Genomic DNA, 57,671 nt, shown 5'->3' with positions numbered 1-57,671 from the left:
GCTAGCAGGGATTTTCAATTGAGTAACCTGCCGAATTTATTACCCGGAAATGTATTGGAAATTTCTGCGGGATATCATAGTGAGGAAGCCTTGATTTTTAAGGGAATCATCGTCAAGCATCAAATTAAGATCAAGGGTGCTTCATCCATGCTGATTGTGGAATGTAAGGATGAGGCCGTCAAAATGACCGTAGGCAAAAAGACCCAAACCTTTCACGATGTAACAGATTCGGAAGCTATAGAAAACATCTTATCCAATTATACCTTAGATACTGAGTTGGAGGCTACCACTTATACCCACAAAAAATTGGTGCAGTACCAATCAACTGACTGGGATTTTATGGTTTCCCGCGCTCAGTCTTGTGGCTTACTTTGTTTTGTATCGGATGGTCAATTGAAGATGTCTAAGCCTGAACTTGAACAGGATTCAATTCAAAAGGTAACTTTTGGAGCGACCATCTTAGATTTTGATGCCCAGATGGATGCACGCAATCAATACCAAAAAATCACTGCCCAAACATGGGATGCTGAGCGTCAGGAAATCATCGAATGGGAAAAAAATCTCGAGAATACGGGTCTGCATGGCAATGTAAGCAACGAAGATCTGGCAAAAGTGATTGGTTTAAGTACCTATGAATTGAAGAATGGAGGGAATCTCTCCGATGAATTACTTCAAAGTTGGACAGAGGGTACCATGTTGTATCAATCCCTTTCCAAAATCCGTGGTCGGGTGAAGTTTCAGGGGATACCAACAGTGCTGCCGAATACCTGCATAGAGTTGGAGGGAGTAGGTGAACGGTTTTCTGGAAAAGCATGGGTATCAGGTGTATTTCATCAGATTTATGAGGGTAATTGGACAGTCGATGTGCAGTTTGGATTCAATCCAGAGTGGTTTTCCGAAACCTATCCAATTCATGCACCATCAGCCTCTGGACTACTTCCAGCCATTAAAGGCCTGCATATTGGCCTTGTTTCCCAATTGGAAGATGCTCAAGGCGAAGAAAAGATATTGGTGAAGATTCCTATCATTTCTACTGCCGACGAGGGTGTCTGGTGCAGGGTTGCTTCTCCTGATGCGGGAAATGAGCGAGGGGTATTCTTCAGACCGGAAATAGGTGATGAAGTAGTAGTAGGATTTCTAAATGAAGACCCCAATCAGCCTGTTGTTTTGGGAGGCTTGCACAGTGGAGCAAAACCAGCTCCCATTCAAGCAGAGGATCCTAACCCAATCAAGGGCATAGTCACACGAGAGCAATTGAAAATTACATTCAATGATGAGACCAAAACAATTTGCATTGAAACTCCAGCCGGAAAAAAGATTCAAATCAATGAAGAAAATGATGAATTGATACTTCAGGATGAACACGATAACCAAATGATTATGAACGGGGAAGGTATACAGATTTTAACTCAAAAAGATCTGAAAATCAAGGCTGCCAAGGATATCATTTTTGAGGGTATGAATATAGAGGCAGCCGCCAGTGCCGAGGCAAAATTGAGTGGTTCAGCAAGTGCTGAGATTAGTAGTGGGGGTAATACAATCGTGAAAGGAAGTATAGTACAAATCAATTAAACCATGGGACAACCTGCCGCTAGAATAACAGATATGCATAGTTGCCCAATGGTGACGGGGACTGTGCCGCATGTAGGAGGACCGATTCTTCCACCGGGTGAAGCGACGGTTTTGATCGGAGGGATGCCAGCAGCTCGAATAGGTGATATGGCTGTTTGCACAGGCCCACCGGATGCTATCATCGCAGGTTCATCCACTGTCTTTATTGGCGGCATGCCAGCAGCACGGATGGGAGATAGTACAGCCCATGGAGGGTTTATAACTGCAGGAGAATTTACAGTTTTAATAGGTTAGTTATGGAAAATAAAAAACCATTTTTAGGAAGTGGCTGGTCTTTTCCTCCCACTTTCTCCAAAGAGACAAGTGCCACACGCATGCTGGAGGGAGAACTGGATATAGAAAGTTCTCTGGAGATTTTGCTGACTACCAAACAGGGGGAGCGCATCATGCATCCCAAGTTTGGCTGTAATCTGGAAGAATTGCTTTTCAATCCCTTGGATAGGACTTTGATTACATACATTTCGGATTTGATCAAAACAGCCATTCTTTATTACGAACCGAGAATAGAGGTGTTGAAAATTCAACTATACGAAGACGATATCATCCAAGGCAGGGTCAATATAGACATCTCGTACTTGGTGAGGGCGACTAATTCAAGAAAAAACAAGGTGTTTCCATTCTATAAAAATGAGGGTATAGAAATCTAAGTATGGCTGCTATTACCAACGATCGCTTGAGTATTCACAACCGTAACGGTTCTACACAAGAAAGCCGTTACCGTAAGGATTTGGATCCTTCACAGCTTCAATTGATGGAGCTTGGGGTAGAGGATTGGGTGATTGTGGCCTGTAAGCTGGCAAAAGAGCTGAATTACTTTAACTCCTCCAATCAAGTGGATGGAGATTGGGTACAATTCTTTAAGCAAGTGATGGATACGCAAAAGGAACTTGGACAGGCAAGCGGTTTTGAACTTGATACGATCAAAAACCAAATTCAGAAATCCCTGGAATCCTACGAAAAGCAAGGAAATCTTACTCCTCATTTGACGCTATTTATATCCTTTCTCAAGTTGTTGGAAATCAGTCGCTCACAATTCAATGGCTTAACGAAAAGACATTTGGATTTCTACTATCAGGAAGTCTTGAAATTTGAGAAACAGGCACCTACTTCTGACTCTGTTTTTGTGGTGTTAGAGTTGGCTAAAGCAGCTAGTAACCATCGATTGGCTGCGGGGACTTCCTTTTTGGCCGGAAAAAACGAGGCTGGAGAAAATCTCTTGTACAAAAGTTCCTCCGAAACGGTTATCAATGCTATACAAGTGGCTGATATCCGTACTATTTTTCACCATCCACAAAACGGGACACTGGCACAAGCCATCATCAAGGACTGGGAAGCTGGAGATGGTGAGGCTATTCAAAAGCAGGAAAGTTGGCCAACTTTTGGTGAAAGCACTGGCTTTGAGGATTCCAATCAAACTCGTCCGAAGATAGGATTTGTCATTGCCTCCCCAACCCTTTGGATGCAAGAGGGGGAGCGATGGATAGTTTTGGAATTCGAGTTTGAAGCCCAGATTCCCTTTTCTTCGGTTGATTTGGTCAATGCCTTGCAATTGAGCATTTCTACCAAAAAAGAATGGGTTGGATTAGACTTACTGCCCTCAGATGTTGAAATAGCCAATCCCAAAAAACTGAAGCTGACGATCCACTTGGATAATGGCTTTCCTTCAGTAGTTCCTTTAGTGAGTAAAGACCCTGTTTGGAGTCAACTGAATTCTCTTGCAGCCTTGAAATTTGAATGGGAAGTAAAAGATGAAGATGCCTATGTGATTTCCCAATATTTTGCAAAAGTTGGATTTACAAGCATAGACTTGACGGTCGACGTCAGCGAGGTTCGCAACGTACCATTGGAAAATGATCAAACCTTACTGAATCCTACCAAGCCATTTTTTCCTTTTTCCACCAGACCCTTTGCAGGATCAAGTTTTAATTTTGGTTATGGAGAAGCGTTCAAGAAAAACTGCACAGAAGTAAATCTTTCCTTTGTTTGGAAAAATACACCAGCTGATTTCAGAGAGCATTACAGCGCATATGTGGAGCAGGCCAAAGAAAATGTTTCAACCGGCTTCTATGTGACGGCCCAGAATGCCATGGTTGCTCATCATCAGATGCTGACAAAAGCAGGTTCACTTATCACGAATTATCCTTCTATAAACTTTACTATACCCGTAAGAAAAATGGAAGGGAGAAGGGATGCTACAGCCGAACCTGTTTCTTCGAGAACTACTGCCAGTATGATTGTCAATTCCAATGAATTTTTTACGTACAGGTATCAAGTACTTCAAAATGGTCAGCTTTTAAGAAATAATTCGGACGCCCATTTACTCTTCAAAAAAATAGAGGGGAGTAATGATTTTCATTTTGACCTCCGTTTTACCCAAAGTATTTCACAAATGCCTCAGGCTAAAATCCGGGTAAATCTGCAACAATCATTTTTGCATGAACTGTATCCCAAAATTTTAGCAATGGTCCTAACTTCGGAAGAAAAGGATAAGATTTTACCCAATGAACCCTACACACCCTTAGCAGCGGATCTAAAGCTTTCTTACAAGGCTCATACGCAGATTACCCAAGAATATGGCAATGATAAACTGTTTTACATTCATCCTTTTGGTTTGGGAGAAAGAACAGGAAAAACTTTACTCAGTTCTTCCTATAAAAAAGGAGGGCATCTTTATCTTGGACTGTCTCATGCGCTAGCCAATGATACACTTTCCTTGCTTTTTCAACTCGAAGAGGGAACTGAAAACTCTTTAGAAGTAACTTCTGAAGCAGCGGAATGGTCTGTATTGGGTTCATCAGGTTGGCAAGTTTTATCCAAGGACGCTATTTTGCTCAATGAAACCAAGAATTTTCTATCCTCAGGAATCATTAGTATCCAATTACCTGCGACGATAACACATGATAATCCTGCTTTTCCATTGGGCTTGACTTGGTTGCGAATCAAGTTGAATGCCTCGAGTGATGCAGTTTGCCGATGTTATCATATTCATGCGCAAGCGGTCAGATTAGAAGCCATGAATCCTTGGAAGGCCACGCATTTGCCTAATCAGTTGCCTTCTAAAACTATTTCCAAACTGGAACAGCGAAGTGCTCCGATCAAAAGTATAGCGCAACCTTATGCAAGTGTAGGAGGAAAAGGGTTGGAATCGGATCTGAATTTTTACAGAAGGATTTCCGAACGGCTAAGGCACAAAAAACGGGCGGTGACTTTATGGGATTTTGAGCATTTGGTCTTGGAAGAGTATCCTGAAATTCTCTTGGCCAAATGCCTGAACCATACCAAGGGGACCTGCTATCATGCAGCTGGACATGTTACCGTGGTAGTCGTACCAAAACACCGGCCTTTGGATATGGCTGCTTTGAACTATCCGATGGTTTCTGAAGCTAAGCGATTGGAAATTCAGGAGTTTTTACAGCAATTTATCAGTCCAGCTATTTCGGTGCATGTAGTTAACCCAACCTATGCCCAAGTGGATATTCAGGTGCGGGCACAGTTTAGGGTGGGATTGGACCGTAATTTTTATGAGCAAGAACTCAAAAAAGCATTGACCAACTTCCTCTCCCCATGGGCTTTTGACCTGAGAAATTCCTTCAATTTCAATCGGGAGATTCATAGAAGTCAGGTGGTTTATTTTGTTGAAAATCTGGAATATGTAGATTTCATAGGTGGCTTATCATGGCGCATAGGCCTACAAGAGCAAGGAAAAAAAATCCATCCGGATACACCCGCAACGATCATTGTCAGTGGATCTACACATCAAGTCAATCCAGTTAATCATACATGTAGCAAGTAATAATCTATGGCGTCCTCCCAATCCAAGATATCGAAATCTACGCAAACCAAGAATGATCTTGATTTTGAATTCTTGCGCAAGCAAGGAATTGAATACATCGAATCTTTAGGGTCTGCACTATGGACGGATTTCAATACACATGATCCGGGAATTACCATCTTGGAGATCCTGTGTTATGCGATCACGGATTTGGGATTACGTCTACATATGCCGGTGCAGGACTTGTTGCATGATCCGGAGGGAAAAAGACAATTTTTTGAAGCTCATGAAATTTTGCCCAATCAAGCACTCACGGCACTTGATTACCGGAAGTTGCTCATCGATGTGGATCCCTTGCGAATTCATAATTGTTTTCTACGACCCTATCAACCTGTCTTGCATATCAATTGTCGAGAAGGAGCGGTTTCATTAGATCCGAAAAGTGTGGAAGCTATTCCTTCCTCTCTTGTGAAGCAAACAACTATCCAAGGACTGTACACCTTATGGTTGGATTTGGCGGATGGGATATCCAATACCAAACCCATTGAGGAAGCAGTACTTCAACGCTATCATGCCAATAGAAACCTTTGTGAGGATATTGCTGAAGTGCAATTAGTGAAACCTGAAAAAATCCGTGTTTGCGCAGCCATAGAAATAGCCCCCCAAGCAGATGAGCATCAGATTTACGCACAGATCTTGGCTCTGATCGATGAATACTTTTCTCCGAAGGTGCAGTTTTATTCCCTGAAGGAGCTTTTAGATAGTGGCAAAAGGGCCGAAGATATTTTTGAAGGTCCGATTTTAACACATGGCTTTATCAAAGATGAGGAACTTCGTAAAAAGCAACTGCGCTCTGAGGTACGCTTGAGCGATCTCATGAATGTGATTCTATCCATAGATGGGGTGCTATTGATTGAAGACATGAGCATTTCCTATTGTCAAGGCAATCTGGTTGCTGATGATGAATGGAATCTATGCATCAAACCCAATCATAAACCATCTCTTTGCGAGGATAAAAGTGTCTTCTCTTTTACTAAGGAAGGTCTTTTTATTACAATCGATCCAGCAAAAGTTAAGGCACATCAAGAACGCTTAAGCTCCAAGCATCGCATAGATTTAGCTGCAAGCTCGGTAAACAAAACCCTTGAGTTTCCTGCAAGTACCAGTTTTCCCATTGAGCACTATCATAGCATTACTCATAATTTCCCTGAAAATTACGGTATTGGCCATATGGGCTTGTCTGACCAAGAAACTCCCATCCGGCTTGCTCAGGCCAAGCAGCTCAAGGCATATTTATTATTTTTTGATCAAATACTAGCAAGCTACTTCAAGCATCTTTCCCAGGTCAAAGAACAACTCTCTGTAGATGGAACCCTAGGAAAAAGCTATTTCTCTCAAGTAATCAGCGATTTGAAAGGAGTAGGAGAACTATTCAAAGACTTTGAACAATATTCAAATTATGATCTTTTTGGCAATTTGGATGATGCAGATAGAAGGGTTACCGACATCAAAAACCACTTGATTGGCCGGTTTGCAGAGAATTTCGGCAATTATGCATTCCTGATGAAGCGCGTCTACGGAGATGCTTCCGCAGGGATTGTTTCCAGAAACAAACATGCTTTTCTGAGGAATTACGATCGTATTAGTAGTAAGCGGGCTGCTGCCATGAACTATTACAAGCAAACCGAAGCCAATCTATGGAATACTACGAACATATCTGGCTTGGAAAACAGGATAGCCGCACTCTTAGGAATCAAACTTAGCGAGGATAAGGCATATCAACGAACCTCCATTACGGAGAAATTCGCCGAGGTTTACTATGCGAATGCTACCGAATTCCGATGGAGAATCCGGAATGCTGAGAATCAGATTGTCTTGACAGCCACTGAAAATTATGCCACGGTGGAAGCGGCTGAACAGGAAATGTACCAAAGTATCTTCAAGGCTATCAATACCAATCGTCAAGCCATCGAAAACATCCGAAACACCAATTTCAGACGAAGGAAGTCAGTCCATGTGATTGAGATTGTCAAATCTGAGAATGCTGAATTTTCATTTAATATCATCAATCCTGCTATCCGTTCCCTTCAAGATCCTAAGCGGATAATTGCTCGGCAATTCAGACTCTTTCAAACCATTGAGGAAGTGAAACAAGCTGTTTTTGAACTGATTGACTTTTTGATGAATCAATTTACAGATGAGGGAATCCATATCATTGAGCATATTTTGTTACTTCCAAATGAGGCTAATCAAAGCAATCCGGAGTATTACTTTCCTATTTGCAAAGAGGATTGTGCATCTCCTTGTGCTGCGGATCCATATTCCTTTCGCTTGAGCGTTGTCCTGCCCGGCTACACCCAACGGTTTTCCGATCTGAATTTTCGGGCATTTGCCGAGGATGTGATTCGAAGGGAAATCCCTGCCCATATTTTAGCCAAAATTTGCTGGGTTGGCTTTAGAAAGAATGCAGTAGAGGACAGTAACAACGATTTGCTTCAATTCGAAGAAAATCTCAGGAAATTCCTGATTGACAAAGCAGCTGGAAGGCAGACATCTATTCCAGCATTTATCCAAGCTATCCAACAACTCAAGAATATCTATCCTTCCGGGCAATTGCATGATTGTGCAAATAGCAGTACCGAAGGAAAAATCATCCTTGGCAGAACAAATCTATGAAATTAAAACACTAAGGTTATGAAACTTCAAGACATTCCTACCGGATATAAATCCTTTGCAGATAATCAATTATTGACTGCTGCTCAGTTGAATCTCCTGATTCAGTACTTGGATACCCAGGATAGGATGTCCAGGTTATCCCTGACAGGAGCGGGTATAATTTGTGGTTTGGAGCCCAGCTTCAGAAATGGAGTGTTACGCATTCAGCAAGGCACAGCTTTGACCACTGATGGGGATTTACTTAAACTTCGTTCAAAATCTCCTTCACCTGAAAGATCACCCATAGCTGTATCTAATAAAGAGTTTACCGCTTACCTCCCTTTTACCAATCACCGGGTTCGATATAATCCATTTATGCGCAATCCAACAACAGAAATACCCATTTTAGAGTTGTTGACAGCGGAAGAAGCGAAGAATTTTTCAGAGGCTAGGCCTTTAAGCACCTTGTCCATCAATAATTTTGTCGTGGTGCTATATGTGGAAAATTTCACCAAACCCTATGATGTATGTAACGATACGGACTGCGATTCTCAAGGAATACCCGAAATATTTAACCTGCGCTATTTTCTTATTGATCGTGAGGATGTGCTGTCCACGGTGATAAGAGATGATCAACTTTTCCAAAGGTTCAGCATCCAACAGTCCAATCTAGAAAAAATTCAGGAAATCCATGTACCTCGGGTGACTGCTGCAAGTTTGCTCGGCCCTCAGAATAATTTTCGGTTGACGCCTTATCAGACAGTCATCAACAACACTGTCCCAACGCTTACCCAGTCTAGTTTGACACTCTTTGATTATCTGGTAAGTGCCTTGGGGTTGATTATTCCGGCCAATATGCGAAGGCTGAATTTTATTAGGATTACTCAAAGTGCAACCTCGCAATATGATTATGGTTTTTTACAGGATTTGGTAGCTACGTATAATGAATTGTTAAATTCAGCGCGTGCAGCAGATGCTGTTTGCAATTTGGACCCTACAGCATTTCCTAAACATATTCTATTGGGAGCTGTACAAGATACAAGTCTCCGGCATGGCTTTTACAAATCTCCTGCTTTGGCAACTGATCCTCAATTGAGAGAAAAAATCCAATCCTTGGTAGATCGCTATCAGGCTTTGCTCAATTCTTATCGCATAAATACTGCTCTTCCCGTAGAAATCAGACCTTCGAAAATATCAACAATACTTTCTGACAAAGCCATTCCACGATATTATGTCTCTAATCCGGTGCTTCGAACAAGTTGGAGTTTTGGACTGTCAGATACCAGGATTCAAATGGAAAATTCTGAGGATCGATTATTGGTTGATTTGACAGGAAAGGATTTTTTCAGAATTGAAGGAGCATTTCAAAAAAATTGGGCAACAGGTGCATTGCAGGTTCTTCAAGAAAAAAAGAGGCGCTACGGTTTGAATTTCGATGTGGTTTGTCTCAGCAGTGAGGGACTTCCAAGTACGTTTGATTATCAGGACTACCCAGTATTTTTCCAGGATTTACAGACCATGCTGATCACCTGGAGGGATCAACAATCCTGTTTGTTTAGCTTGGCCACCTCTTTCTTAACTGGATTTAGCAAAGAAGCCAATGGAGGGCATGGGAGATTCAAAGATTTATTGGACTTGCAGGATATCAACTTTGGGGTTGTAGAAACGGCTAAAATTGATCCTGATCGATTTAAGTTGTCCGACGAAACGTTGAGAATACTTGAATCCATGGTCAATCCCCAACCTAGTAAAGAACCTCCCAAAGAAATTGTTGGAAGTGCCTTACTGGGAGTTCCATTTACTAGCTTGATGGGTGCTGGTACAGTTATGGAGCCTACAAAAACTGTGTACCGCAAAAATGTCGCTACGGAGTCTTTGGTCTTTTCCAAAGGGACCAATGATATAGGGAATGCCTTTGAAGCCATCAATTTTGCAGGCAATCTTTCTGTGAATGATCTAGTTGCAAACTTTGATCGAGATATACGTGTGGCTATTCCGGATATCAACCAATGGAATACAACCGATAGACAATTGCGAGTAACTTTACCCACTCGCTTGCTTGCAGCCATAGCTGCTTTGCTCAATCAAGTACCCAATGAGTTGAATGAGATAACAGCTGCACGTTTGGTTGCCTACGAAAATGCGCTCAACGAGCTCTGTCAGGTGACTCAGTCAGCTTTCAACTATTTGAGTGGCTTGCTTACCAATCCTCAGCAATCCTATCAGCGCCAAGGTTTTGAAGATCAATACCTCTCTGTACTCAATCGCTTGAAAGAGAATTGCTGTGCTGGAGATTTCTTGAAAGCGCTGTTTTCTGAGGCATTGATTCGAAGGGCGCGTATTCTTCAAGAGTTGACTTTCCCGGCATTCGCAAGGAAGCATCCTGGTTTAGAGCATTTTGCTGGGGTACCCAATGGAGGTACTTTTGTGTTGGTATACGATCCAAAAACAAACCGTGTAATTGCTGATTTTTCCCTGCCATATCTTTGCTGCTCTAAAGGTGCCTCCATAGCCATGATCGTAACACCGCCTGTGGATGAGCAAAGCCCACTAGAGTTTTCCATTCAGGCCGAATTCTGTAAATCGGCATCTGCTACCGCTGTTGTGCCGTTTACCTTAAGCCCTGAGGGGACAGAAATTCAATTGGTAGACCGGGTAACAGGGGCTTCTATCCGAGATAATGAGTTGGTTTTGACCTCCTCATTCCGAGCTTTTAATACAGCTATTCAGTTTAATGTAGGAGGGGAGCTTTCCGATCAGAGTATTGTCATAAGGGAAATCCCAAGCATAGCTTTAAAACATGAGTTCGATGCAGCATCAGGTTTGCATGTGATTCATTCATCTGTCCAGGAAAATTCATTTGAGTGGACGCTCAATGGTAGAGCAGTTGGGTCTAATACCTCCGAAAAATTAGAATTGAAATCTGTGGCTGATGGGACTAATGTAGTCCGATTGACTGTCAGAACTCCTTGTGGAGAGGTTAGTCAATCGATCACTTTCACCCATGAAACTAGCCTAGATACAGGAGATTGCACCAAACTGGCATTGGGAAGAATTGATGAGTTAAAGGCAGAATTATCAAGAACGCTAAGCAGTAGGTTTACGCCAAGGGATGTGAGGGATGATTTAATTCCATTTTTGAATGCTGTTCAAGCTTATGAAAAAGATCCCGAAACTTTTGTCAACGGAAGGACGATTTTAGAATTGACACAAGCGGTACAGACCTTCGAAGTGTTGCGTAAGCGATTGAGTGGTAATACCAATGAAAATGAGGTGATTATTCTATCAGGAATCGTGGTCCTCTCTATGCAAATCATTTACACTATGCTTGGATGTGTGCCAGAGAAGGTGATGTTGGAATTTGAGAAAGATCTGTTGGCGATGCTAGAAATTTTAGAGGAGTTACTGAAAGAACCTGTGGTATTCCGTAATCTTCAACAAGTAGCCGCTCAATTGGAAGCCATAGCTGAATTTAGAATCAAGCAAGGATTCGATTCAAATGTGGATCCCTTGATTGTTCATTTATTGAGAGTTTTACGATTGCTGAGAGGACGTAGATGAAGGATAACACCGTAGTCATACAAAAACTGGAGTTTGAAATTCAGATGAAATCCTCCATGACTTCCAAGCAATTGATGAAGTATTCGGAGCAGTTTGTCCATCGCTATGTGCTTCCATTATTGGAAAAGCTCTTGAAATCCTATGCCATCGAAAATCATGTACAGTTAGCAACAGTCAATCTAGATTTAAAAATCCCTGAAAATCGATTTCTCTCAAGTAATCCTGCTAGCTTTTTGTTAGAATTGGAAAGTAATTTGAAACGGCAGTTGGAGTTGTTTTTGTCTAAACCAACCTTTCCTGAAAAGGAGCAACCACCAACAGTGCGGCTCTTGGAGGTATTTTCCCATTTTTTAAAGTATGGAAATTTACCTTGGTATGTACCCAAAAATTATGATTTACAAGATGAATTAAAAAATCTCCTGTTGACAGCTGAGAAAAATATGGAAGCCCGTTTTTTGGTCTCAGAACTTCAACCAATCTTACTAAAGGATAGTCGATCTTTTCAGCGGATGATTTTTCAATTGGATGATCAACTGTTGTTTCAGCTTTTGAACTTGGGTCAGCTTAAAAGTGTAATCCATCCTGCTATACTTCAAAGGCGGTTGAATAGAACTAATCGAAAATGGCTTTGGTCTGTGATTTTTTATGCCTCTTGGTACTATCCCAAGTCTAGTAAAACCATCCTGACTTGGCTAAAACCCACGTTGCAAGGAATATCCACCAGGCAACTGAAGGCTTTTGCTCCTCTGCTGGCAAGCATTTTTCAAAGGGATTTTTCCAATCATATCAACATGGCAGCTGATATGGGTGACATGGATGACCGAGGGATATTCGTGCAATTACTTCAAGGAAAAGCTATTGATTCAACATCAGTAGACATTAAAAAACCATCCCAAAAATTGAACAAAGAGTTGGATAGACCTGAAACAGAGTCTGCTATGCAAGAAGTGAGTGCTACGATTGATTTGTATGTGCCAAATGCAGGATTAGTCATTATCCATCCATTTATTCGGCAATATTTCAAGACCTTGGGCTACCTCGATGAGGCACTTCAAATGATAGAGTTTTCTAAGGACAAAGCCGTTCAAGCATTGCATTTTTTAGGTTCCGGTAAGTACGAGGTTATGGAGAATCAATTGATTTTGGAAAAATTGCTATGTGGGCTTCCAGCAAATTATCCGGTTGAACGCTTTGGGGAGTTGGATACGCAGGTCAAAGACGAGGCTGATTCATTGTTAAAGGCTATCATCCAACATTGGCAACGACTGAAATCAACCAGTCCTGATGGGTTGAGGGAAATGTTTATCCACCGAGATGGTAAACTTGAATTGGATAAGCCTCGCTTGATTGTAGAAAGAAAAGCTCAGGACCTTTTGATGGATTCCCTTCCTTGGGGAATTTCGGTCATCAAATTGCCTTGGATGCGGGATACTTTATTTGTTAATTGGTAATAAGCATGGGAGCTGTTGCCACACATATAGAAAAACCCAAGTCCAAGAGGAAAAACACCGCTAATCAGCAGCAACAATCCTTAATGAATACAAAAGATTCCTGGAGTGAAACCAAGGATTGGACGGCTCATACATTTGTGAATCAGCCAAGTGATTTTTTGCAGGAAAACAGCTTGTTTACGAACCCGGATTCCCCAAAAAAGGAAGGGATGATTGATCCATCCGTTTATCCTGCATCTCCTTCCAATGCATCCACGCCATCCAATAAAGTAGATTTGAGCGATGTCTTTGAGACATTGAATTTTGGAAATGAAAATCCATTGGGTGAAATCGTTGAGCCTGTTCCTTCTTCTGATCCAAAAGAACCATTCGACAAACCAGCCAATCCATTAAATGATTCAAACTTTGGTGCACTGGTTGACAACAGTAAGCAAGCCTCCAAACAAGCCACCGCTAAGAATGACCCTGGGGTAGAAGTTGCACGGGCACAGGGAGGTGCTCCTTTGGCAGCGAATGAACGTTTGGGGGCTGCTCAAGCCAATCAGGTCGAAGCTATGGCAGGGCAGGAGCCAAATGCATTTGATGCAGCAAGGTTCAAGGCAGCCTTGATGGCACAAATTGCACAAATGCAGTTGCCCCGAAATCCAGATGAAGCCACCCGATTTGAGAGTCATAATAATTTGACTGAAATTCAACAGCAGGCTACCTCTCAAGTCAATCAGGAACAAGAACAGGCGGCTGGTCCCATAGCAGCTAGTAGTCAGGCTGATCCTGATGTGGGAGCTGTGGTGGAACGAAAGGTAGAGGCGATTCCAGATCCAATTTTACTTCCTTTGCCTGGAGAACTTGGAGCTGGACAGGCCATGCCTCCATCCAAATCAGATGCAGAGGTGCATACCCCTCTTCAAGACAATCTCATGGAAGTTCAACAACTCATGGAATCCAATCAGGTCACTGAAGAGCAACTCTCAAAAGCAAATGAACCATCTTTTTCTGCGGCTTTGGACTCCTTGCAAGAGGCGAAAGCACATAATGAAACGGCTCCAGGTGAATTTAGGGAACAGGAAAGTTCAGTCTTGAATCAAGCCAAACAAACAGCCGAATCAGAAAGTAAAAACCATTTGGCTGCGTTCGATGGAGATCGATTGTCTTCTGCTCAAGCATTGACACAAAAGCAAGAACAAACTGCAAGTAATGATTCTGCGGAGCGGGCGAAGATAGCAACTGAAATAGAAGCTATCTATGAGCAAACCAAAACGAAGGTGGAAGATATTCTCAATGCCTTGGAAGAAAAAGTCACCCAGATGTTTGCAACAGCTGCTTCAACTGGAAAACAACTATTTGAGGCACATGTGGCACGAAGAATGCGAGCTTATAAGGCAGAGCGTTATGCAGGAGTGGATGGTGCTGCCCGTTGGGTGTATGATAAGTTTGCCGGTATTCCTGACGAGGTCAACCGATTCTTTACAGAAGGCAGAAAAGTCTACATTGATTACATTGATCAGGCACTGGATCCAATTGCGAGCACTGTGGCGGCTGAATTGACCAAAGCCAAAAGTACCATTCAAGAGGGCCGTGCAGAAGTAGCTAACTACGTAGCTTCCTTGCCTGCCAATCTTCAAGCATTGGGTGCAGAAGCAGCTTTGGAAATCCAAGGACAATTTGATGAGCTTGACAGTAGTGTGGAATCCAAAGAACAAGCACTTATTGACAGTTTGGCCAATCAATACATAGAAAGTCTGCAAGCGGTAGATGCACGGATTGAGCAGATGAAACTTGAAAATAAGGGACTTTTCAGTAAGGCCATGGACGCAATGAGTGAAGTAGTGGAGGTCATCCGTGCACTCAAAGAGATGTTCCTGAATCTACTTAGTGCTGTGGCAGACGTGGTAGATACTATCATCAAAGATCCTATTAGTTTCCTGAATAATCTGGTCAGCGGAGTTCGTACGGGACTTGAAAACTTTGGAAGAAATTTCTTATCACATCTACAAGCAGGATTGATAGGCTGGTTGACAGGAACCTTGGGAGGAGCGGGTATTACCATGCCAGAGGATATTTTCTCACTCAAAGGAATCTTCTCATTAGTGAGCCAAGTACTTGGTTTTACATGGGACCGCGTCCGGGCCATTGGGGTCAAGATCATTGGTGAACCTATTATGCAAGCTTTTGAAACGGGTTTTGAAATCTTGATGATTTTGAAAAATGAGGGATTGACGGGATTATGGGAATACATCAAAGGGCAGTTTAATGACTTGAAAGAAACCGTTATTGAAGGCATCAAAACGATGGTCCGAGATACCATCATCAGTGCTGGATTACGTTGGTTGATGGGGGTACTTTCTCCCGCAAGTGCTTTTATCAAGGCTGCTATGACCATTATTGATGTGGTCACCTTCTTTGTGCAAAAGGCATCCCAAATCATGACCTTGGTGGGAGCTTTTATTCAGAGTGTTCGGGCTGTAGCCAGTGGAAGTATTTCTGCGGTGGCCAATGCTATTGAAAATGCCTTGGCTAATGCTGTACCAGTAGTTATTGGTTTCATGGCTAATTTGTTGGGGATCGGAAGTTTGGCTTCCAAGGTCATTGGGATCATTACTCAGATTCAGGCAAGAGTAGCTCAGGGAATTACATTCTTGTGGGTCAAAATAAAAGAGCTTGGTAAGAGCTTCTTGAAAAAGATTGGACTAGGCAGTGAAAACGAATCAAAAAATGAGCCTGAAAAACAGAAAAAAATAGATGCAGGTATTAGTTACATGAAGGAGGAGGAACGAAGGCAAGACCAAGATGGCAACGGCAAACTTACCTCCGATCAAGCCAATGAAGTAGCGCGTAAGACCAAACAGAATCATCCAGTCTTTAAGTCGATTACTCCAAGGCAAGATGGGGGAGTTTGGAAGTATGACTGGAAAGGTTCGGGAGGTTCTGCGAATGGTGCTCCTGTAGACGGTGAGCCAAGCACTAATCCTAATGGACTACCTTTGCTGACAAATTATTTGAATAAATCCGTATTGACCCAACATGGGGATATCACTCCTTTTCTCCAAGCGGTGAGTGCTCCGGAAAATATGCACGACGGTAAGCCCGTCTACAATGTAGCCAAATCTACTAGGGATGAAAATGGAGTTAAGTTGGATGTATATACCATTCGAAGGTCACCCGGCATGAAGGAAGCGAATTTTGAAAAATTAGCAATTGTCAATGGGAAATTAGTTGTGGCGGATGAATCAGGTTATGTGCACAAGAATTATGTGCCTGATGAAGTCAATATGAAAGCTGTCAAAGGTGGCTATGAGTCTTCCTATAAAACCAAAACCTTTGATGGGCAAGCTGGGCCAAGTTTTACAGTAGGAATAAGCTTTAGTAAGTTGAGCCAAGAGCTTCCTTATCAGGAGCAAGAACGAAAAGTTGAAGGAAGAGACTTGGTATTCAAACCAGAAGGGAATCCAAGGGGACAAACAGACGCAGCCAAAAATGGTTTTCATAATGCACATTTGATTGGGGATCGATTTGGTGGTTCGGGAAGAAATAGCGCTCTGAACATTTATCCATCATCACCTACGTACAATGTGGTAGATATGCTTCAGGTGGAAAATGAAATGGCAGGAATTTTTTCTAAGGTCCAAAAGTATAACCTAACTGTAAAGGCTACTATCCGGGAAGTAAAAGCGTCAAACTTGGAATTATTTTTAAGAAAAGAGTTTGAAAAAGAACCGGTAGCGAAAAATGATCCGGAAGCTAAAAAGACCTTAATGGAAAAAATGCAAACAGAGATCAACAAAGACATCAAAGATATTCCTGGTCAATTTAGACGTGTGGAATATACGTCTCCCTTGTTTGGGCTAAGTATTTTGGAGGACAAGAAATATCAGGAGGTATTGGATAAAATTGAAAAATAAAAAAGCCACAGGGTTTTCCCCTGTGGCTTACAAATAAACTTTGAAATCGTATCAATTATCCTTCGCCGGTCTGAAGTAGCGAATAGGTGCTTTTGGCTCTGGTTTTAATTCGACTCCCTGAGTTTCCATCAATTTCAGTGCCTCTTCAACCGCACGTTCTAATTGAGGATCGCGGCCGTTAATGACATCCAAAGGCGTTTGTTCCACTGGAATGTCAGGCTTTACCCCAACGGCCTCTACTGCCCATTCTCCATCTACATCAAAGAATCCTCCTCGAGGAGCGACCATTCTTCCTCCATCAATAAAGGAAGGGGTATCCCAAGTTCCGACCAATCCTCCCCAAGTTTGGGTACCGATTAATGGACCAATCTTCATTTTGCTAAACAAATAGGGGAGTAGGTCACCACCTGAACCCGCACGCTCATTGATCAACATGACTTTTGGTCCCCAAATGCCTGACATCGGTGTGGTGAATGGTCTTCTATCGTTCGCACGGCTATTAAAGTAGCCATGCAGTTCTCTTGCCATGATATCTACCATATAGTCCGCCGCCGAACCTCCGCCATTATTCCGTTCGTCGATAACGGCACCTTTTTTATCCTGCTGCGCAAAATAGTATCGGTTGAAATAAGTGTAACCACCCTGGCCAGTATTAGGAACATACACATAGGCCAATTGACCTTTGGAAAGCTCATCTACCTTTCTTCGGTTACCTTCCACCCAATCCATCATGCGAAGTTGGCTTTCATTGGCCACAGGCACTACCGTTACTGTACGAGGATTTGTTCCGCTAGCATTGGAAGCCAAGGTCAATTTCACTTGCTTTCCTGCGGTGTTTTCGAAGTAGCTGAAGAAGTTGACTGTTGGATCAAGCGTAACTCCATTGACGGCTAAAATAAAATCACCCTCCTTCACATCAATTCCAGGCACAGCCAAAGGAGCTTGGAGCGTTGGATTCCAATTTTCACCATTGTAGATTTTTTGGATTTGATACTTTCCATTGGAAATGCTTACATCAGCCCCCAGTAAACCTATATTCACAGATTTCACTTGCGGGAAATCACCGCCAGAGGTATAGCTATGTCCTACAGCCACTTCACCACCTAGGATATCGATTACATAATTCATATCCGAGCGGTGCTTGACATGGGCGACCCATGGTTTGTACCACTCATAAATCTCATCCCAAGGGGCTCCGTGAACATTGTCCACATACAAGAAGTCCCGCTGATAGCGCCATCCTTCCCGGTAGATTTGTTCCCATTCTTCCCGTGGGTTTACTTTGATTTTGAATCCATTTAATGCTTTTAAGCTTCCATCACCCGGTTTTTTACCACCGCCCGTGGTCTCTACAATTCCCCAATTCCCATTTGCTTGGTACAATAAGGATTTTCTGTCATGAGACACGGTAGCAGTGGAAACACCACTCATGTGTACGTCTGATTTCCGCTCTTTGAAGTTGTAGCGGTGCAAGGTTACACCGGATTGATTCGGGACGTTTTCCATGTAGAAGACATAGTTTTCAGGCCCTGCTACCAAGGCAGTGTAATCACGCGCAGGTATGTCTACTGCAATGATTCGTTGAAGCAAGCCTTCCTCATCAATACTGACTGCATTGGAAGACTCTTTCTTTTCTTCTTTTTTGCTTTCTTCTTCATTGCTTTCGGGTAAGAATGGAGATTTTCCATTTTTAGAAAGTACTGCTGCATACAAATTTCTTGTCACGGGTCTGTCATAACTCGACATATCCAACCAGCCAGTATTTAATCCGAAATTGGTAGAGGCCAAGAAATACAAGTATTGCCCATTGGCATCCCAGACGGGAGAAATGGCATCGGCCATGCTATCGGTAATCTGAATTTTTTTACCGCTGCTTACTTCATAGGCAAAAATGGCTTTGAATTGATTGTCCAACAAACGGGCATAAGCAATCCACTTACCATCAGGTGACCAAATTGGATTCATGCTTCGGTTAGGATGCGCAAAGCGATCGGTATCGGCTATTTTTGCCGTACCGGTTTCTATATTGACAATCCAAATATTGTAATCGGTATCCGTAAAAGCGATGTGTTTATTATCAGAAGACCAATCAGGTTTGAAAAAGAAAGTGCTTTTTGGGAGTTTGATGGTTTTTGTTTGAACGCCTTCTTGATTACTAATGATCAATTGATATTCTCCGCTGACATCTGAAAACCAGGCGATTTTTTGCCCATCCGGAGACCAAACAGGTGCCCTTTCCGCAGATTTGGAAGAATTGGTAAGGTTACGCGCATCTCCTTTCTCTTTGGGAACAGTAATGATTTCTCCTCTGTATTCAAAAACTGCCCGTTGTCCGGTAGGAGATAGGGAGGCATTCATCAAGCCTCTGCCTGTCACATCTGTCCATCGCTCTCTTGCCCAATGGAAATCTCCTTTGATGGTAATGTTCAACTGTCTTGTTGCTCCAGTGGAAGGGTTGAGTATATGTAGGTATCCTCCTTGCTCGTACACAATTTCCTCTCCATTGGAATCCAGATTTTTCACATCAAAATCCTTGTGGAAGGTTTCTTGTTTCAAAGTACCTGAACTTGGTTCAAAGGACCATATATTGTTAGCAAAGTCTCTTTCTGAAAGGAAAAACACTTTGTTTCCATGCCAGATAGGTTGTGTATGACGTTCATTATCTGTTTGGGGAGTCATTTGAAGCTCATAGCTTTCCATGTCCACGATCCAAATAGGTTTAGCTTGACCACCTCGGTAATTTCGCCATTCTGGGTCCCAGAAAGCAATTTGCTGATACGCGATGTGTTTGCCATCTGGAGAAATTCGACCATTTACCGCTCTTGGAATAATCAAGGATTCCTCCATGCCGCCATCCTTAGAGATTTTGAAGAATTTAGATTCTTTGGTTGGAACATTCTCCCTTGCCGATGTAAATAAAACATGTTGACCATCCGGAGTCCATCCCGTTGCATAATCAGGACCAGGATGCCAAGTGAGTCGCTTGGGTTCCCCACCTTCTACGGGAACCACATAGACATCCGTATTGCCATCGTATTGAGCAGTAAAAGCAATGTGTTTACCATCAGGGGAGAAATGGGGGAGATTTTCAGCCCCTTCATTGCTTGTGAGTCGGATGGCTTCTCCTCCATTTTTACTAACTCTCCATAGGTCATTGGCATGTACAAAAACGATGTAATCTTTGCTCATCGTTGGCTCTCGAAGCAACATGCTTCCCTGTGCCATGCTTTCCCAGGTGATGCAGAGGAGAAGCAGGGCACTTAGCACTAGTTTTTTCATACTGTTAAGTGGGTTTATACAAATTACAAGTTAATCTAAACTTATTGAATTGCTTGACCGCTGGTCAAATTCCTAGGATTCCTTTTTAAAATCCATGCTGACAGAATTGATACAATAACGAATGCCCCCTCGGTCTTTTGGTCCATCGGGGAAGCGATGACCCAAATGGCCACCACATTTCCCGCAAAGAATCTCTTCCCGAATCATAAAATGGGAATAGTCCATTTGTACATCGATCGCTTCAGGAGTAACAGGTTCGGTAAAGGAAGGCCAACCGCAACCGCTATCATATTTGGCACTGGAATGAAAAATTTCATTGCCACAGCCTTTGCATTCATAAATGCCTGTTTCCTTATTCAGGGTGTATGCTCCAGTGAAAGGACGCTCAGTTCCCTTTTCCCGAAGGATGTGATAACTGTGCGGATCGAGTATTTCCTGCCATTCTTCTTCAGATTTTTGGATTTCGTAGGTTTTGGGTGCTTTATTTTTCATGGTACAATTATTTATATCAAGACTGATAATTCACTCATTTTGTTGGTTGAATTTACGGCTTAATATCTTTTAACGCAGCATAATTTTAAAATTGAGGGATGCATCGTAATTTTCGTCCATGAAACGGTTGGTCTACATAGCAGTCTTTTTTTGCATACAACTGTTTGCTTTTCAGCTTGCTGCTCAAAGTATTACCGGTAACGTTATCGATGGAACAGACCGAGGGTTTTTAGAAAAAGTGTGGGTGATCAATTTGAGTAATCGGGATAGTAGTTTGACCAATGAGCGGGGTTACTTCAAAGTGAAGGGTTCTAAAGGGGATAGCCTCTTGTTTTTTAGGCAGCATTTTATACCCAAAAAATTACTGGTTGGCAATGATACCCATATTTTGACGGACATTTACTTGGATGCTCGTATGCTTCCTAGATTTGATGTATATGGGGAGGCTATTGTCATTCCTTTTCGGGCAGGCAATCAAAGTAGTATGCGTGGGTTAAGCGATAGACCTGCAGGACCGGGGAAAATTTACAGGGGAGTCTCGGGAAATGATGGTCTTTCACCCGGCTTTACCATTGATGGTCCCATATCTTATTTTATGAAGTCAGAACGCCAAAAGCGGGAATATGCCAGAAAGCTAGCCTTTATGGCAAGGCAGGAAGATTATTTGCGATTAATCCAATCCGATTCTGTCATGCAGGCTTTAAAAACGGAATTCAGGCTATCGGACAAGGATATGGATGATTTGATCATAGAATTCAATTTGGCCAATATCAGCCATCAGTTTTTGGATATGGATTACGATAGGGTGGAGCGGTTACTTTTAAATTTTTTGGAAAGCAGAACCCGTTATCGATTACAGCCTGGTACGGATAAAAAATAAAATCCGACCCAAAGAGTCGGATTTTACCTGTTTTGTTAGTCCCAAACAAATAGAATGTGGTGCCTGACTACCCAAAAATACCACCAACGAAGCTAAACCAATAATATTTCGAGGTAGTCAGGTCTTTTCCAGCATTAACCTATTGATGCTTACTGAGGATATTTACAGGTAATTGAAATCTAATGTTTCAAAACGATACATAAATTTATATTTAACTTTTCTATGAAATTCATTAGCTTTTTTTATGTTTTGTTTGTGCCTCCTACAGGGAAGGAGCAAAAATCACTAAATGAATTGGATTTATTCTTTTGAGCTCTTTGGGATTGATAAGCCTTCAGCCTTATTTTTAATATTGTTTAAGAGATTTTTGTCAGAATAAATAATAGCAATTGTATTAATAGTACCGAATAAGATTATATTTGGATTCTATTTTATTACTCAATTAGCACTATGAAAAAGATTATTTTAGCAATGTTGATTTTAGGCTTTGCCGCCTGTTCTCCTTCCACTAAGGTTACCAGATCGTGGACTAGTCCAGATAAAAATTATTCGGGTTATGATAACCTATTTATCGCTGTAGTTATCAGTGATATTACCAAGAGACAAATTTTGGAAGATGATATTCATGACAAATTGCTCAAGCTGGGTATAGAGTCCACACCGAGTAACCGGGTTATTCCGCCTAATTTTTGGAATAGTACGGATTTGACCAAAAATGAAATGATTCAAGCCATCAGAAAAGACAATAAAGATGCAGTGATGACTGTTTCGTTGGTTGATGTGCAAAATGAACAGCGTTATATTCCAGGTAATATGATGATGGGAGGCCCGATGATGATGGGTCCAGGAGCTTGGGGAATGGGAGCAAATTTTGGAGGTTTCTGGGGATGGAATCATCCGATGATGATGACTCCTGGGCATATTGTCAATGACAGAAAATACTTTATTGAAATCAATGTATACGACACCGCTTCTGAATTACTTATTTGGTCTGCACAGTCAAGAACATTGAATCCAAAATCTATGGAGAGGTTCTCTTCTGAGTTTTCAGAAATCGTATTGTTGAGAATGTTGGAAGAAGGGGTTTTGAAAACCTCTTAATGGATATGGTCGCTTGGAAATTCCTCGAAGGTTTGTGTTTTCCGGTTCCTCATAGCGTTTAAGTTAATGGATAACCAGAATACCGGTCCATGATTAATACGCACGGTCCCTGCATTGAGTGGAATATACCGTATGACATAGCCTAAAGAGTATGTGAAGTTTGCTTTAGTCAATTGACCTAACAGGTGGGTTCGATGTTCGTATCGAAATCCTCCTGTGCCAGGTCCACTTCGAAAAAGCGATTCATTCAAGAAAGCTGTTGCAAATCGTGTATTAGGGCTAATCAGTTCTCCAAAGTTATACCTGAGGGAATTGTTGAATCGCCAACGATGGTTAAAAGAGAATTCATCTGCCAAGGATTCTGTTCCCAAATCTTGAATAAATCGTGCATCGTATCGAAATCGAAAGCTAGTGCTCAATGCTCGTGTAGAGGGAACTCTGTACACGGTTTGCATCCAAGGCCTATGTTCAGACCTTCTCAATCGTCCTTCAGTAAAAGGGTCTCCCAATCGCAGATAGCCATAACCCACTGTGGTCACTAAGTTATCCGATAGATTATGAAATGTCAGACCTGTGCGATAGATAAAGAAAAGATCATTGACAAAATGCGCATCATTCCAGATAGCAAGTCTGTTAGAAATTTGAGTGGAGGTCATCACGCCCCACCATGTTTCATATGCAAAAGATACATCACGCTGTCCAAAACCTACTTTTTGGATACAAAGGAATATAAATACCAGAAATAGTCGAATTGTCTTCATTAATAAAGGCCCAACGATTAATTTTTTTAATAGTTGGGTCTTTTCTATAAAAATTATTTAAACACCAAATTAGGAGTTTTCTAAGTCTTCCTCTGATTCAATAGAGACCACTTCGTACATGTTTTTACCAGTACTAAAAGGATTTGAAATGCTTAACAGTAACTGTAGATTAAATTTTAAAAAAGTGTAATTGACTTGCTAATATTTTTAGAATTTGTGCAAGACATAAAATAAATTCCCATTATTTTGTGCAAATTTTAAAATCAGTATTATGAAGATTAACTTTTGGAGCCTAGCTGTTTTTGTCAGCTTGATTTCTGTTTCTTGCTTACCTAGCAACCGGCCAGATGATATTAGTGATCTCGCAGTAGTTTACACCAACTTCGATCCAGAGTTTCAATTCAATCAAGGCACAACATATGCGCTGCCTCCAAATATAATTATATTGAATTCAGAAGGGGTGACTCCAGGGGAACGGCCACCTACCATAGATTTTGTAGCCAATCAGCAACTGCTAAATGTGATACGAAACAATATGAATGCCAGGGGATTTACTCAAATTAATATCCAAAACCAGCCTGACTATATCCTTTTTCCTAGTGTCACAACTGAAGGAAGGGAAATTTTCTTTGATTATGACTCTCAATTTTGGACATGGTGGTTTCCCGAATTGGGGCCAGGTATCAGATTCCAGTATCCTAATTTTAACCCGCTGATTAATAATTCCTTTAATACAGGAACCTTATTGATGCAATTAGTAAACAATAGAAACCGTACCTCAAATGCGCCTCTTGCGGTTCATTGGGTTGGGGTTGTAAATATGGGATTAAGTCAATCCATTTCTGATAATACATCACGTGCGATTCAAGGTATCAATCAAGCATTTAATCAAACTCCAGCTATCTCCAGGTAATCATGAGAAATCTATTCATCATTTTCGTCTTTTTCATACTTATTGCTGGACCTTTTGGATTACAAGCGCAAAATGGATCCATCATTGCTATAAATTATGCTCCCGCTTTACCACTTGGCAACACTGCTAATTTCACATCCAATTTTACTGGCAGGGGAGTGAGTTTTGAAACTTATTTTATGAAAACCAAAAACTCTGGTTTTGGAATTGAACTTGTTACTAACGGGTTTGCGGATAAGCGGATGAATGAGAGCATCAATGCAGGTACAGTAACGGTGACTGGAAATCAATTCAGAGCTGTTTCGGCTACCTCCATCATGCCTTCCTACATATTTGTGATAGGCGACCACAGTACCTTTAAACCTTATCTTTCTTTGGGTACTGGCCTAAGTTTTTTGACTCATCAAAGCGATATGGGGATTTTCGTTCAGCGAGAAACAGCTACCCAGTTTGCATTAAGACCTGAGCTGGGTGCAATGTTTAAAATTAGTGATTATGTAGGAATCAAAGTTTCCTCAAAATATTATCAAACTTTTGGAAGCGAGGCTATGGATGCACAGTCATTTGTGGGCTTCAACCTTGGGTTTGTAATGCTCAACTTCTAATTCATAAAAGTTTTTTATTGGAGATAAGAAGGAGTAAGATTAGAGGAAAATAAAGTAGTTTACTGTTAATTTTTATGAAAATCTTTCAAATTGATGCATTTACTGATACCGTTTTCGGAGGTAATCCCGCTGCGGTAGTACCCCTACAAGTTTGGCCATCAGACGAGCTATTACAATCTATCGCTTTAGAAAATAACCTTTCAGAAACGGCATTCTATATTCCTCAAGGAGAAGGATTTGAGTTACGTTGGTTTACGCCAACTACTGAAGTAGCGCTTTGTGGTCATGCAACCTTGTCTGCTGCCCATGTGTTGTTTGAGGAACTAGGATATGGGAGGGACACCATTGAATTTTATTCAAGGTATTCGGGGACTTTGTTGGTTAAGCGTTCAGAACATGGAATGACTTTGGATTTTCCAGCTGATGAACTTGATGAAATCCCTGTGAATGAGGATTTATATAAACCTTTTTCAAAAATGCCAATCCAAGCTTTTAAAGGCAAGACAGATATTATTCTAGTATTTGATTCGGAAAAAACCATTCAAAACTTAGATGTCTCTATGGCTTTAATTAGTGCCATTGAGGCTAGGGGAGTGATTGTTACAGCCCCTGGAGAAACCGTAGATTTTGTTTCCCGTTTCTTTGGTCCACGGGTAGGCGTTCCCGAAGATCCAGTCACAGGTTCAGCCCATACAAGTTTGACAGTACTTTGGAATCAAAATACCCAAAAAACTAGTTTTAAAGCAAAGCAACTTTCCAAAAGGGGAGGGAAGCTTTCCTGTGAACTCCATAATGACCGCGTGTTGATTACAGGTATGGCAGTGACTTATATGAAAGGGGAATTGAATTTAGAATTAGGAATGAAGAATGAAGAATGATCAAAATGGATATTCAAACAAATCCAAGCCCCAAATCAAAGGAAGTATATATCTTGTAATCAGTGCGATAACCAATACGGAGAAGATATTTAACCAAAAACCTGCACGCATCATATCCTTGATTTCCAGGTAACCGGAACCGAAGACGACTGCATTGGGGGGGGTAGCAACAGGAAGCATAAAAGCACAACTGGCTGCCATAGTCGCACCAAACATTAATCCAAATGGATGCACACCCATGGATAAGGAAACAGCTGCCAAAATAGGTAATAACATGGAAGCAGTGGCAACATTGGAGGTTATCTCTGTAAGGAAGTTGACTGCCAGAACGATGATGAGTAAAAATAAGCCAAAGGCCATAAAGTCCAAGAATACAAACTGACTTCCAATCCATTCAGCAAGTCCGGTTACTTTAAAACCTTCTGCCAAGGATAAACCTCCGCCAAATAAGATCAAGATACCCCAAGGAATTTTCTCAGCTGTTTTCCAGTCTAACAATTTCTCTGCTGGTTTAGAACTTGGTAGAACAAATAATATCAACACCCCAACTAAAGCGATGACCGTATCATCCAACCCGGGCAATAAATCATTGACCTTTTCAAAACTACGAGAGATCCAGGCCAAACTCACCAATAAAAAGACTAAACCTACCCGTTTTTCTTCATAGGATAGTGGCCCAAGAAGTTGTAATTGCTTGGAAATCTCCATTTTTCCAGCACTTAAATCGGACATCCCAGATGCAGCAGGAAAAGCAAGGTTGGTCAAATACCACCAACAAATGATTAGCAAAAATAAAGCGACAGGAAATCCATAACTCATCCATTGCCCAAAGCTAATTTCGAATCCATACAACTCTTTGATAACGCTTGCCAAAATAATGTTGGTAGGTGTTCCAATGAGGGTTGCTATACCTCCAATAGACGCTGCATAAGCGATTCCCAACATCAATGATTTACCTAAACTGCTTCCTTTTCTAAATTTACCTTCATTTCCATCCAGTTGAATGATGACAGCAATACCGATAGGAAGCATCATCAGGGAAGTGGCTGTATTGGAGATCCACATGGATAAAAAAGCCGTTGCAACCATAAAACCCAAAACTATCTTCTTAGAATCCGTGCCAATCCAATGAATGATTGTAAGCGCTATGCGTTTGTGTAAATTCCATTTTTCTATGGTTACAGCAATCATAAATCCGCCCATATACAATAAAACCATTTTATTGGAATATGCTTTGGCGACATCAGCGATGGGCAAGGTTTCTAAAAGCGGTAAAAGTACCAAAGGCAATAAAGAAGTTGCCGGAATAGGGATTGCTTCTGTAATCCACCAAGTGGCAATCCAAGCCGTCACTGCTAGCATCACCTGAGCCTCGGTAGGCATGCCAAACAAATCAGGCCATAACAAAATGACGAGAAAGAGTAACGGGCCCATCAAAAGCCCAATAGAGAAAGAAGGAAGCTTCAAAGATTTCAATGTCTTGTAATAGGCTAATGGGCTATGGTTAATCTATGTTAGGGACTTCAATGTAACTCTATTTAACATAATGTAAATTATATAACATCTATATCGTACGAAGTACCATGTACCAAGTATTTTCAAACTCAATAACTGCTCACTGTTCACTACTCACTCCTCACTATCCACTGCTAACTCTTCCAACTGCATCTGATAATCGTATTGCAAATCCTCGTGTAGCTTACTGATTAAATTCTCCGCCTTACGAAGCTGTGTGTTATACAGATTATGGATAACCGGATGACGATAACCCAAATAACCATATTCTTTGGTTTGCTGACAGAAAAATAAAATTAACTCCAATTGAAACTCTTTCCGCTTCGTAAACTTCAATAGTTTATTCAAAGTACTCCGAAGCTTTTGAAGAGATTTCTTACTTGACCAAAAATTGGACATAGACGCTCTGCCAAATTCTCCTTCTAAGAATTCCTTACTTTCAACCAAAAAGAAATTCTCATCTTGCTGTTCATGCAGCTTAAAATATGCATAGCGTTTATTATCCGTCGTAAAACCTATGATATCAAGCAGTAAATTTCGTAAATCCTTTTCGTCTAAATAATTTAACGATTTCTTTATTTCTGCAATTTTTGGATTGATCATGTGATGAATCTTGGATTGTTGGCTTAAATCTACAGCAAAAAATGAATTTAACATTGAACTAAGTTTTAAATAGCGCTATTTTTGAATCAATGAAAGAATTGAAAGAAATCATCCGACAGTATCACCTGTATGAATCACGAAAGGAAGCCTGTGCTCTAGCAACCGTTGTAAAAGTAGAAGGTTCAGCCTACAGAAGACCTGGTGCACGCATGCTAGTGTCTGAAAATGGCCAACTAACAGGTGCTATTTCCGGAGGTTGTTTGGAAGGTGATGCGCTAAGGAAAGCCCAAGCGGTTATATTCAAACAGCGCTCCAGCATCGTAATGTATGATACTACCGATGAGGACGATCAAAAATTTGGTGTTGGATTGGGTTGTAATGGTATCATTCATGTACTGATAGAGCCAATCGATTTCAACGATGCCACCAATCCTATTAAATTGCTTGAAAAAGCAGTCTCCAAAAGAGAAACTGCCATAGTTTTAACGCTTTTTGACTTAGATCCAACATCACAAAATCAAGCAGGAACGATCGCCTGTTTGTCCAAAACAGAATCGCTCTTTCAATCTTCAAAAGAGCTTTTAAAGAGGTTCAATCAATTTTTAACTAATCATATTGAATACACTGATATTCAATCACCTACTATTATAAAAATAACTGATGAAGAGGAGCTTTTTTGCTTGATTGAACCCATTTCCCCTCCTGTTCATATTCTCTTGTTTGGTGCCGGCAATGATACGATCGCCATTACTCAGTTTGCTGCCATTTTAGGTTGGGAAGTGACAGTGACGGATGGGCGAAAAACCCACGCAACCGCCGAACGATTTCCTTTAGCGAAAGAAGTTCGGGTTCGGCCAGCCTCTGAGGCATTGCATGGAATTGAAGTGGATACACATACAGTGGCACTTTTAATGACACACAATTTTGAATATGAGGCTACTCTTCTGGAAAGCCTACTGCCCCTACCCTTACCTTACATTGGAATACTTGGTCCAAAAAAGAAATCATTAAAGCTTTTTGAGCGCTTGGAGAAGCAAGGTGTAAGCATCCCACATGAGCGAATTTACGGACCAATGGGACTACATATTGGTGCAGAGGGTTCGGAGGCTATAGCACTATCCGCACTAAGTGAAGTAATGGCAGTATTGCAAAGGAAACCAGCTGGATTTTTGAGAGCTTTGGATGGCCCTATTCATGCAGACCATGAGTAATTTCGCAGCCATCATTCTAGCTGCCGGTGCATCCTCACGTCTTGGACAACCTAAGCAATTGTTGGAGTACCGGGGTAAAATGCTTCTTCAACATGCCATTGAAGCTGTGAGACCATTGGTAGGTGAGCAGTTTTTGGTAGTATTGGGTGCTTATGCAGAAAATATCCTTGAGGCATTTCAGGATACACCCTTTCCTTATATGATCAATGAGGCTTGGTCAGAAGGCATGTCAACTTCCTTGCATTTGGGCTTATCCACTCTTCTAAAAGAATACAACATTGATGGGATTTTCTTGTTAGTTTCAGATCAACCTTTTGTTGATAAAGAGTTAATTAATAGCTTAATTAACAAACATTTATCAAGTAAAAAGAAAATGGTTGCTTCTGCCTATTCCGATACTTTGGGTGTGCCTGCTTTTATCCATCGGGATTACTTTGAAGAATTGCTTTCACAACAAAAGGATATGGGTGCCAAGAAACTTTTTTTTAGGTACCCTGAAGATGTAGCCACTATACCCTTTCCTAAAGGGGCATTTGATGTGGACACGGCTGAGGATGTTTTCCGATTAAGGAATTTAGATTCCTAGCTTAATCCAAGTTAGTTTTAAAAAGGATGGACGAATTTAACTTGTTCAATTTTCAAAGCATAGAAAAGTATGTTTGGTTAACATAGCCTATATTTGCGCTTTCAAAAATTTAGTACTCAACATGAACAATTTTATAGAAGAATTACGCTGGAGAGGGATGCTTCAGGACATGACACCTGAGATTGAGGAACATTTAGCTAAAGGTATGGCTTCTGCTTATCTTGGCTTTGATCCCACAGCAGATTCTTTACATATTGGGCATTTGGTTGGTGTGATGACCCTTCTGCATTTTCAACGTGCCGGTCATAAACCTTATGCTTTGGTTGGTGGAGCAACAGGGATGATTGGGGATCCAAGTTTCAAATCCGCTGAAAGAAATTTGTTGGATAAAGCAACACTTGACCATAATGTGGCTTGTTTGCAACAGCAATTAGGCAAATTTTTAAATTTCTCCGAAGGAGCTTCCAACAAAGCCGAACTAGTAAATAACTATGATTGGATGTCCCAATTTAGCTTTTTGGAATTTATCCGTGATGTAGGGAAATACATTACAGTTAATTACATGATGGCTAAGGATTCTGTCAAAAGAAGATTGGAAGATGGAAATGGGCTATCTTTTACCGAATTTTCCTACCAATTGATTCAGGGTTACGATTTCTATCATCTGTGGAAAAATTCCAATGTCAGCATCCAATTAGGTGGTTCGGATCAGTGGGGAAATATTGTGACAGGAACAGAGTTGATTCGAAAAATGGAAGGTGGTGCTGCCTATGCATTGACAGTCCCCTTGATTACCAAAGCAGATGGTACCAAATTTGGAAAAACCGAGTCAGGTTCTGTATGGTTGGACCCTGAAAAAACATCTCCTTATAAATTCTATCAATTTTGGTTGAATATTTCCGATGAAGATGCGGCCAAGTATATCCGTATTTTCACAGTACTGGATCAAGTTACCATTGAAAAGTTGGAAGAAGAACATCAGGCAGCTCCTCACCTTCGTGCTTTACAGCGTGAGATTGCCAAACAAGTGACTATTATGGTACATGGAGAAGCTGAATATGAAATGGCCTTAAAGGCATCTGAGATACTATTTGGAAAATCTTCTACGGAGGATTTGGCGACCTTAGATGAGCGTACCTTTTTACAGGTATTTGAAGGAGTTCCTCAAGCTGAAATCTCTAAAGATTCGTATGATGCTTGTAGTTCATTGGTGGATCTTTTGTCAGAACAAACAGACTTTATCATTTTTCCTTCCAAAGGTGAGGCAAGAAAAATGATTCAAGGTGGTGGTGTGGCTGTGAACAAGGAAAAAATTTCTGACCCACAGGCTAAACCATCCTTTAGCTTGCTGCAGAATAAGTATTTGTTGGTTCAAAAAGGCAAAAAGAACTATTATATTGTGCAGATTAAGTAAAAAATAGCCTAATCTCACAACAATCTTTCTTAATTTCAGTACATTAGATGTGTAAAACCAAAAGCTAATGAAAAGATTACTAGTTCAAATTGTCTGTTGCTTTGTTTTTGTAGGGGCCTTGACTTCTTGTAGGATAGGTTTTGATGATGATGATGATAGACCTAATGACCCTAGAGAGACCCTTATTGAGTCCCTTCATAATACGTTCTTCCAGTTTAATGTATTGGGAGGTACGGAAAGTGAGGATCTTAGAGTTGAAAATGATGGAATGCATGGGATTTATGGGTTATCTTCTACTGATATAGAGAGACTTTCAGGTAATCTGGGCATACTTAGATGTTTTCAGGCAACTAGCTTGACGATGCAGCAAATGGCTAGAGTTCGGTCTTCGACAATGGAATTTATGCAATGCAGGAATGGAAATAGCCGTGAATACCAAATGGCGGTGCGCAACGTATTGTCTCAATTGTCCCAACAGCGTGAACGATTGGTTGCAGCTTTTGAAAAAGGAGATTTAACTTCTGAAGAAGCAAGAGCTCGTTTTCAGACTTTAAGAGAAATCGCCCATCAACAAATTATGGATGAAAAGCTTAAGTTTTCTCAAGATTTGAGAGGATGTTTAGAAACATATATTGAGAATTTATCTGGGATTATGAGTGAAGATCAATGGAAAGTTTTCACCTCATGTATTTTGGATTAAAATTTCTGCTCTCATACTGAACGAATTACAACAGGCTGCCATAGCAGCCTGTTTTTTTTGAATGAAGTTTAATACTTTTGAACTTCATTCGAATACTATGGGAACCAAAGATCGCGAAAAGAAAGAGAAACTGATTTTAGATGGTGCAATCAAGCTTTTCAGCACCAAGGGATATACTGCCACCAAAATGGAAGACGTGGCCAATCAAGCAAAAATCAGCAAAGGTCTCACCTACTTTTATTTTAAAAATAAAGAAGATCTGTACATGGCAGTTACCAAAAAGGCTTTTGATGAACTGCGGGCTGTTTTCAGAGAAGTTTTCAAAGTCAAAGGTCGCACAGGTATGGAAATGATTACGGACCTGACGGATAAGTATTTGAATTTTGTGCTTGAAAACAGGATGTTGAATGAAGCTATCCTGAACTTTATGAATTTGGTTCAACTATATAATAAAGAGGAATCCAGAAGCGCTATCCATCCACTGATTTTGGAAAGTGAACATTTTCAAAAATTGCTGGAGATTCATCACGACTGCGGAAAATTAGGCGTTCAAATGGTATCCCAAGGAATCAAAGATGGTAGTATACGGCCGGAATTACAGGCTGAAATCACGTTTTATACAATTTGGAGTATGTTGATTGGATTTGAGCGTTTATCCGGTCCGGTGGACTTTGAAGGTAAAGACCTAAAAATCCATCTAGAAAACTGGAAACCAGGTTTTGTCAAACTCATGCAGGAAATGCTTCGAGGTACCATACAAGCTTCCAAACCAAAGGCTGTTCAAGCGTCGCTGTTTTAGTGAGCAGTGCATAGTGAACAGTGAGCAGTGTGTAGTGAAAAGTGAGCAGTGTTCAGTGTGTAGTGAACAGTGCCTGTGCTGAGCGCAGTCGAAGCAAACAGTGCATCGCGAGCAGTGTACTTGGTACTTGGTACATGGTACTTGGTACTTGGTACTCCGTACAAGGTAGACCTAGAAATACTTCGCTTTGTCTAATTGCTCCTGAATGTACTGCTTAAGTTCTTCTCCTTCTATGATCTTAATTTCTCCAGGTAAGCCTAGTATAAAGCGGGCTAAGCCCGGAAGTTGAGGGATTTTACTTTCAAAATAATACTGATTTCTGTTTTTAGTATAGGTAAAGGGTTTGGCATCAGGGAATTCTTCCATCATCAACTGATAGGCCTTTTTGCTCAATTTCAAGACCACTTCAAATTGATTTTTCCCAGTAAATCCAAACAAACCTTGCTCCAATCGCTCATGCAATTGCTGATACATAAAGGACTTGGAAGTAAGCTGTACCTCTCCTATTCGCTCAATCTTAAACTGCTTCATCTCTTTACTTTCAATTTCGAAGGCAAAAACGGAATCAAAATTTTTATTGAAAGCAACCGGTTCGACTAATCGATCAGAAACAGAGTCTGAGCTTAAGGAATAATAATCTGCCAAAATCACCTGATTTTCATGCTTGATAGCTGATGCCAATTGATCTACGAATACTCCCAAATTGGCATTGAAAAGCTGATTGACTGATTGATGAAAATCGGATCTTATGGTTATTTTTTGGAGGATAGCATCTTTCAACAAATGCTTTTTCCCATGTTTGGAAAATAGCTCTTGCATGAAATTTATTTCTTCATCATTGAAGGTGCCAAAGGCAAACTTGTCAGGTGCCTCTACTCTATCGATGATTTTAAACTTGCCAAATTTCTTTTCTATTTCGAACCCTAAAGCCTCTAGCAACCTAAAATATCGATAGACTGTTCGGGTATCTGTCTGTAAGAGCTCGGCAAGTTTATGCACGGTCTTACCGATATTTCCTCTCAATAAATTGATGAGTTTAAAAACACGCAAAATCTTTTGCTGCTCTACACTATTTGCCTTTGCCATAAATTAAAATTATGGCGAAAAGATATCCCTTTTCAGCGAAAAGAAATAATAATTGACAGCAAATGTCTTAAATATTGCAGGGTTTTACCAGGTAGCTTTACTTCTTTTGGTTGCGAAAACGCGATTAACATTGAATCCCAAGCGAAATTGTTCACCCGGGACACCATTACCACCGGCTAACAAATATTGCTCATTGAGCGCAGGAGATGTCACAAAATACATTTGGAACACATGTCCGCCAGCCTCTAAATCAATACCCAAACCTACATTGTTTCTTAAGTCGTTATTTAGATTAGGAATCCATTGTAAGGTAAGAGAAGCCTTGCTTGATACCTTATACTTGCCACTGAATCCAAGGGCCAAATAGAGATTCTGATCTCCTTCTAAAAAGAAAATGGGATTCATATCCACAAAATAAGCCATCATCGGTGATACCTGAAGGGAAATTTTATCTGAAAACCGTCTTGCTGCCATTAATTGAAAAGCATAGGAGGTTCTATTGGCCAAACTTGGGTCTCCTTCAATCAGAAAACTATAATCGGAAGTATTGACTCCCGCTCCGCCCATAGCAGAAAGGGAAAAAGGCACTTTATCATCATAGGTTTGCTTGAAAAAGTGGTAACGTCCATAGAGATTATAAATTTTATCTAATCCCTGACGGGCTGCACCTAGAGAAAATTTATCATTGAATCCATATTCAAAACTAAATTGAATGCTGGCGCCATTATCTATTCCAAACAAATTTCTAATCCCTCCATCCAAGGTGCCAAAGGTATGCATGATAGCAAAGTGCAAGGTACCTTTGTCAACAGGCTCTGTGGTTAATAGGTTAATATTTCGAGGTGCATGGAAAATAAGATCGACTTCCTGACTTTCCGTGGCCAATTTTCTCTCCAATTGAGCATAGGATTGAAAAGTTAACCCTAACAACAACCAAAGCAATGCTACCTTCTTCATAAACGCTTAATTTGTCTTTTTTAATTGAATGGAAATATTAACGATTTGTTCTTCGGCTAATTCGTAAAACATCACTTTGGGAATGGCTATATTATGGTCAGAAAGCAATACTTTAAAGCTAGCTTTCAGCAATAATTCATTCCCCTGCAATGTCAACTGCCCTGGAACTTCAATCTCCCGCTCCACTCCATGAATTTTAAATTTCCCAACAGCAACGACATTCTGTGATTTACCTGCCTCCAATTTTGGGACAGTTTTCATTTTACCAGTGAATTCTGCAAATGGAAATTTTTTGGTTTCCAAATAGTTCTCCCGCATGTGCCTATCCCTCAAACCTATCCCGGTTTTCAAGGTATTAAGGTCAATAAAGAAGTCTAATAAGTTTTTATCAAAATCAACCAGCCCATTGAGAGACTGAGATTTTCCCTCAAATTCACTTAAGGGTGCTTGGGAAATAAATACAATTTCACCCTTTTCTCCCTTAAATTCCTGAGCTACAACTGAGGAAATAATTAAAGAGAAAAGGATAAAAAATACTAAATACCTCATGATACTTGGATGGTTAAAATATTTCCATCTCTAGCTATAGGGAATGCTTGAAGGGGTCTATTAGCTAATCCGCTTATCACTGTTCCATCAGTATTAAATCTTGAATTGTGGCATGAACAAGTGAATACATTATTGGAAAACGACCAACTACGATCGCATCCTGCATGTGTACAAACAGATGTCAAAGCGGTAAACTGATTATTACCGGTATTTGCTACCAAAACACGAGCTTGAGTAATCAATGCCCAACCACCTGGACTAGCTAGTTGTGAAACTTGGGTAAGATCGATAGTGAGTACATTGTTGCTAAACTCCACACCTTGACCTGTAGGGGCAGGAGGAGCTCCGGGTTCGGTATCATCCGAACAACCTGTAAAAAATCCAACCCCAAACACCGACATCACTGCAAATGCCCCACTTTTTTTAAGGAATGCTCTTCTTGCTTCCGAAAGCGTTCCTGTCTGAATTTCCTGCGTTTTTTTCATAATCCGATATACGACAAAGGTCTTTTAATTGGATTATTAACAGCAGAAGTATTTAATGTGTTTGGTGAAATTTAAAACTTTCTCTTTAAAATCTCTGAAAGAACTACTGCATCTTTGACAGTTCGCGGGTTTTGAAGTAAGTCACTATATCGATGAACCTGTTTTTTCTTGGATTTAGATGCAGTAGCATTTGTTGGCTTAATTCCTTGAATAGAAGATGAAATCCGGACCTGTTCGTCCAAGGTCTTGTACTTAGGTTTGTAGTCTTCATCCAATGCTCCTTGAAAAGCCTGATAAGCTTTCGGTTGCCTTGTTTGCGGCATTGGCTGGAAAGCGGGTTCCGATCTTCTAGTTGGTTCTGGTCTTCGTTCTTCTAATACTTCTCCCTGACCCGTCTGTTCTAAATCCCGCTGAGCTTCTTGCTGTCCCCTTCTGATTTCCCGTAAAAGTTCCTCAAAAGAAGCTGGCTGCTGCCGTTCGCCATCTGATCTACTAGAATCTGTTTCCTCGGGCATTTCAGGCTTATTTTTTTTAAGCGCCGAGTATATAAAGTAAATGATAACAGCAAGTAGGTAGATTAAATTTCCAGCATCCATGTTTCAAAGATTTTTTACTAATATACAGAAATCTTGCACCCTAGGTTAGCTTTCTTTACAAAAATCTAAATTTCAGGTATTTGATTTTCTCCCCTTTTTCGGAAAAAATCTTTTCATACTTCGTCTGAATCCCATGATGTTCCTCTTTCCAGGGAGAGGTATTAAAATCATGTGTATGTAACAGAACTTCAATATCTTCTCTTGCTTGTACGAGTTCGAGCGTATAATCAAAAAGCCCTGTATTGTCTGTTTTAAAATGGACGATTCCATCCTTTTGCAGCATGGGTTTGTACATATCCAAAAACTTGGGAGAAGTCAGTCTTCTTTTTTCATCTCCATCTCTTGGAAAAGGATCAGGGAAGGTTATCCAAAGCTCGGAGATTTCTTCATGATCAAAAAATTTTTCCAATTGCTGAATCTGCGTCCGTAAGAATGAAACATTTTCCATTCCTTCTGCTAAAGCAATCGTACTACCCTTCCAAATTCGAGCACCTTTGATATCTACCCCGACAAAATTACGATTGGGATATTGCCTGGCTAACCCCACTGTAAACTCCCCTCTTCCACAGGCTAGTTCAACCGTCAATGGTTGCGCTTGCTTGAATTGAATAGTATTCCACTTTCCTTTAATCTCTTCAAAGATCTCTTTCCCCTCTTGGACTACATTCCAATTTTCCTCGTTTTCTTTGAAGCGTTGCAGCTTTTTTCTGCTCATGTTAGATATCGTTAATTTCAGCAACCACAAAGGTACTGCCTCCAATGAATATTAAATCCTCTAGAGCTGCCTTTTTCTTGGCAAATTCCATAGCCTCATTCACATTTGGAATTACTAGGCCCTGTAAACCTTGGGCGATAGCCAGATTTGCCAATTCTTTTGCAGGCATGGCGCGGGGTATGGAAGCTTGACAGAAAAGATAGTAGGCATCTTTGGGCAATAAGGATAGGATTTTGGATACATCTTTGTCATGGACCATTCCCAATATCATCCATAATTGGTGATACTTATATTGCTTCAATTGTTCCAAAATCATTCGAATACCATCTTCGTTATGTCCTGTATCACAAATGACAAGAGGTTGTTCTGTTAAAATCTGCCATCTCCCTTTGAGTCCAGTCAGATCTATGACATATTTGAGCCCTTCTTGGATGGCATCCAAGGGAATTGTCCATCCTTTCATTTGAAGCACATCTATGGCCTTGAACACTCCCGGTAAGTTTTTGGCTTGGTAATTCCCCAAAAGTTGGATATGCAGATCCAAACTAGCATCACCTTCCACCCTGTAGGATGCGAGACCTTGTATTTCGGGTAATCGCTCTACATGGTAACTTTCTTGGGCAAAATACAACATTGCATCTTTTGCCTGGGCTTGCTCACGAAAAACAGGCACAAGCTCTTCTTGGGTGTGGCTGATGATCACAGGAATATTTTTTTTGATTATACCTGCTTTTTCCACAGCTATCAGCGGAAGCGTATCTCCCAAAAACTGCATATGGTCAAAACCAATATTGGTAATGATGGAGACTTCAGGAACAATAACATTGGTACTGTCTAATCTTCCTCCCATACCAACTTCTATCACGGCAATTTCCACCTGTTCTTTGGCAAAATACCAAAAGGCCATCCCAACAGTCATTTCAAAAAAACTGGGCTTTAACTGATCTAAGTATTCCCGATTAGCTGCAATAAACTCAACTACTGCCTCCTCACTAATACAGAGGCCATCTATTTTGATGCGCTCAGTAAAAGATTTGAGATGTGGTGAGGTATAGAGGCCGACTTTATACCCCGCCTTCATCAAAACAGCCGACAACATATGGGAAGTACTTCCTTTCCCATTGGTGCCTGCTACATGAATGGTCTTAATTTTTTGTTCTGGATTACCAAGGTGATTGCACAGTGCTAGTGTATTACTCAAATCTTTTTTAAAAGCAGCTGCACCAATGCGTTGGAACATGGGTAAAGCATTGAACATGTAGTCCAACGTTTCAGCGTAGGTCATGATTAATCTACTTTGATGATAAAAGTAATTCTACCTTGGGAGAATGCGGCTGGAACTGTGCCTCCTTGCCTTTTGAAATTGATTTGATTAAGGACTGTTCGATAGTAGGCCAACACCTCATTGGAAACATTATATTCCCGGGGTACAGCCTGAACAATCTTTCCATTATCATCCACAGTGATTTGAAATTCGATTCTTCCACTTCTGGTAGATACATTATCCCGAATAGTCGGTTGCGAGGCAAATTCCCAACCCGCTAAATCCAAACCAATCCCTGAAGAAGGCCCTGGACTGCCCGAACCTGTACCTGATCCCATGATTGCCCTTCCATCTACTGTTCCTTGTGGTCGACCCTCATCTCCACGGGTGGTGGATGAACCTTGGGAAGAACCTGTAACTGCTTTATTGGAAGTGCCAGAGGAACCCCCTGCCCCCATCAGCGCTCGCTGATTGACTTGAGGGGTTTCCTCTGCTTTGGTAGTAGTTTGTTGTGCATCTGCATTGGCAGGTTTGCTAGCAGGAGTCGTCTCTCTTCTTACAGGAGTTGTCTCTTTGGTAGGAGTAGTACTGGGCTTATCACTTCCTTTTACGGTACTGGGGGTTTTGGATACTGCTTCGAATGTTTGCTGCGTTGGTTTAGCAGCAGGTTTGGCCACTTCAGTTTTAGGCTGGGTAACGGGAACAGCAGCTTCCGTAGGCCGTGGACTTTGTTGTCCAGGTGCTGGTGCCTCTGTATTGCTTGTTTGGATATCAGAAGGAGGTGCAGTAGTTTGGTTATTGCCAGAACCCAGATCTGAAAAACCTAAATTCAATTCCATCCCATACTTCTGCAAAGGAGGAATCTGCTCTTTCCAAACCACAATAAAATATATAGCCAGCAAGACCAACACATTGACGATGATGGTAATGATGAGTGCCTTTCGTTTATTTTCGGCTTCTTGGCTATCTGTTTCCCAAACCTGCATTTTCTTACTTATATGGTTTTGTAGCGATAGAGACGTTGGCTTCCAAACCAGCTGCAATACCACCAATCTCTACTAAATATTCAACGGGGACTTCCTTGTCAATATGCAAAACTACCTGACCTTTTTTTTCTGCTAACAAGGCAGTCAACTCAGCTTTGACATCTTCCCGATTAACAATACGGTCATTGACCGAAAATCTCAAATCTTTGGTCACCGTCACTGTCACCTCTTGCATCACAATATCAGATGCCTCACTGGATGGCAAATTGACCGGTAATCCAGAAGGGGTAATGAAAGACGACGTCAGCATGAAAAATATCAGTAACAAGAAAATGATATCTGTCATGGATGACATGCTAAAGGCAGCATCGACTTTATGTTTGGATTGTAGACCCATGTTATTTCTCCTGTAACATATCAATAAATTCCACAGAAGTGTATTCCATGCTGTGGACCAATTTAGAAACTTGGGAAACCAAGTAATTGTAACCTAAGTAAGCAACGATGCCAACCACCAATCCTGCAGCTGTGGTGATCATTGCTTCATAAATACCCGTAGAAAGCAGTTTCGGAGAAACCATTCCCTCTTCTTGTGCTACGCCGATGAATGCTCGAATCATCCCTGCTACCGTTCCCAAGAAACCAATCATTGGTGCAGCACCTGCAACGGTCGCTAAGACACCCAAATTTTTCTCTAACTTGTAGATTTCGATTTTCCCTACATTCTCAATAGATACTTCGATGTTTTTCAATGGGCTGCCAATTCTTTCCAATCCTTTGGATATCATATTGGCTACAGGTGTGTTTTCACCTGTACATAAAGCCTTGGCCTGAGCTACTTTACCAGACTGTACCAAAACCTTTACTTGATCCATTAAATGTTTTGGGGATTTTGCAGCTTTGCGCAGCGTAATCAACCGCTCCACAAAGATGAATATTGCCAAAACGAATAAAACGTACAGAGGAATCATCATATATCCCCCTTTTAAAATCAAATCCAATAAACCAATACTCGGTTTACCCGCTCCCATGGTAGAGAGACTGTCCAAGGCCATAGTGCCCTCTGTCATTGCTTGTGCTAGCATCATATTAATATTTCAAAATCCATACAGATTCACTGAATTGAGCTTTGGCCTGCTCTAAAGCATTGGATGCCTCTGTGAAGGAAGCGTATCTTCCTGCTGCCAATCGGTAATTTCTACTTTCTTCATTCGGAAGAATCATCCACAAATCAACGCCATTTGCCAGGTACTTTTCAGATTCTTCCTTGGCCAAGGATTCATTCGGTACTGAACCGACCACTATGTAATAGGTTGGCCTTGCACCTTTGCTCGCAACAGGTTCCAAATTTCCCCGTTGTCCAGTAGGACGAGTTGCGACGGGAGCAGGCTGAGATGAAGGCGCTGTTGGTGCAGGGGTTACTGCGACGGGAGCAGATGCTTCTATTTCAACAGGTTCTTCCTCAACAATTGTATCCTCAATAATTTCTTCCATGAGTTCCTCGTCCTCAAGGGCGATTTCTTCCATGATTTGATCCGTGGTAGCGACAGTTTTTTCTCCTGTAACCTGAGGTTCATAGTACAAGAAATATGCCATTACCGCTAAGATTAATAGCAACGAAGCAATTAAAAAAACGGTAATACCTTTAGATTTTTTAGAAGTAGTTTTAGCCTTATTTTCAGAAGGATAATCCGAATTCTTTTCAACTTGCGCAACCGGCTTATTTTCAGATTTTTTAGGTTGTTCTGCCACCTGAGCTGCTGCTGTAGCAATCCTGTTACTAGAAGTATTTTTCACATCTAATTTGACTGGCTCTACAAAGGGAAATCCGTAATCTTTATCGTTTAGGTCCATATCAGGGTGTCAAAAATTTTTGAATTTACGAAGCTAACATTATTCGGCTAAATGACAAATCTTCATGCGATGAGCTGTGCTAGAACTTGATGGTTGCACCCAAAACTCCTTGGATACCTCTTACCGGATAATTGATAAATCGCTGATTTCTTCGATTCAATAGATTATTCCCTACAGCAAATACAGAAACCCGATTATTGATTTTATAATCTGCTTTCAACTGCAAATCGAGCACTGTAGGAAGGGTTGTGATATTGTCAGTACCTACTTCAAAGACCTGAATTCCTCCCATCGCCATCACATTCATCTGAATCAACCAATCTTCCGTAGGACGGAAATTATTATTCCATTTGACTTCTACGCTGGGTCTGTGGAATGCCCCCTGGAGTTCGGAAGTGGTGTATTGATAATAATCCACACCAAAACTACCGAAGTACCAGTTTTCATACTTAAACCCTGCTCTGGCAAAGTAATTCAACACCTGAGTTTCTCCATCAAATAAAATTTCAAACCTCAAACTATCGGAGGAGGAAGGATTGAAGAAATGCATGTTTCTAAATCTTCCAAAGGAAAACCCTGCCTCATAGGTTAGGTTATCAAGCACAGTTCCTTTGGCTCCTGCTGACACTTTGTATCGTTGAATGGTATTTAATAAAGCGTTGGATGGTCCTAAAAATGGATTCTCATTTACAAAATCCAAATAGGTCTTTCTATGGACATCCCCTGCAAAACCCACAAAAGCACCGATTTCATCCTGAATCTGGTAAGCTGCAAATACATCCGGATATACATGGAAGTCTGAGCGCTTGTTTAAGGTGATGTCATTTTCTACAATGATATTGGCACCTACCTTAACCTCTAATTGGGAGTCTCTATATTCAAAGCTCGGACGAATTCCGAAATAATTTCGGTTGATATCCTGATAAAACTCATCTCTAGGGCTGGTCAAGCTTAGATCCAAATCAATGGATGAGAACATCTTTTCATTGAGCCAGTAATCTGTATGAATGGCCATGAGTATCTCATTTTCAGAGGCTTGAAACTGATCGTTGAAACCTCTAATTCCGATTCTGGCATCGTAATTCAAGCCTTCCAGTTTTTCCAAATCAGCAATTCCGGCATGTACTTGAAAAGTCTGAAGCGTATTTTGGTTCGGAATAAAGTCAGTCAATAATGGATTCTCTGGATCATATCCAAAGAAATTGAATTGATGACGGTCATACTTCAACCCGCCATAGAGCTGAAAGAAATCCTTGTAGAGGTTTCCATCTGCCTTAAAATTGGTAAAGTGTTCTGCGGAATTTCTTCCTGCCACAGGCCCTGTATAGAAACCCTCGTGTTTGAAATGTGCACCCGCATTGTAATCTCCATCCTCCCATAAATTGTAACGGCCTTCAAGGATTGGAGAACTATAATTACCAAAACCCACACGTGCGAAGCCTGGAAACAACTCCTCTCTTTTCTTTGGAAATTGCTTCTGCGCAGCCGAAGCTGTTATCTCCGATGCTTGTGTTTGGATGGCGTAGGATTTTGGTTCATAAGTAAAGTTATTGCTACTACTTGGAGTAGGCAAAGTTGGTAATTTTTCAAATCTCCGGCTTTTGGGAGGAAGTGTTAATACCCTGTCTTTACGGATGATAAACTCCTGATCTTTTACCTCCCCTGTTTGTTGGGCGAAGGTGTTATTGGAAAGCATCAAGCCTCCCAAGAAAGCAAATGCGGCTAAGCGTATATTGGTTGCGGTCTTCATGGGCTGATGCTTAATTAAGGCTGTTTAATCGTTCACGTGCCATTCGTTTGATTTCCTCATTTACTGAGTTTTCTACGACAGATTGTAAGGTGGCTTTTGCTTGGAAGTCTTCTCCTAGTTTCTGGTAATTTTCTGCAATGAGGATAAAGCATCTTCCAAACCAATAATCATATGATGAGAAGGCACTGGAATATTCGAAAATCAATTCATTGGAGGTGTCATGCTTGCCATCTTTGGCTTTTCCGTCTGCCCAAAGGAATAGGCCCTCTGCTCCATGAATGGTCTTGTATTCTTTCACCAAATCTTCTAGTACCGATTCCGCTGCCGATTTCTGATTGGTTTTGTTCAAAGCTTTAGCCTTCAACAATAAGGCATGAGGAATAGCATCCGTCACAACAGAGCCTAAGTTGACAATGCGGTCTGCCATTTCGATGGCAATATCCATGCGGTTGAGCTGATAATTAGCTTCCATCAATCCCTTGAGTGCTTCATATTCTTCCACTTGATTACGGGCATTGGAAAGAGATTCCCGGAAGAAAGGAAGGGCCTTTTCATAGTTGGCATTTTCCATTTCCAAACTAGCGATGCGTTGCACAGCACGGATTCTTTGAGAGGAAGCCTGTTCTTTTTCTAAGCGATAGAATGTTTCCAAAGCATCGTTTTTCCTACCCAATCGTATTTGTGCATCCCCTATAAAAAAGAGTGCTTCTGGCTTGTTGGAGGATTGTGGGTAATTTCTCAAATATGTATTGAAAGCAGTGATTGCCTGTTCCGAAGCATTGGAGAAATAAAGGTTTTTAGCTGCTTCATACTCTAAACTCTGCACGCTCTTACTGTCTGGATTGGCATTCCTAAACTTGCTCAAATATTGGCTAAACTCTCCAGAGCGATTTTGTAAAGCCAAGGTTTCCTGAAGACCAACCAAAGCAGCTTCTGCATTGGAGGCATTGGGATGGTTGTCCAAGATGCGCTTATAGTCTTCAATAGTTGCATTGTAATTTTGCATGGAGAAATTGGCAATGGCTCGACCTTCCAAGGCAAAAGGGATAAATGGACTACTTGGCCTTGAACCGATCAGCCTGGTAAATCCATCACTCGCTTCCGAATACTTAGTCATTTCCATCAGAATCTGAGATTTTTGAAAAATTGCATCTTCCAAATAGAGACTGTTTGGATAGCTATCGATTAAGGTGGTCAATTCACGAACTGCTTCTTCGTTTCTGTTTTGGAAATTGAAAACTACCCCACTTCGGAAGTATGCGTAATCGATAAAGTCATTTCTTTCACGGATTGCACGCTGGAATATGGTCTGCGCATCTACAAACTTTTTCTGCACATAATACACATCACCCAATCGAATGAGCGCCTCATCGTAATTTTGAGGATCGATACTTCCCTGCAATAAGTTGACGTAGCTTCTGAAATGATTTTCAGCTTTGGCGTATTGTTGGGTGTTGAACAAAGAATAGCCTAGTCCATAATGCGTCTTGGCAGTAATAGGGTTGCGTAAATCCGGTTTTTGTGCTAGCACTTGTTCATAAGATTTAATAGCGTCCGCTAATTTATCTTGAGCAGCAAAATTCTCCCCTTTCCAAAAATAGGTTTCCATAACCAAGCCTCTGTCAATAGGTTCTCTTAAAGATTTATCAAACAGGGTATTGGCCATATCATGCCTTTTATCTCTATAGTATACTATCCCTTGATAATAGGTGATTTTCTGATAGGCCGCACGTAATCGCTCGGATTTGCGTGGCATTTTTTCTAATTGGTCGATTGCCCGAAGGTAATTGCTCGTATTAATCAGGGCATCCGTCAGTAGCCCCTCTGCTTCTGCGCGGTAGGTTCCATTGGGGAAATTATCCAAATAGGTATCAAGCGCATTGACCGCTTCTTGAAAGTTGCCACGCTCCAAATTAACTTTGGCGAAATTAACCAAGGCATCCTCCTTGACTTCTCTGTCTGCGTCACTTTTATATGCAGCGCTGAAGCTGTTGGAAGCGAACTGAGGATTGTTTAATTTGATATAAGCATGGCCCAAATAGTAGGAAGAAACTTGGGCGAGTTTATCATCCCCTACCGCAGAAACTTTCAGATAATCTGTGGCACGCTGATAATTTCTGATTTGATACTGGGAAATACCGGCGCGATAAACCTGAGTACGGTTTAGATCTGATTTTTTAGCATTCACAAATGCATCGTAATTAGCTGCTGCCTTTTCAAAGTTTCCTTTTTCAAAATATGCCTCCGCCAGGTAGAGATGAATCAATTCCCTGCCTTCCAAATTTGTTCTATTTTGCAGGACAGGCTCTGCATAATTGATCAATTCATCGTAGTAACCCTGTCGGTAATATATGGCTGCTAACAAGGCAGGAACTTTGGTGGCGTAGAAATTTGATTTATCCGCCTCTTTTAGGTCTCTGATCGCTTGATCGTAGTTTTTTTGTTCTAAGGCTATAAACCCTGCATAATAAAAAGCATCTGGGGAATAGGAGGAATTATGGGTTTTCACTGCATTGAAATTAATCAAGGCATTGGTATAGTCCCTTAATTGAAAGTAAGCATAAGCTTTTTTAAACAGTACCTCTGAACCCTGTTCATAGCTGACTTTGCTTACATCCACTTTATTGTAAGCGGGAATGGCTTCGCGATAGTTGCGATTATCAAAAAAGAAATCACCTAAGATGTGGGCAGCGTCATTGGCTAAGGGATGATTGGGGTGCTTTCTAATGAACACGTACACCTCATCTGATGCATTAGGATTTTCAATTTTTAAAGTCGCTATCGCTTGGTTGAAGGCTCCATGAATTTGAATTTCCTCCGGTGTATTGCTGGAAGGAAGACTCTGAAAGGCATATTTGGCAGCACTGAATAGCTGTTTGTCCATCAATTCAAAAGAATCATCAAACCATTTGGTAGAGCTTTGCTGGTAAAGTCCTGATTGTGAATACCCTTCCACGGCAAGGGTAAAACTTAAAAGCAACAAAAGGCTTTTTTTCATAAATAGCTTTGCTAGGCTGTTAATGCATAATTTTGAAAACTAATTCCCGGAGAATCTCTGCGTCAGTGATACTTCCGGCATCTACTCCTTTAGAGCGCAAATCTGCCTCTCGGATATAAGTAAAGCAATCAATAACCTTGCCTAATTGATAATTTTTAGCGGCGATTCTATACTCTTTCACGAAAAAAGGGTGCGCTCCTATCAACTTGGCCAACTCATTATCTCCTGCTGTTTTATTGTAATGAACGAGGGATATCTTGGAAAAATAGTTAAATATCACCGTCAACATGGGGATAATAGGATGGTTTTTAGGATTTTGAGCAAAGTAATGAATGATTTTGTTTGCTTTTTCCACATCCTTAAAGCCCATTGCCTTGGTCAGTTCAAAGGTATTGTACTCCTTATTGATACCTATATACTTTTGAATATGCTCTTTGGTGATTTGCGTCGGTCCAGTGAAATTAATGAGCATTTTACCCACCTCATTGGCAATCACTTCCAGGTTATTCCCGATGCTTTCTGCCAAGAAACTGGCAGTGGGTCCATCCATTTGGTGACCCTGCGTTTTGATATAGCCTTCTATCCAAGCAGCAAGGTTATAGTCTTTTACTTTTTCTGTTTTTACAAATACGGCCTTCTTATCCAATTCTTTGGACAAGGGTTTTCTGCCATCGAGTGATTTATACTTATGGGCAAAAACCAATATCGTACTTGGCAAAGGATTTTGAAGATAGCTGATCAACAAATTGTCGACTTCTTCTTTACCTAAATTTGGAATATTTTGAGCCTCTTTGACGATAACTACTTGACGTTCTGCCATCATAGGGAATCGCTTGGCATTGGATAAAATTGCAGGCATTGTGACGTCCTTACCATACATTACCATCTGATTGAAACTCTTCTCATGTTCCTGAATCGCATTTTTTTCGATAAAGTCTGAGATTTGATCAATAAAGAAAGGTTCTTCTCCCTGCAAAAAATAGATGGGTGCAAATTTCCCGCTTTTTAACTCCTTTAAAACGTCTTCTGCTTTGTATGCCATAATCAAGAATTCTCGCTCAAATATAGAAATTAATCCCTAGTCAAAAGGATGCTACTACCAGTCAATGTACATTTTTTTAAACTTTCTTTGCCGTATTTTTGTATGATAAATAAATCAAGCGTCAAAACCGTGAACAATTTCGAAACTAGTGTTGCCTTATTTAAGGAAGGAAAATTTGTCCAAGCTTTGGAGGAGATCAATAAAGCCATTCAAGCAGATGGAAGTAATCTGGAATTTTACTTTTTCCGTGCAAGGGTATTTTCCAGAATGGGAAAATTTGAAGATTCTTTGGGGGACTTTGATCGCTTAAATGAAAAAGATCCTTACAATCCTACCTACATAGCCGACAGAGCCGTTGTCCTTCATTTATTGAAACGCAATGAAGAAGCTTTGGCTGAGTTTGACAGAGCACTGAATTTAGAGCCAAAAAATCCTTATAGATATTCCAGTCGTGCCTATTTCAAAGATAGAATCGGTGACCATCAAGGTGCCTTGGAAGATTATGAAAAGGCCATTGAATTAGACCCGGAAGATGCGGTGGCATATAACAACAAAGGACTTGTAGAAGAAAAGATGGGCTACATCAAACGATCTAAAAAGAGCTTCGAAAAATCAGAGGAATTGATCGGATATAAGAGACCGGAAACACCCAAAGCATCACCTGAAACTGAACCAAAACCGCGTCAGGAATTGCCGGAGATTGAAATAGAACCGATGGAGCCAACTCCAAAAAAGCTAACCTTTCAATCTTACATCAAAACTTTGAAGGATGTGTTTACGGATGAAAAAACAAGAAAAGACTTCGTGGAATTTCTCAAGACAAAATTATGGTCAAGAAAGTCTTAAACTTTCTTGACCACTAACAATGGCTTATTGATGAAATAGGACATTTTTCTGGATATGTTCTTATCAAATATCTGCTCAAACCAACTTTTCTTTTTGCTAAGCGTGACCAACATATCGCCTTTGGCAGTGATTAAATAATTTTCAAGGCCTAAGCCTGCATCATCCCGATATGCCTTCAATACATAATTGGTTTTTTCATATTTGATAAATGGCTTCAATTCCTGAACCATTGTCTGATGCAAGCTTTTATCGATGGCTTTAGCTTTCGTACTGACATGCACCAAATCAATCTCAGAATCAAAGAAACTCGCTAACTCAGTGATTTTTTGAATAGCCAATTTATCCTCTTCTAAGTAATCCGTAGCGTATACCAATTTTCTAGGAGGCTTAAAATAGACTCTTCTTGGAATGACCAATACATCCACCTCGGACCTATCGACTACCTTAGCTGCACGTGTACCGACATAGTTTTTCTTGAAATCATTGATACCTTCAGTACCAATAACAATCAAGTCTGCTTTTTCTTCGGCAACAAACTCCAGGATGGAACTCACAATCTTTCCTTCGCGAACAACCGATTTGCAGGATTTAAGCCCTTTGGGAATACTTTCCTCTGATACTGTGCGTACGAGGTTTTCTAATTTTTTTTCAACAAACTCATAACTCTGCCCATTACTGATTTCCTGGGCAGCTAATTTCTGATAATCTTCTTTGTCTGGTACATGAAAAAGAATGAGATCTGCCTGGTACTTTTCACCTAGTTTGGCAGCATATTCAATTGCATTTAACGAACATTCTGAGAAGTCAGTAGGACAAATGATTTTAAAAACTGATTCCATGGTGTGATTAATAGCCTTTAATTCTATTTATTTGGTTTATTAAGGGTTGGGACTTTTTCATTCGTTGATAATTTTCCATAACCTGAGGTGCCGCAGCATTGGGATTGGTCACGCTAGCGATATGGGGTGTAATCCGAATACGAGTATCTTCCCAAAAGGGGTGAATAGAGGGAAGAGGCTCTTCTTGGAATACATCCAACAAAGCACCAGATAGATAACCTTTTTCCAAAGCTACTAATAAATCTTGTTCAATTAAATGTTTTCCCCTAGCAACATTAATTAAAAATGTTCCTGGCGTACACTTTTCAAATAATTGAAGATTTAAAAAACCTTCTGTCTGCGGAGTCAATGGCAACATACAGACCAACACATTTATTTCTGAGAGAAAATCCTGTAGCTGATTTCCAAAATAGTAAGGATAAGTAAGCGTCTTTGGACTGTTTCCAAATCCAAGAACCGGGAAGCCCATGTACTGCAATTTGTCTGCTATATCATGCCCCAAAGCGCCAACGCCAAGAATTCCAATCTTAACGGCTAGTTCTGGATTGGACATATCCCATACTTTCTGCAATTGTTGTTGCTGATAGCGCTCGTATTGCCTATGATGGTTTAACACCCCCATAATCACATAATTAGTCATGGACCAGGTCAATTTTTCATCCACGATACGTGTGATGGGCACATGCAGCGGTAAAGCAGGATCTTTCAAAATATGATCTACCCCAGCCCCCATGGAACAGATGAGCTTAAGATTGGGAAACTCACTTAATAATCCAGGAGGATGATTCCATAGAAGTACGGCTTCTACAGCAGCATAATCTGTAATTTCAGGATACACCTGAATCTGAACAGAAGGGTCTAAACGCTTAAAATTTTGAATCCAGGCATCTACATTTTTACCTGGACTGATAATGGCTAAGCCCATTTACTAGCATATTTGGGTGTTGGTAGTATCTTTTGATACTCAATGCTTCAATACTACAATAAGATTTAGACAAAAAAAAACCATTCATCCAAGAGTCCCTACCTCTTCATCAATAAATCTTATCGAACCCATAAAAATTTTAATTTATATTGCGTTACCAATGTAAATCTAAACCAAAAAAATAAATGAAAAACCCATTTGCTTACTTTGCTGCCCTTTTCTTGACTTATCTAAGTCTTGGAGTAGCGGCCCAACAAATCAACATGCCTCAGGCTAGTCCTTCAGCTACCATCAGTCAAAAAATTGGTCTGACGGATGTTACCATAGAATATGCTCGCCCGAGTATGAAGGGTAGAAAGATATTTGGGGAATTGGTGCCGTTTGGGGATGTTTGGAGGACAGGTGCCAATGCAGCTACCTTACTTACATTCTCGACCGAAGTTAAAATTGAGGGACAACTTATTCCTGCGGGCACGTATGCACTTTACTCGATCCCAGGACGTGATGAGTGGACAATTATTCTTTCTTCCAATACCAGTCTTTGGGGTGCAGTTGGATACAATTCTGATGAAGATGTCCTGCGTGCTATTGTTAAACCAGGTAAAACAGGCCAACGATATGAAACCATGGAGTTTAATTTCGTGGATATGACTGATAATGCTGCATCTGTTGCCATCAAGTGGGAAAACACCCGTGTAGCATTCAGAATAGAGACAGAAGTGGATGATATTGTGATGGCACAGATCAAAGAATTGGTAATAGATCAGGAGATAACAAATCCTGGTTTGTACTATCAAGCTGCCAATTATTACTTTACCAATAAAAAAGATTTACGTGTAGCTCTTGATTGGATCAGCAAGTCAGTTGCTGACGATCCAAAATTCTGGACCATGCATTTAAAAGCAAAAATTGAGGCCGAATTAGGCATGAAACAGGAGGCTATTCAAAGTGCTAACCGCTCCATTGAAATGGCCAGAGAAGCTAAAAATGCAGATTATGTTGGCTTGAATGAACGATTAATTCGTTCGTTGAGGTAGTAGGTAGAAGCGAGAAACAAGAGACAAGAATCAAGAATCAAGAAACAAGAATCAAGAAACAAGAGACAAGAATCAAGAAATAAGACTTGATTTTCGTGGAAAGACGTTGGAGGTGCTTTTGAAATATAGAAGAAATACCCTTGAAATAATCGTGAAAGAGAATTAGTTGGTTAGTATCCTATTTCTCCTTTTGCCTTTATGCTTATTCCTATCGCCTTTTACATTCTTTTCCGTGAAATTAGTCCCTTAATCTCCCATCAAGTAGAGTGCTCGCAGAATGCATGGAATACGTAGAAAGATGGAATGTAAAAAACAGATTATAAAAAAACGGCTGAGAATTAACTTAGCCGTTTTTTGTTTTTAGAACAGTTGTTTGGTTATAAGGAAGTGTGTTTAGGAACTTTCGATTTCCTTAGAGGATTGCAAATCCTTATTTAATCTTCTGACCGAGATTGCAAATCCAGGACAGCTCCACTCATTCCTGAATTTTTATATTTTGCTTCAACTTCCCTCAGCACCGAAACTACTCACTGCAAACTGTTAACTTACTCACTGCTAACTGTTATTTACTAACTGTTCACTGCCCACTGCTAACTGTTCACTTGTTCTCAGAACAGCTTTTCGAAAATCTTGTAGGTAATGAGATAGGTTGGCTTAACTCCTTCCATACCTAGGGCACCTGAGGCAAGGGTACTTCCTGTTTCTAATGGATTATCCGATGCATAATAGGCATACAATACTTTGACATCCTTGCCTATACTTTGGCGAATTCGGCTTTCGGATTGGATGGCTTTTTGGTAATGGGCACCTTCCATTTCCAAACCTATGGCCTTCCAGGAAGATTGCATCAAATAACTCAGGACATCTTTGTTTTGCAAGGATGTTCCCAATACAGTAAACATGGTTCCTTGGTAAACACCTAAGCCGTATCCTTCAAAATCTTCTTTTGTGAATAGATTGTCCAAGGGATAATTATCAGCCGTACCCTCGAATACATGGCTATCTGGGATCATGATATCTCCTTTGTGCCCTGTCAAAATACCTGCTTTGCCCATGATACTAGCAGACTGTACACGTAAAGGATGTAAACTCCCATCCGCCGACTCGTATGGCTTCAAAAGCTCATCGAAACACTCATAGGCTTGCTCCCCAAATGCATAATCCATGACCAATATTACAGGTCTATCTTTTTTATCCTTCGGTAGTTTTTTACCAGGTATGATAGTATCTACTGTCATCTTAGCTGTATCCAATAACTGTACATGGATATTGGTGCCGGATTCATCATTCACCTCAATAAATCCATGGTTTAATGCATAGGAATAAATGTCCTTTGCCTTGTTGTTTTTGGCATTTTGACTGATGGTCATGGCTTCTTTTTCAATGGCATCAAATGATTTGAGACCCAAAGCCTGATGCCCATAGACCGTATTCAGGACAGAGTGAAGGTTCGCTGAAATAATGTGTATTGGTCTATCAATCAGGCCTTCTTCGTACAATACTTTTTTGATGTCATTGGCCCATAACTCTCCATACACATGATGACCTACGCGCATGCGAAGGGTTGCAGAAAATGAAATTTCCCGATCTAACTCATGGAAAGCTTCATCCATGGACATTTTACCCAAATGGTAAACCACATGAAACAAGCTGTGTACATGATTAGATTTTTCAAACTTCATAACTGCTTCATGTGTCTCTTCAAAGGTACGTCCGATGACATGGCTTAGGTAGGAACAAGCCACCTCCATATCAAACTCCTCTCCCCTCGCCTCTTTTTCCACCAACTGACCAAGCATCCTCCAATTGAGATCGATTCTTCCTTTTGGGTCTGTGCTATTGCGACGGATTTTTTCTGACTCAATGTATAAAAATGTCAAATGCGTCAGAATATCGTAAATGTCAGAGCGACCTCTTGTCATCTCTACATACATCTGATCTGCATCCACACGGTAGCAGTTTCTCTTTCTTTTTGGAGGTACAATTGTTGGGAAAGTAGAATTTTCGTAGCCCTCTCTGCTGATCAAGCGAATATATCTACACTCCTCAATTCCTTTAGGAAGACGCTCCATGACATATAAGAGACCGTCCAACTCGATTTTTTCGTCCTCGGCCAATGCGCCGTAAATTTCCGGACTTAACACCAAAAGTGAATCTACAAGCGATTCACCGGAAACTCCCATCGGTTTATAAGACCCTCTCATAAAGAGATGTCTCATGGTGATGTACAGTTTTTCGATGGCGGCTCTTGATTCTTGTGCTCTAGTTCTTTGCATAATTTTAAAATTAGTTAATAGATAAATTCGGCAAAATTACATATTTCTAACGAGAGTATTGCTATCTATCGCTCAAAATCTGCTTTTGCCCTATTGATAGCGTTCTTGTAAAATGCTGAGGTGATGCGCAGCATGCCCCGGAATAATGGCTATCAAAGCTCTAACTGAGACCTTATTTTCATTGGCAGTTCCTGTAAACAGTAACTGCTCTTTGGTGATGGTATGCAAAAGCGCTGCTATAGCCTTTCTATTGGCTGTAAAATCTTCTAATAAGCTTTCTACGGAAAACTGATTGAATTGACCATTCGCAATGTAAATATCCTGATCAAATCCCGGCAAACTTGCTTCTTCCCCTCTGGCAAAACAAAAAGCCCTAAAAGCCATTACCCGATCTGTATCCGTGATATGGGCTAATACTTCCTTGGGAGTCCATTTCCCCGCTGCGTAAGCAGTCTCCGCCCAGCTTTCATCCTCTCTTTTAAAAATAGAGCGAACCTCCTCAATTTGATCCAAGATCAACGCATGAATATCTCTTTCTCGGATCTTTTCCAAATAACTTTGGTAATATGGGTGATATTCTCCCGTTGAGGGCATCATGCTTGCATTCATGTAAAAGCTGTTTTATTGGGTTTATACTCCGAGCTAAATTAGAATCCAAAGCGCATTTAAAAAATCATCCTATGAAAAATATTTTACTGATTGGCTGTTTGTGGATTACCTTCAATGGTTTTTCTCAGACACAGCTCATCCATCGCAAGGCTAGCATCGCTCAAATGATCGATGAAATCTCTGCCGAGAATTTAGAAAAATACGTTCGTGATCTATCCGATTTCCGTACTCGCCATTCCTTGAGTAAAGGTAACAATACTAAAGAGGGAATCGACGCCTCCCAGGCTTATGTCTTGGAATTATTTCAATCATTTGAGGCAGCGGCGGGCGGTAGATTAAGTTCCACGATTGATTATTTCACAGTAGCAGGCGATGGTCGCAGGATTCCACAGGATGTGCAGATGGGCAATGTTATGGCAACCTTAAAAGGGACAGACCCAATGGATAATCGCATTTTTATGGTCACTGCACATATTGATAGCCGGGCCACCGATGTGATGAATGCTTCTATCGATGCACCTGGTGCAAATGATGATGGTTCGGGTGTGGCAGCAGTCATCGAGTTATGTAGAATTATGTCTAAAAGAGAATTTCCTGCCACAATTATCTTCGTTGCCTTGACAGGTGAAGAACAAGGCTTGAAAGGAGCTAACCATTTAGCGGAGCGTGCTACAAATGAAAACTGGAATTTGGTTGCTTTATTGAATAATGACATGCTCGGAAACAGCAACTCCTCACAAACAAATATCAATGACAATACGCGTGTTCGGATCTTTTCTGAAGGTATTCCAGCTGCTGAAACCGAGCGTATGGCAGCTATCCGTCGCTATACGAGTTCTGAAAATGATGGCAAAGCCCGTCAACTCGCCCGCTATATGAAAGAAGTAGGAGAACGTTATGTAGATCAGCTGGAGGTAAAATTGATTTACAGAAACGATCGATTCCTAAGAGGAGGTGATCATACGCCATTTGTTCAGCAAGGATTTACAGCCATACGGGTGACCGAGATGAATGAAAATTATTACCGTCAACACGAAGATGTACGGGTAGAAAATGGTATTCAGTACGGAGATCTACCGGAATTTGTGGATTTCGAATATATGCGAAAAAATACAGGATTGAATTTAGCTTCTTTGGCATCCTTGGCTTCTGCCCCATCTGAACCTCAGAATGTAGGTATTGATGTTAGAAGATTGACCAATACTACCACCTTGCGTTGGGAAGCTCCAGCGATAGGAAAAGCGAAAGGATACTATGTTTTAATGCGGGAAACGGATCAGTCCATGTGGCAAAAGAAATTCTATACAGAGGACCTTACCTTAACTATCCCCTACTCCAAGGACAACTATTTCTTTGCCGTACAATCTGTTGGTCAGGATGGAGATGAGAGTTTGGCAGTCTTTCCTCAACCCATTACCCGTTAAATCAAGCTAAAAAAGGTTTTTCTCAGGCATTTTCAAATCATTTGCCATCATACAAGGAGTACAAGATTGGGATACTTGGATATGTTTTCCCAAATCTTGTACTCTTTTATTTTTTGAAAGACAAAGAATTCAACTATAAATTGAATTTTTAAATCATTGAAAATCAGACGAATCACTTGCTTTTCAGGATTATTTAATGTAGATTTCTTGAGTTATTGTTTCAACCATTCATTTTTCACCAAACCATTATGGAAACCAAATTCAATTTTACCAAAATGACACTTGCCGAGTTTGATTCTTGGCTTCAAGCTATCAGGGTAGGTCGGACCATTTTAAAAGTCCAGCAACATCATACCTACATTCCTTCCTACCAGCATTTTACCGGTGCCAATCATTTTCAAATGCAGCGGAGTATGCAAAATGTGCATGTCAATAGCAATGGCTGGTCGGATATTGCCCAGCATTTCACTATTTTCCCTGATGGTAGCATCATGACCGGGAGATCTTTAGAAAGTACTCCTTCTGGCATCGTAGGTCAAAACAGCAATGCCATCTGCATGGAGCATATTGGTTTTTTTGACAAGAACAAAGATCAAATGACAGCGGAGCAAGCCGCTTCCATCGTTGGGGTTACTGCACTCCTCTGTAAGAAATTCAATCTACCTGTTAATTTACATTCGATTATCTATCATCATTGGTTCTCCAGTAAATCCTGTCCAGGAACAAACTTCTTTGGAGGAAATAAGCGAAGTGATTGCGAGCAGCACTTTTTACCCTTGGTTCGGCAGGCTTTGCAGGGTTCTGTCAAAAGCAGCGATGAACGTATTTTGAAATACGCCATCACCACTGCTTCGAGTTTGAATGTACGCACAGGGCCCGGGGCAAATTTTTCCTTGGCTGAAGAGCGAGCTCCCTTAGCCGCCAATTCCGTCATTCGGATTTACCAAGAGCAGCCTGGATGGTATAAAATTTCCCAAAATGCTGATCATTGGGTTTCTTCTCGATTCACTCAGGAGGTTACGAGATTCAAAGTTAAGCCAGCAGTTCTCAACGTGCGCTCGGGGCCAGGTACCAACTTCTTTATCGTGGACAAATTAAGGAAAGATGAAGATGTCTTTATCTCCGAATTTTCAGGAATTTGGGCGAAAATAGGTTTGGAAGACCGGTGGGTATCCAAAAACTTTTTGGAAGAGTTTTAGCGCTTTAGGAGCGCTAAAACTCCTTTCTAACAAACAGACCAAAGGCCTGTGACCATGTAGTCTGTCGAATGCCACTTTCCTCAGCAGTAAATTGACTCGTATCTAATCCCAATCCAAATTGGAAAGTACGGTAATCTAAACCTACCCTTGCTGCTTGTTCGCTGAAATTATGCGCTCGGAAATTAAAGTTGGAATTGGCAATGACTTGAGTAAAAAGTTTGAGGTTATCCGATAGCTTTGGTCTGAATTGAATGAAACCAAAAATATCCAAATTGGGTCTTGACCGAAGTTCAACGCTCGGAAATAAGCTTACCAACCAAGTGTCTGTGACCTTAGTAAAGCTTACCGCTGCTACAGGAGAAAAGCCTTCTTGGGTTACAAATCCTCCCAAAGCCAATCCAAAATTATCGTTAAGTGCATAGTCAACAGCCGAGTAGTTAAACAATTGATTTTGAAATTCCTGGCTATGACCAATTCGGAATAGGTTGTAGCTAAAAAAGCTAAACCGAGAGCTGTCTGAGAATGCCAATTGTCCCCAAAATTCATGGCTGGTATATCCTTTAGAGGAAAAGATTTCTCCAACAAACTGAGCCTGTGAAGTTATTTGAAATCCTAAAAAGCAACTAAGAATAAAGATAAATTTTCGAGCATTTCTGCAAATAGAACTCATGAATCGCTAGTAATTGTTATTGGCTAGATAAACAGTACTAGAAACCTAAAAAGTTTTGAAAGGATAGATAATTTTAAAATTTAGCCACTAATTTTTATTGACAGATCCTACTAGGGTAATCTATGTGCTAATGTAACTATCAAACCTGCTATCAATGCTTACATGAAAAAGTAAAAAAATAAAATCACTTCCCTTCGTTGCAGACCTTCGGATCTGCCGAGTGGCCTACCGGAGGCATCAAATAAGCGCTCACCATCGATTCTTCCCGATAGTTTCCCTGTGGCATCAAATAGGCGGTCTCCATCAATCCTTCCCTGCAGCCTGCCTGCACTATCAAAAACTCGTTGTCCATCCACTCTTCCCATAAGTCTACCTGTTCCGTCAAATATACGTTCACCGTCTACTCTCCCGATAGGTCGACCTGTAGCGTCAAAGAAGCGCTCCCCATCTACCCTCCCCATCAATCTCCCCGATGCGTCAAATATCCGTTGAGCTTCTGCAGTGGAAGTGTAGCAGGCAAGAAAGAAGATGAGAAGGAGGTATTTCATGTGGAGGTTGAATGAAGATTGGGAGGTTAGGCATTGTACGTTGTACCAAGTACCATGTACCATGTACCAAGTATTAGGTACCTAAACCTGTGCCAAGTGAATATCAAGACACGTCAATTTGAGGAGAAACCTGGCAGGTTTTAGGTATTCTGAATGACTTTTTGTTTCCGGTACGCTATCGCAAACCTGCCAGGTTTTTTCCCACCTCGTGAGTTTAAGATCACAAGGCTGACGCCCCTTTGGTCTTGACTGGCATTATTAGGTGCTTGTGCCATTAGAGTATCAATATACGTCTATTTGAGGAGAAAC

47 protein-coding genes (1 of these 47 running past the window's edge) are annotated in these 57,671 nt (G+C 40.8%); 22 read left to right on the top strand and 25 right to left on the bottom strand.

Annotation, left to right across the window (positions count from 1 at the left end; genetic code table 11):
• The 8 genes in view from vgrG to ACXIUD_RS05265 are tightly spaced (at most 18 nt apart) and all read left to right on the top strand, a layout consistent with a single transcriptional unit that may run on beyond the window.
• Positions 1-1,572, top strand: the 3' portion of a protein-coding gene (gene vgrG, locus ACXIUD_RS05300; protein WP_458051580.1) for a type VI secretion system tip protein VgrG. It extends 171 nt beyond the left edge of the window; 1,572 of the gene's 1,743 nt are visible here — the last part of the coding sequence; its start codon lies beyond the left edge, outside the window; its stop codon occupies positions 1,570-1,572.
• 3 nt (positions 1,573-1,575) lie between these two features.
• Positions 1,576-1,866 carry a PAAR domain-containing protein gene (locus ACXIUD_RS05295; protein ID WP_458051579.1) on the top strand — a complete coding sequence of 97 codons (291 nt, stop codon included), beginning with the start codon at positions 1,576-1,578 and terminating at the stop codon, positions 1,864-1,866.
• A 2-nt stretch (positions 1,867-1,868) separates the two neighbouring features.
• Entirely contained in the window at positions 1,869-2,279 is a 411-nt protein-coding gene (locus ACXIUD_RS05290) for a GPW/gp25 family protein (protein ID WP_458051578.1), read from the top strand.
• A gap of 2 nt (positions 2,280-2,281) precedes the next feature.
• Positions 2,282-5,425 carry a baseplate J/gp47 family protein gene (locus ACXIUD_RS05285; protein ID WP_458051577.1) on the top strand — a complete coding sequence of 1,048 codons (3,144 nt, stop codon included), beginning with the start codon at positions 2,282-2,284 and terminating at the stop codon, positions 5,423-5,425.
• Between the two features lie 6 nt (positions 5,426-5,431).
• Entirely contained in the window at positions 5,432-8,080 is a 2,649-nt protein-coding gene (locus ACXIUD_RS05280; RefSeq protein ID WP_458051576.1) for a hypothetical protein, read from the top strand.
• An 18-nt stretch (positions 8,081-8,098) separates the two neighbouring features.
• Positions 8,099-11,620, top strand: coding sequence for a hypothetical protein (locus ACXIUD_RS05275; protein WP_458051575.1), 3,522 nt, complete (start codon positions 8,099-8,101; stop codon positions 11,618-11,620).
• The gene (locus ACXIUD_RS05270) at positions 11,617-13,071 is read left to right on the top strand and encodes a contractile injection system tape measure protein (RefSeq protein ID WP_458051574.1); all 1,455 of its coding nucleotides are present in this window, start codon (positions 11,617-11,619) and stop codon (positions 13,069-13,071) included. Before ACXIUD_RS05275 ends, ACXIUD_RS05270 begins: the two co-directional genes overlap by 4 nt.
• A 5-nt stretch (positions 13,072-13,076) precedes the next feature.
• Positions 13,077-16,970 carry a DNA/RNA non-specific endonuclease gene (locus ACXIUD_RS05265; protein WP_458051573.1) on the top strand — a complete coding sequence of 1,298 codons (3,894 nt, stop codon included), beginning with the start codon at positions 13,077-13,079 and terminating at the stop codon, positions 16,968-16,970.
• Positions 16,971-17,021: 51 nt separating this feature from the next.
• Here the strand turns inward: ACXIUD_RS05265 and ACXIUD_RS05260 are convergent, their stop codons facing one another.
• Both ACXIUD_RS05260 and msrB read right to left on the bottom strand, forming a co-directional pair.
• Entirely contained in the window at positions 17,022-20,249 is a 3,228-nt protein-coding gene (locus ACXIUD_RS05260) for a S41 family peptidase (protein WP_458051572.1), read from the bottom strand.
• Positions 20,250-20,321: 72 nt separating this feature from the next.
• Positions 20,322-20,741 carry a peptide-methionine (R)-S-oxide reductase MsrB gene (gene msrB / locus ACXIUD_RS05255; RefSeq protein ID WP_458051571.1) on the bottom strand — a complete coding sequence of 140 codons (420 nt, stop codon included), beginning with the start codon at positions 20,739-20,741 and terminating at the stop codon, positions 20,322-20,324.
• A gap of 118 nt (positions 20,742-20,859) precedes the next feature.
• On the opposite strand from msrB, the gene ACXIUD_RS05250 reads away from it, so the two are divergent.
• Together ACXIUD_RS05250 and ACXIUD_RS05245 are read left to right on the top strand one after the other, a co-directional pair.
• Positions 20,860-21,621, top strand: coding sequence for a hypothetical protein (locus tag ACXIUD_RS05250; RefSeq protein WP_458051570.1), 762 nt, complete (start codon positions 20,860-20,862; stop codon positions 21,619-21,621).
• Positions 21,622-22,071: 450 nt separating this feature from the next.
• Positions 22,072-22,722: a hypothetical protein gene (locus ACXIUD_RS05245; protein WP_458051569.1), complete on the top strand. Its 651-nt coding sequence runs from the start codon at positions 22,072-22,074 to the stop codon at positions 22,720-22,722.
• Here the strand turns inward: ACXIUD_RS05245 and ACXIUD_RS05240 are convergent.
• Positions 22,719-23,483, bottom strand: coding sequence for a DUF2490 domain-containing protein (locus ACXIUD_RS05240; RefSeq protein WP_458051568.1), 765 nt, complete (start codon positions 23,481-23,483; stop codon positions 22,719-22,721). The genes ACXIUD_RS05245 and ACXIUD_RS05240 overlap by 4 nt on opposite strands.
• Before the next feature lie 271 nt (positions 23,484-23,754).
• Between ACXIUD_RS05240 and ACXIUD_RS05235 the strand changes: the two genes are divergently transcribed.
• From ACXIUD_RS05235 to ACXIUD_RS05225, 3 genes are all read left to right on the top strand, one after another.
• Complete coding sequence (locus ACXIUD_RS05235) at positions 23,755-24,396, top strand: DUF4136 domain-containing protein (RefSeq protein WP_458051567.1); 642 nt, start codon at positions 23,755-23,757, stop codon at positions 24,394-24,396.
• Positions 24,397-24,398: 2 nt separating this feature from the next.
• Positions 24,399-25,001 (top strand): hypothetical protein, encoded by a 603-nt coding sequence (locus ACXIUD_RS05230; RefSeq protein ID WP_458051566.1) that lies wholly within the window; start codon positions 24,399-24,401, stop codon positions 24,999-25,001.
• Between the two features lie 74 nt (positions 25,002-25,075).
• Positions 25,076-25,879, top strand: coding sequence for a PhzF family phenazine biosynthesis protein (locus tag ACXIUD_RS05225; protein ID WP_458051565.1), 804 nt, complete (start codon positions 25,076-25,078; stop codon positions 25,877-25,879).
• On the opposite strand, the gene ACXIUD_RS05220 is transcribed toward ACXIUD_RS05225, so the two are convergent.
• Positions 25,880-27,313, bottom strand: a complete 1,434-nt coding sequence (locus tag ACXIUD_RS05220) for an SLC13 family permease (RefSeq protein WP_458051654.1) — start codon at positions 27,311-27,313, stop codon at positions 25,880-25,882.
• 195 nt (positions 27,314-27,508) lie between these two features.
• Positions 27,509-28,051 (bottom strand): hypothetical protein, encoded by a 543-nt coding sequence (locus ACXIUD_RS05215; protein ID WP_458051564.1) that lies wholly within the window; start codon positions 28,049-28,051, stop codon positions 27,509-27,511.
• Positions 28,052-28,086: 35 nt separating this feature from the next.
• Between ACXIUD_RS05215 and ACXIUD_RS05210 the strand changes: the two genes are divergently transcribed.
• The 5 genes from ACXIUD_RS05210 to ACXIUD_RS05190 all read left to right on the top strand — a co-directional run bounded on the left by ACXIUD_RS05210 (position 28,087) and on the right by ACXIUD_RS05190 (position 32,707).
• Positions 28,087-29,208, top strand: coding sequence for an XdhC family protein (locus ACXIUD_RS05210; protein WP_458051563.1), 1,122 nt, complete (start codon positions 28,087-28,089; stop codon positions 29,206-29,208).
• Complete coding sequence (locus ACXIUD_RS05205; RefSeq protein ID WP_458051562.1) at positions 29,201-29,794, top strand: nucleotidyltransferase family protein; 594 nt, start codon at positions 29,201-29,203, stop codon at positions 29,792-29,794. Before ACXIUD_RS05210 ends, ACXIUD_RS05205 begins: the two co-directional genes overlap by 8 nt.
• Positions 29,795-29,915: 121 nt before the next feature.
• The gene (tyrS, locus tag ACXIUD_RS05200) at positions 29,916-31,208 is read left to right on the top strand and encodes a tyrosine--tRNA ligase (RefSeq protein ID WP_458051561.1); all 1,293 of its coding nucleotides are present in this window, start codon (positions 29,916-29,918) and stop codon (positions 31,206-31,208) included.
• A 67-nt stretch (positions 31,209-31,275) separates the two neighbouring features.
• Complete coding sequence (locus ACXIUD_RS05195) at positions 31,276-31,908, top strand: hypothetical protein (RefSeq protein WP_458051560.1); 633 nt, start codon at positions 31,276-31,278, stop codon at positions 31,906-31,908.
• A 97-nt stretch (positions 31,909-32,005) separates the two neighbouring features.
• Positions 32,006-32,707 carry a TetR/AcrR family transcriptional regulator gene (locus ACXIUD_RS05190; protein ID WP_458051559.1) on the top strand — a complete coding sequence of 234 codons (702 nt, stop codon included), beginning with the start codon at positions 32,006-32,008 and terminating at the stop codon, positions 32,705-32,707.
• Positions 32,708-32,878: 171 nt separating this feature from the next.
• On the opposite strand, the gene ACXIUD_RS05185 is transcribed toward ACXIUD_RS05190, so the two are convergent.
• From ACXIUD_RS05185 to holA, 14 genes are all read right to left on the bottom strand, one after another.
• Entirely contained in the window at positions 32,879-33,793 is a 915-nt protein-coding gene (locus tag ACXIUD_RS05185) for a helix-turn-helix transcriptional regulator (protein ID WP_458051558.1), read from the bottom strand.
• Positions 33,794-33,877: 84 nt separating this feature from the next.
• Positions 33,878-34,750 carry a DUF5777 family beta-barrel protein gene (locus ACXIUD_RS05180; protein ID WP_458051557.1) on the bottom strand — a complete coding sequence of 291 codons (873 nt, stop codon included), beginning with the start codon at positions 34,748-34,750 and terminating at the stop codon, positions 33,878-33,880.
• Positions 34,751-34,756: 6 nt separating this feature from the next.
• The gene (locus tag ACXIUD_RS05175; protein ID WP_458051556.1) at positions 34,757-35,299 is read right to left on the bottom strand and encodes a YceI family protein; all 543 of its coding nucleotides are present in this window, start codon (positions 35,297-35,299) and stop codon (positions 34,757-34,759) included.
• Entirely contained in the window at positions 35,296-35,784 is a 489-nt protein-coding gene (locus ACXIUD_RS05170) for a QcrA and Rieske domain-containing protein (protein WP_458051555.1), read from the bottom strand. Before ACXIUD_RS05170 ends, ACXIUD_RS05175 begins: the two co-directional genes overlap by 4 nt.
• 71 nt (positions 35,785-35,855) lie before the next feature.
• Positions 35,856-36,380: a hypothetical protein gene (locus ACXIUD_RS05165; protein ID WP_458051554.1), complete on the bottom strand. Its 525-nt coding sequence runs from the start codon at positions 36,378-36,380 to the stop codon at positions 35,856-35,858.
• A gap of 55 nt (positions 36,381-36,435) precedes the next feature.
• Positions 36,436-37,095 carry a tRNA (guanosine(46)-N7)-methyltransferase TrmB gene (trmB, locus tag ACXIUD_RS05160; protein WP_458051553.1) on the bottom strand — a complete coding sequence of 220 codons (660 nt, stop codon included), beginning with the start codon at positions 37,093-37,095 and terminating at the stop codon, positions 36,436-36,438.
• A gap of 1 nt (position 37,096) precedes the next feature.
• Positions 37,097-38,380, bottom strand: a complete 1,284-nt coding sequence (locus ACXIUD_RS05155) for a bifunctional folylpolyglutamate synthase/dihydrofolate synthase (RefSeq protein ID WP_458051552.1) — start codon at positions 38,378-38,380, stop codon at positions 37,097-37,099.
• 2 nt (positions 38,381-38,382) lie between these two features.
• Positions 38,383-39,345 carry an energy transducer TonB gene (locus ACXIUD_RS05150; RefSeq protein WP_458051551.1) on the bottom strand — a complete coding sequence of 321 codons (963 nt, stop codon included), beginning with the start codon at positions 39,343-39,345 and terminating at the stop codon, positions 38,383-38,385.
• Positions 39,346-39,349: 4 nt separating this feature from the next.
• Positions 39,350-39,742 carry an ExbD/TolR family protein gene (locus ACXIUD_RS05145; protein ID WP_458051550.1) on the bottom strand — a complete coding sequence of 131 codons (393 nt, stop codon included), beginning with the start codon at positions 39,740-39,742 and terminating at the stop codon, positions 39,350-39,352.
• A gap of 1 nt (position 39,743) precedes the next feature.
• Positions 39,744-40,433 carry a MotA/TolQ/ExbB proton channel family protein gene (locus ACXIUD_RS05140; RefSeq protein WP_458051549.1) on the bottom strand — a complete coding sequence of 230 codons (690 nt, stop codon included), beginning with the start codon at positions 40,431-40,433 and terminating at the stop codon, positions 39,744-39,746.
• Between the two features lies 1 nt (position 40,434).
• Positions 40,435-41,199, bottom strand: coding sequence for an SPOR domain-containing protein (locus ACXIUD_RS05135; RefSeq protein WP_458051548.1), 765 nt, complete (start codon positions 41,197-41,199; stop codon positions 40,435-40,437).
• Positions 41,200-41,278: 79 nt separating this feature from the next.
• Entirely contained in the window at positions 41,279-42,949 is a 1,671-nt protein-coding gene (locus ACXIUD_RS05130; RefSeq protein WP_458051547.1) for a TonB-dependent receptor, read from the bottom strand.
• Between the two features lie 10 nt (positions 42,950-42,959).
• A complete protein-coding gene (locus tag ACXIUD_RS05125; RefSeq protein WP_458051546.1) occupies positions 42,960-45,947 on the bottom strand; it encodes a tetratricopeptide repeat protein in 2,988 nt (995 codons plus the stop codon).
• 19 nt (positions 45,948-45,966) lie between these two features.
• Positions 45,967-46,989 carry a DNA polymerase III subunit delta gene (gene holA, locus ACXIUD_RS05120; RefSeq protein ID WP_458051545.1) on the bottom strand — a complete coding sequence of 341 codons (1,023 nt, stop codon included), beginning with the start codon at positions 46,987-46,989 and terminating at the stop codon, positions 45,967-45,969.
• Between the two features lie 129 nt (positions 46,990-47,118).
• Here holA and ACXIUD_RS05115 point away from each other — a divergent pair, with 129 nt between their 5' ends.
• On the top strand, positions 47,119-47,835 hold the full coding sequence (locus ACXIUD_RS05115) for a tetratricopeptide repeat protein (protein ID WP_458051544.1): 717 nt from the start codon (positions 47,119-47,121) through the stop codon (positions 47,833-47,835).
• Here the strand turns inward: ACXIUD_RS05115 and ACXIUD_RS05110 are convergent.
• On the bottom strand, positions 47,832-48,674 hold the full coding sequence (locus ACXIUD_RS05110; RefSeq protein WP_458051543.1) for a universal stress protein: 843 nt from the start codon (positions 48,672-48,674) through the stop codon (positions 47,832-47,834). The genes ACXIUD_RS05115 and ACXIUD_RS05110 overlap by 4 nt on opposite strands.
• Before the next feature lie 7 nt (positions 48,675-48,681).
• Positions 48,682-49,599, bottom strand: a complete 918-nt coding sequence (locus tag ACXIUD_RS05105; protein WP_458051542.1) for a 2-hydroxyacid dehydrogenase — start codon at positions 49,597-49,599, stop codon at positions 48,682-48,684.
• A 185-nt stretch (positions 49,600-49,784) separates the two neighbouring features.
• Between ACXIUD_RS05105 and ACXIUD_RS05100 the strand changes: the two genes are divergently transcribed.
• Positions 49,785-50,636 carry a DUF2911 domain-containing protein gene (locus ACXIUD_RS05100; protein ID WP_458051541.1) on the top strand — a complete coding sequence of 284 codons (852 nt, stop codon included), beginning with the start codon at positions 49,785-49,787 and terminating at the stop codon, positions 50,634-50,636.
• Between the two features lie 608 nt (positions 50,637-51,244).
• On the opposite strand, the gene ACXIUD_RS05095 is transcribed toward ACXIUD_RS05100, so the two are convergent.
• Both ACXIUD_RS05095 and ACXIUD_RS05090 read right to left on the bottom strand, forming a co-directional pair.
• Positions 51,245-52,912: a DUF6909 family protein gene (locus ACXIUD_RS05095; RefSeq protein ID WP_458051540.1), complete on the bottom strand. Its 1,668-nt coding sequence runs from the start codon at positions 52,910-52,912 to the stop codon at positions 51,245-51,247.
• 90 nt (positions 52,913-53,002) lie between these two features.
• The gene (locus ACXIUD_RS05090) at positions 53,003-53,521 is read right to left on the bottom strand and encodes a DinB family protein (RefSeq protein WP_458051539.1); all 519 of its coding nucleotides are present in this window, start codon (positions 53,519-53,521) and stop codon (positions 53,003-53,005) included.
• A gap of 71 nt (positions 53,522-53,592) precedes the next feature.
• On the opposite strand from ACXIUD_RS05090, the gene ACXIUD_RS05085 reads away from it, so the two are divergent.
• Both ACXIUD_RS05085 and ACXIUD_RS05080 read left to right on the top strand, forming a co-directional pair.
• Entirely contained in the window at positions 53,593-54,945 is a 1,353-nt protein-coding gene (locus ACXIUD_RS05085) for a M20/M25/M40 family metallo-hydrolase (RefSeq protein WP_458051538.1), read from the top strand.
• 248 nt (positions 54,946-55,193) lie between these two features.
• Positions 55,194-56,144: an N-acetylmuramoyl-L-alanine amidase gene (locus ACXIUD_RS05080; protein WP_458051537.1), complete on the top strand. Its 951-nt coding sequence runs from the start codon at positions 55,194-55,196 to the stop codon at positions 56,142-56,144.
• Between the two features lie 13 nt (positions 56,145-56,157).
• Here the strand turns inward: ACXIUD_RS05080 and ACXIUD_RS05075 are convergent, their stop codons facing one another.
• Positions 56,158-56,814: a hypothetical protein gene (locus ACXIUD_RS05075; protein ID WP_458051536.1), complete on the bottom strand. Its 657-nt coding sequence runs from the start codon at positions 56,812-56,814 to the stop codon at positions 56,158-56,160.
• A 158-nt stretch (positions 56,815-56,972) separates the two neighbouring features.
• A complete protein-coding gene (locus ACXIUD_RS05070) occupies positions 56,973-57,362 on the bottom strand; it encodes a 5-fold beta-flower protein (RefSeq protein WP_458051535.1) in 390 nt (129 codons plus the stop codon).
• Positions 57,363-57,671: the final 309 nt, after the last annotated feature.

The organism is Mongoliitalea sp. (assembly GCF_054166905.1).
Note: the sequence above shows the minus strand (reverse complement) of the source record. Positions and strands in the feature narration are given on the sequence as shown.

Excerpts from the sequence above, each read along its gene's own strand:
- ACXIUD_RS05240 (WP_458051568.1), bottom strand. The coding sequence starts at position 23,483 with ATGAAGACAATTCGACTATTTCTGGTATTTATATTCCTTTGTATCCAA.
- ACXIUD_RS05260 (WP_458051572.1), bottom strand. The coding sequence starts at position 20,249 with ATGAAAAAACTAGTGCTAAGTGCCCTGCTTCTCCTCTGCATCACCTGG.
- ACXIUD_RS05205 (WP_458051562.1), top strand. The coding sequence starts at position 29,201 with ATGAGTAATTTCGCAGCCATCATTCTAGCTGCCGGTGCATCCTCACGT.
- ACXIUD_RS05285 (WP_458051577.1), top strand. The coding sequence starts at position 2,282 with ATGGCTGCTATTACCAACGATCGCTTGAGTATTCACAACCGTAACGGT.
- ACXIUD_RS05080 (WP_458051537.1), top strand. The coding sequence starts at position 55,194 with ATGGAAACCAAATTCAATTTTACCAAAATGACACTTGCCGAGTTTGAT.
- ACXIUD_RS05155 (WP_458051552.1), bottom strand. The coding sequence starts at position 38,380 with ATGACCTACGCTGAAACGTTGGACTACATGTTCAATGCTTTACCCATG.
- ACXIUD_RS05145 (WP_458051550.1), bottom strand. The coding sequence starts at position 39,742 with ATGGGTCTACAATCCAAACATAAAGTCGATGCTGCCTTTAGCATGTCA.
- ACXIUD_RS05170 (WP_458051555.1), bottom strand. The coding sequence starts at position 35,784 with ATGAAAAAAACGCAGGAAATTCAGACAGGAACGCTTTCGGAAGCAAGA.
- ACXIUD_RS05100 (WP_458051541.1), top strand. The coding sequence starts at position 49,785 with ATGAAAAACCCATTTGCTTACTTTGCTGCCCTTTTCTTGACTTATCTA.
- ACXIUD_RS05180 (WP_458051557.1), bottom strand. The coding sequence starts at position 34,750 with ATGAAGAAGGTAGCATTGCTTTGGTTGTTGTTAGGGTTAACTTTTCAA.
- ACXIUD_RS05150 (WP_458051551.1), bottom strand. The coding sequence starts at position 39,345 with ATGCAGGTTTGGGAAACAGATAGCCAAGAAGCCGAAAATAAACGAAAG.
- trmB (WP_458051553.1), bottom strand. The coding sequence starts at position 37,095 with ATGAGCAGAAAAAAGCTGCAACGCTTCAAAGAAAACGAGGAAAATTGG.
- ACXIUD_RS05245 (WP_458051569.1), top strand. The coding sequence starts at position 22,072 with ATGAAAAAGATTATTTTAGCAATGTTGATTTTAGGCTTTGCCGCCTGT.
- ACXIUD_RS05185 (WP_458051558.1), bottom strand. The coding sequence starts at position 33,793 with ATGGCAAAGGCAAATAGTGTAGAGCAGCAAAAGATTTTGCGTGTTTTT.
- ACXIUD_RS05085 (WP_458051538.1), top strand. The coding sequence starts at position 53,593 with ATGAAAAATATTTTACTGATTGGCTGTTTGTGGATTACCTTCAATGGT.
- ACXIUD_RS05220 (WP_458051654.1), bottom strand. The coding sequence starts at position 27,313 with ATGGGCCCGTTACTCTTTCTCGTCATTTTGTTATGGCCTGATTTGTTT.
- ACXIUD_RS05110 (WP_458051543.1), bottom strand. The coding sequence starts at position 48,674 with ATGGAATCAGTTTTTAAAATCATTTGTCCTACTGACTTCTCAGAATGT.
- ACXIUD_RS05235 (WP_458051567.1), top strand. The coding sequence starts at position 23,755 with ATGAAGATTAACTTTTGGAGCCTAGCTGTTTTTGTCAGCTTGATTTCT.
- ACXIUD_RS05270 (WP_458051574.1), top strand. The coding sequence starts at position 11,617 with ATGAAGGATAACACCGTAGTCATACAAAAACTGGAGTTTGAAATTCAG.
- ACXIUD_RS05210 (WP_458051563.1), top strand. The coding sequence starts at position 28,087 with ATGAAAGAATTGAAAGAAATCATCCGACAGTATCACCTGTATGAATCA.
- ACXIUD_RS05265 (WP_458051573.1), top strand. The coding sequence starts at position 13,077 with ATGGGAGCTGTTGCCACACATATAGAAAAACCCAAGTCCAAGAGGAAA.
- ACXIUD_RS05175 (WP_458051556.1), bottom strand. The coding sequence starts at position 35,299 with ATGAGGTATTTAGTATTTTTTATCCTTTTCTCTTTAATTATTTCCTCA.
- ACXIUD_RS05250 (WP_458051570.1), top strand. The coding sequence starts at position 20,860 with ATGAAACGGTTGGTCTACATAGCAGTCTTTTTTTGCATACAACTGTTT.
- ACXIUD_RS05070 (WP_458051535.1), bottom strand. The coding sequence starts at position 57,362 with ATGAAATACCTCCTTCTCATCTTCTTTCTTGCCTGCTACACTTCCACT.
- ACXIUD_RS05225 (WP_458051565.1), top strand. The coding sequence starts at position 25,076 with ATGAAAATCTTTCAAATTGATGCATTTACTGATACCGTTTTCGGAGGT.
- ACXIUD_RS05195 (WP_458051560.1), top strand. The coding sequence starts at position 31,276 with ATGAAAAGATTACTAGTTCAAATTGTCTGTTGCTTTGTTTTTGTAGGG.
- ACXIUD_RS05140 (WP_458051549.1), bottom strand. The coding sequence starts at position 40,433 with ATGATGCTAGCACAAGCAATGACAGAGGGCACTATGGCCTTGGACAGT.
- ACXIUD_RS05075 (WP_458051536.1), bottom strand. The coding sequence starts at position 56,814 with ATGAGTTCTATTTGCAGAAATGCTCGAAAATTTATCTTTATTCTTAGT.
- tyrS (WP_458051561.1), top strand. The coding sequence starts at position 29,916 with ATGAACAATTTTATAGAAGAATTACGCTGGAGAGGGATGCTTCAGGAC.
- ACXIUD_RS05280 (WP_458051576.1), top strand. The coding sequence starts at position 5,432 with ATGGCGTCCTCCCAATCCAAGATATCGAAATCTACGCAAACCAAGAAT.
- msrB (WP_458051571.1), bottom strand. The coding sequence starts at position 20,741 with ATGAAAAATAAAGCACCCAAAACCTACGAAATCCAAAAATCTGAAGAA.
- holA (WP_458051545.1), bottom strand. The coding sequence starts at position 46,989 with ATGGCATACAAAGCAGAAGACGTTTTAAAGGAGTTAAAAAGCGGGAAA.
- ACXIUD_RS05295 (WP_458051579.1), top strand. The coding sequence starts at position 1,576 with ATGGGACAACCTGCCGCTAGAATAACAGATATGCATAGTTGCCCAATG.
- ACXIUD_RS05230 (WP_458051566.1), top strand. The coding sequence starts at position 24,399 with ATGAGAAATCTATTCATCATTTTCGTCTTTTTCATACTTATTGCTGGA.
- ACXIUD_RS05130 (WP_458051547.1), bottom strand. The coding sequence starts at position 42,949 with ATGAAGACCGCAACCAATATACGCTTAGCCGCATTTGCTTTCTTGGGA.
- ACXIUD_RS05090 (WP_458051539.1), bottom strand. The coding sequence starts at position 53,521 with ATGAATGCAAGCATGATGCCCTCAACGGGAGAATATCACCCATATTAC.
- ACXIUD_RS05125 (WP_458051546.1), bottom strand. The coding sequence starts at position 45,947 with ATGAAAAAAAGCCTTTTGTTGCTTTTAAGTTTTACCCTTGCCGTGGAA.
- ACXIUD_RS05190 (WP_458051559.1), top strand. The coding sequence starts at position 32,006 with ATGGGAACCAAAGATCGCGAAAAGAAAGAGAAACTGATTTTAGATGGT.
- ACXIUD_RS05215 (WP_458051564.1), bottom strand. The coding sequence starts at position 28,051 with ATGTTAAATTCATTTTTTGCTGTAGATTTAAGCCAACAATCCAAGATT.
- ACXIUD_RS05165 (WP_458051554.1), bottom strand. The coding sequence starts at position 36,380 with ATGGATGCTGGAAATTTAATCTACCTACTTGCTGTTATCATTTACTTT.
- ACXIUD_RS05275 (WP_458051575.1), top strand. The coding sequence starts at position 8,099 with ATGAAACTTCAAGACATTCCTACCGGATATAAATCCTTTGCAGATAAT.
- ACXIUD_RS05095 (WP_458051540.1), bottom strand. The coding sequence starts at position 52,912 with ATGCAAAGAACTAGAGCACAAGAATCAAGAGCCGCCATCGAAAAACTG.
- ACXIUD_RS05135 (WP_458051548.1), bottom strand. The coding sequence starts at position 41,199 with ATGGACCTAAACGATAAAGATTACGGATTTCCCTTTGTAGAGCCAGTC.
- ACXIUD_RS05105 (WP_458051542.1), bottom strand. The coding sequence starts at position 49,599 with ATGGGCTTAGCCATTATCAGTCCAGGTAAAAATGTAGATGCCTGGATT.
- ACXIUD_RS05290 (WP_458051578.1), top strand. The coding sequence starts at position 1,869 with ATGGAAAATAAAAAACCATTTTTAGGAAGTGGCTGGTCTTTTCCTCCC.